We start from the raw sequence: 57,296 nt of genomic DNA, 5'->3' as shown, positions 1-57,296 counted from the left end.
GCTTCACGGTCGCCGACTCCCGAGGTTTCGGCCTCGACGGCATGCGCCGCCGGCTGAGCGAGCTCGGCGGCGATCTGACCATCACCAGCTCTCCGGGCGACGGGACCCGGGTGCTCGCGCTGCTTCCCCCGACCGCGGCCCGTCACGCCGAGGAAGGTGCCGGATGAACGCTGAGCCGCTCCGGATCGTACTGGCCGACGACCACACGGTGATGCGCGACGGGATCGCCGCTCTACTGGCGACCGAGCCCACCATCAGCGTCGTCGGCGCCGCGGGCAACGGTGCCGAGGCCGTCGACCTCGTCGACCGTCTCGACCCAGATGTCATCCTCCTCGACCTCCGGATGCCCGTCCTCGACGGCGTCGCCGCCACCGAGCGGATCGCGGGTCACCACCGGCGTACCAAGGCCCTCATCCTCACCACCTACGACACCGACACCGACATCGAGCGAGCGGTCGAGGCCGGCGCCATCGGCTACCTGCTCAAGGACGCCACCCGCGAACAGCTCGTGGCCGCGATCCACGCTGCGGCGCGGGGTGAGACCGTCCTGGCCCCGCGGGTCGCCGAACGACTGGTCGCCCGGATGCGTCGGCCCGCTCAGCCGACCTTGACCCCACGGGAACAGCAGGTGCTGGAGGCCGTGGCCGACGGCCTCTCCAACGCCGAGATCGGCAGACGCCTGGTCATCGGCGAGGCGACAGTCAAGACCCACCTGCTCCGCGTCTTCGCCAAGCTCGACGTCAGCGACCGCACCCATGCAGTCGTGGTGGCGATGGAACGCGGTCTGGTGACGCGCACCGGTCCCGCCTGAGAGGCGACTCGGCCGATTCTCTGACGCGCGAGGAATTCGGTTGTCGCGTCCGGTGTTGAGATCTAACGTGATGCGCATGTTCCGCGTGGTTTCCGAGCACCACCTGTCAGGCAAAAGCCTGACGGGCGCTCCCACGTGGGCACCGTCAGTCGATTGCACCGGCGCTCGAAGCTGACCCTCCTCCTGACCCGCAGGACCCGCGGAGGAGGGTGGCCCGCACCGGCCCCCTCACCGCGGTGACAGCGCTGTGACGGCTTGCCGGAGGGTCCTGGCTCACCCCGAAATCTTCTGACTGACAAAGGAACTCTCATGGCCAAGGGCCAGTTCGTGCGGACCAAGCCGCACCTCAACATCGGGACGATGGGTCACGTCGACCACGGCAAGACCACCCTGACCGCCGCGATCACCAAGGTGCTCGCGGAGCGCGACCCGAGCGTGAACCGCTTCATCGCCTTCGACGGCATCGACCGTGCTCCGGAGGAGCTGCAGCGCGGGATCACGATCAACATCTCGCACGTCGAGTACGAGACCGCCACCCGGCACTACGCGCACGTCGACATGCCCGGGCACGCCGACTACGTGAAGAACATGATCACCGGCGCCGCCCAGGTGGACGCCGCGATCCTGGTCGTCTCCGCACAGGACGGCGCCATGCCGCAGACGCGGGAGCACGTGCTGCTCGCGCGCAGGGTGGGCGTGCCGTACCTGGTGGTCGCGCTCAACAAGGCCGACACCGTCGACGACCCCGAGCTGCTCGACCTGGTCGAGCTGGAGGTCCGTGACCTCCTCTCGGAGTACGGGTTCCCCGGCGACGACGTACCTGTCGTCCGGGTCTCCGGACTGAAGGCGCTGGACGGCGACCCGGAGTGGACCGCCGCCATCGGTGAGCTGCTGGACGCGATCGACGGCTACGTGCCGGTGCCCGAGCGCGAGCTCGGGGAGCCGTTCCTGATGCCGATCGAGAACGTCGTCACGATCACCGGTCGCGGGACGGTGGTCACCGGTGCTGTCGAGCGCGGGTCGCTGAAGGTCGGCGACGCGGTCGAGGTCGTGGGCCTCGGCGCGACGATCACCAGCACGGCGATCGGCCTCGAGACGTTCGGCAAGTCGCTGGAGTCCGCGGACGCGGGCGACAACGCGGCGGTGCTGCTGCGTGGCGTCAAGCGCGACGAGGTCCGTCGCGGCCAGGTGGTGGCGCTGCCGGGCAGCGTACGGCCGCACCGGAAGTTCCGGGCGAACCTGCACGCGCTGTCCACCTCCGAGGGTGGCCGGCACACGCCGTTCGCCGCGGACTACCGGCCGCAGTTCTACTTCCGGACCACGGACGTGCCCGGCGGGATCGACCTGGGTGAGATCGCCCTGGTCATGCCCGGCGACACGATCGAGCTCGGAGTGGAGCTGGAGAAGCCGATCGCGATGAACGTCGGACTCGGCTTCGCAGTCCGCGAAGGCGGTCACACCGTCGCCGCCGGCACGGTGACCGAGCTGCTCGACTGAGAAACGGAACGGTCCCCACCTGGTGGGGGCCGTTCCTCATTTCTCAGTCGCGGGGGCGCCAGCGCTTCCACAGCGCCTCGCCCTCGGCGCGGACTTTCCCGTCCCACTCCAGCCGCACCAGCGAGGTGATCTGGTCCTCGCTGGCGTCCTTGGTGGCGGCGACCAGCGTGACCGGCTCCCTGAGCGGAGCCGGCCGCCGGTAGCGTACGTCGATCCCGGCCGTGACGTACGCCAGCGACTCCCCCTCGGCAGGCATCCAGCCGTTGAGGAACGCCTCCTGGTGCACCGCGGCGGCGCTGTGGCAGTCCAGCACGGTCGCGATGATCCCGCCGTTGAGGAACCCGCCGCCGTTGTCGTGCTGCGGCCACGGTTGGAAGGTCGCGGTCACGCTCCCGTCCAGCTGCGGATAGCTCTTCAGCTGAAGCCCCTGGGCGTTGGCCGGCCCGCACCCGAAGCAGGTCATCGTCGGCCACCACTCGTCCTGCAACGCGATCATCTTCACCGCGCCACCATAACCACGATCAGCCGATCCCGGTCCGGAAGCCCTCGCGCCAGGTGGCGTACGACGGCGTCCAGCCGAGCTCCCGCTTCGCCTTGGCGTTCGAGGAGCCGCGCACCGAGGTCATCAGCGCGACCCCGAACTCGCCGATCAGCGGCCGGGCGAGCCAGGCCGGCAGTCGCATCGGGTTCCTGCCGCCCACCTCCTCAGCCAGGAGCGGGATCCACTGGTTCACCGGAGCCGGCTCGTCGTCGACGATGTTGTAGATGCCCGGCGCACCGCGGTCGAGGGCCGCGACGGTCGCGGAGGCGACGTCGTCGATGTGGACGAACGACCACACCCCGGTCCCGCCGCCGACCACCGGCATCTTGCCCTTGCGCAGCATCTCGCCGAGAGCGCCCTCACGGGAGGTGGCGTTGCCGGGGCCGTAGAAGTTGCCGTAGCGGAGCACGACGCCTTCGAGGTCGGTTCCACCGGAGGTCGAGCCTGTCGAGCGGTGTATCGAGCTTGTCGAGATGACCACAGCGGACTCCAGGTGACGGATCGCCGCCAGGGTTCCTCGCGCCTCTTTGCCGGGGTCGTCGATGAGCGGGTCGGTCTCGTCCTTGACCCAGCCGCCGGTGCGCTCGTGGGTCCAGCCGCCGCCGAAGCTCTGTGCGATGAACCGCCGCACCCCGGCCGCCCGGGCCGCCGCCAGCAGGTGGTCGGTGCCCTCGGTACGCAGCCGGTTGGTCATCGCGAAGTCCTGGTCCCACTTCTTCAGGTTGCCGCTGAGGCCGCCCAGCGCGGTGAGCTGGTGCACGACGACCTCGGGCTCGGCCTTGGCGACGGCGTCGTGGACGCTCTGCGCGTCCAGCGGGTCCATCACGATCCCGGTCGCGCCCATGGCGGCCAGGGCCTCGCAGCCCGCCTCGTGCCGGGTCGAGCCGTAGACCTCGTGTCCGGCGGCCACCAGGAGCGGCACCATCCGGACTCCGACAGCACCGGTTCCGCCTGCGATGAAGATACGCATCGTTCTGTCCTTTCGTCGTTGTTGACCCCACCGACGAAACAACCTGCGCTCCTGTGACAGCTGGCGTAAGGTCCTGCACTCGTGGACCTCGCAAGCGCTCATGACGGGCTCCGCCCGCTGATGTTCTCGATCGCCTACCGGATGCTCGGCAGCGTCGCCGAGGCGGAGGACATCGTGCAGGAGGCGTTCCTGCGGATGCACCGCAGCACTCAGCAGACCGAGGGAGAGATCGACAACCTCGATGCGTACGCCACCACGGTCACCACCCGCATCGCCATCGACACCCTGCGTTCGGCCCGCCACCGCCGTGAGCAGTACGTCGGCCCGTGGCTGCCCGAGCCGATCCTGGTCTCCGACGAGGACCCGAGCCACCGCCTCGAGCTCGACGAGACCGTCAGCACCGCGTTCCTGGTCCTGCTGGAGTCGCTCACCCCGGTCGAGCGCGCGGTGTTCGTGCTGCGTGAGGTGCTGGGCTATGACTACGAGGACATCGCCCCCGTCGTCGACAAGAGCGCGACCAACTGCCGCCAGATCTTCACCCGTGCCCGCAAGCGGATCGCCGACGGGACGCCGCGGTTCGAGCCCTCACGCGAGCGCCGCGACCAGCTCGCCTCGCAGTTCGTCGCCGCCCTGTCCGCGAGCGACATCGCCGGTCTGGAGCGGCTGCTCGCCGACGATGTCGTGTTCGTCGCCGACGGTGGCGGCCGGGCTCCCGCCATCCAGAAGCCGATGCTCGGCGCCGTCGCCGTCGCCCGTTTCCTGCTCGGGCTCATGCGTCAAGGCGAGCGCTTCGGCGTACGTCTGGAGCTCTCCAACGCCAACGGTCAGCCGGCGATGCTCACCCGCGGTGCCGACGGCGCCCTGCTGGGCGTCATCGCCCTCGACGTCGACGGCGGCCGGATCGTACGCATGCACAACGTCCTCAACCCCGACAAGCTCGGCCACCTGGGCGAGGTCGGAGATCTCTTCGCCCTGCTGGCGGAGCGCTAACCGTCCAGGAACGTACGCAGCGACTGGTCCACCAGCGGCCGCCCCAGCGTTCCCTCCGCCAGCGCGTCGCGCAGCGCGGTAACCGAGTCGAGATCGGCGACGAGCGTCACCAGCTCGTCGACCTCTTCGCCGATCTCGACGGGTGTGGTGGCCGCGACCGGCCGGTCGAGTAGCAGCGGACAGTCGACCGGACCGCCCTCCGGCTCCGGGTGGCCGAGGGCGGCGACCCAGCAGCCGATCTCGTAACGCAGCGGCGCGCTCGGCCCGGCGCCCTGGGCGCGCAGGTCGACGTACCAGACGATGTCGTCGCTCTTGGGGTCACCGAGCCGGTGATGGCCCTTGCGCAGCGGCATGCCGCCCGTCTTGAACGCCTTGGTCGCCGCGGTCCGGGCTGCCTTCTGGTCCATCGCTGAGGTCACGGCCCTAGAAGTCGAGGTCGGTCTCGGAGAGCTGACCGCCTCCGGCGACGATGAACTCCTTGCGCGGAGCGACGTCGGAGCCCATCAGCAGGTCGAAGACCGCCGCGGCCTCGTCGGCGTCGTCCAGCGTCAGCCGGCGAAGCGTCCGGTGGCGCGGGTCCATGGTGGTCTCGGCCAGCTGGTCGGCGTCCATCTCACCCAGACCCTTGTAGCGCTGCACCGGGTCCTTCCAGGTGACGTTCTTCTTCTTCAGCTCGGCGAGCTTCCGCTGCAGCTCCGGGTCGGAGTAGGTGTAGATGTACTTCTCCATCCCCTTCTTGGGGTTGGAGATCTCGATCCGGTGCAGCGGCGGGACCGCGGTGTAGACCTTGCCGGCGGCGATCAGCTCGGGCATGTACTTGAAGAACAGGGTCGCCAGCAGCGTACGGATGTGGGCGCCGTCGGAGTCGGCGTCGGCCATGAAGATGATCTTGCCGTAGCGCGCCGCGTCCAGGTCGAAGCCTCGGCCGGTGCCCGTCCCGACCACCTGGATGATCGAGGAGCACTCGGTGTTCTTCAGCATGTCGCCGACCGAGGCCTTCTGGACGTTGAGGATCTTGCCGCGGATCGGCAGCAGCGCCTGGAACTCTGAGTTGCGGGCCACCTTGGCGGTGCCGAGCGCGGAGTCACCCTCAACGATGAACAGCTCGGCCCGGTCGTCGGTGGTGCGGCAATCGGCGAGCTTGGAGGGCAGCGCGGAGGACTCGAGCGCGTTCTTGCGCCGCTGGTTCTCCTTCTGCTGACGCAGCGAGAGCCGGGTCTTGGAGGCGGCGTACACCTTCTCCATCACCAGCTTGGCCTGCTGCTTCTGCGCCCCCCGCGACTCGGTGAGGAACGTCTTCATCTCCGCGGCGACAACCTTGCGCACCACGCTGCGAGCCGCCGGGGTGCCGAGGATCTCCTTGGTCTGGCCCTCGAACTGCGGCTCGGCCAGGCGCACCGTCACCACCGCGGTCAGACCCTCGAGGATGTCCTCCTTGACGATGTCCTTGTCGTTGACCTTGAGCACCTTGGTGGCGCGCATGGCGTCGTTGAACGTCTTGGTCAGCGCGTTCTCGAAGCCGCTGACGTGGGTGCCGCCCTTCGGGGTGGCGATCACGTTGACGAAGGAGCGGATCTCGTTGTCGTAGCCGCTGCCCCATCGCACCGCGATGTCGACGCCGAGCTCGCGCTCGACGTCCTGCGGCGTCATGTGGCCGGCGTCGTCGAGCATCGGCACGGTCTCGGTGAAGGTGTCCGACCCCTGCAGGCGCAGTACGCCGCTGACCGGCTCGTCCTTGGCCAGGAAGTCGACGAACTCGGCGATGCCGCCGTCGTGGCGGAACTTCTCCTCGACCGGGTCCTCGCCGGACTGGTCGCGGATGACCAGCTCGAGCCCGGGGACGATGAAGCTCGTCTGCCGGGCCCGGCCGAGCAGGCCCTCGAGCTCGAAGCGAGCGTCCTTGGTGAAGATCTGCCGGTCGGGCCAGAACCTGACCCTGGTGCCGGTCTTGCCCTTGGCGACCCGCTTGCCCTTGCGGGTCAGGCCGCTCTGCGGCGTGAAGGCGGCCGTCGGGCCGTCACCGTCGAACACACCGGGCACACCACGGCGGAACGACATCCCCTGCTGGGCCGGCGAGCGGTCCACGTCGATGTCCATGCGGCTGGAGAGCGCGTTGACGACCGAGAGGCCGACACCGTGCAGACCGCCGGTCGCGTTGTAGGAGCCGCCACCGAACTTGCCGCCCGCGTGCAGCTTGGTCGCGACCACCTCGACGCCCGGCAGCCCGGTGCGGGGCTCCTTGTCCGTCGGGATGCCGCGGCCGTCGTCGTAGACCTCCACCGAGCCGTCGGGGTGCATCGTCACCTCGACGTGGCCGGCGACTCCGGCCAGCGCCTCGTCGACGCCGTTGTCGATGATCTCCCACAGACAGTGCATGAGGCCGCGGGTATCGGTCGAGCCGATGTACATACCGGGACGCTTGCGCACCGCCTCCAAGCCCTCGAGGACGAGGAGGTGCGCGGCGTTGTAGGTGTTGTCAGAGATGATCGGCTCCTGCGTAACTGCGTTGTTCCCGGGGTACTGCGTGGGGGTGTTCCTGGTTGAAATCTACCGTGCGACACGCCCGGGTCTCACGCAGGCACGCGGCAACCGGCCCACGCGCCATCGGGCGGCACACGTACGTCGTGATCGGTCCGTTACGTGGAACTTGCGGGTTTCGATGCACGAAATGGTCGGTCGACAGGTAAGAATGTCTGTCACGGACAGCGATGTCCCGCGGGGTAGGTCCGACCCGGATCCCCAACCCGGAGCGACAACTGCAAGGATTAGAGCTGCGACCGAGGTAAGAGTCCAGGCTAGGGAATCTTCCAAGACTCACGTACGTTATCCCGGCGCAATCATGATTCAGAAATGAGGCCGATGTGACCACTGCCGTTGCCACCAGCTCGCCGCTCACGTCCGAGGACCGTTGCGACCGGTGCGGAGCGCAGGCCTACGTACGCGCGGAGCTCCACTCCGGCGGCGAACTGCTGTTCTGCGCCCACCACGCCCGCGAGCACGGTGAGAAGCTCAAGGAGATCGCGAGCTCGATCACCGACGAGACACACAAGCTCACCGAGAAGAACTGACCCCACCCACCGACTCCCCGAAGGCCCGGACCACGACGGTCCGGGCCTTCGGCGTCCGCGGGCTGCCACGGGGCTAGGGTTCGCTCCGTGAGTCTCGTCGAAGTTCTCGTCGCGCTGGCCATCGCCTTCGGCATCGCCGGCATCATCGTCCCTGTCCTCCCCGGCGGAGCGCTGCTCGTCGCCGCCGCGATCCTCGGCTGGGCCATCTGGCTGGGAGAGTCCACCGGGTGGGTGATCTTCGGCATCTCCGCCGCCTTCATCGCCATCGGGCTGATCACCAAGTACGCCATCCCCGGCAAGCACCTCAAGGACTCCGGGATGCCGTTGTCCACCCAGATCGTCGGCGCGACCCTGGCCATCATCGGTTTCTTCGTGATCCCCGTCGTCGGCCTCTTCGTCGGCTTCCCCATCGGCGTCTTCCTCGCCGAGCTCCGTCGCCACGGCGGTGACGCGGGTGAAGCCTGGGCCTCCACCTGGACCGCCCTCAAGGCGATGGGCCTGTTCATCCTGATCGACGCCACCGCCGCCACCCTCGCCACCATCACCTGGGTCGTGGGGCTCGTCGTCACGCCGTAGCCGCTGGGCGGGATACCCGGTTAACCGGGTATCCCTGCACTTCTCAGGTGTTGCAATGCCCGAGAAGTGCAGGAACTCCCTGAGCGGTGTGACGCAAGTGATCGATGTGATCAGCGGTCAGCGACCAACACGTCGTCGGCCATGACGTACGCGATCCGGTGGTTGAACCAGATCTGGTAGTAGGTCGTGCCGCCGGTGATCACGATGCAGTCGGGGACGCCGTCGACGGTGGCACAGTTGAAGTTGACCGCCTTGTAGTAGTCGGTCGGCACCGTCGCGTCGGCCAGGACGTACTTCTGACCTGCGGGGATGGTGTACTGCAGCGGCGCGATCGTCCGCGGCGTGACGCCGTCGGGGTAGTCGCTGGCCTTCGTCGGATAGGCCGTGCCGTAGACCGTCGCGGTGGTGCCGGGCTTCGGGGTGACGACCTTGCCGTCGGAGGGCACGAGAACGTCGCGGGGGTTCTGGATCCAGCCCTGTTTTCCGCCGAACCAGACTCCCCACCACGTCGAGCGGGTCCGGTCGTTGACGACGACCTTCTGTCCGGCCGCCAGGCGCGGGCCCCAGTTGGAGACCTTGGCGGACCCGCCGACGACGGTGTCCGGCAGCAGCGGAGCATCGGTGGAGGGCTCGGAGTAGACGTTGACGAAGTTGGTGCCCCGGTCGCTCGGGCACGGGACGCCAGCCTCGGTGCAGCCGGTCATCACGTTGCCGGTGTTCGTCTCGAAGTCGGGGTTGACCGTCCAGATCTCGCTGCGCGACTTCCGGTCGGCCTTGATCGGCGACCGCAGCAGGTCGAAGTAGTGGCTCCAGTCCCAGTAGGGGCCCGGGTCCCAGTGCATCCCGGCGACGTTGGCCGGCGCGACGCCCTGGACCTGGTCGTGGCCGATGATGTGGGCCCGGTCCAGCGGGATCCCGTAGCTCTGGGCCAGGTAGCCGACCAGGGTGGCCGAGGTCTGGTACATCGCCTCGGTGTACCACGCTCCGTCAGCGGCGTAGCCCTCGTGCTCCAGCCCGATCGAGTGGCTGTTGACGTACCAGTTGCCGGCATGCCAGCCGACGTCCTTGCCGGGGATGTGGTGAGCGACGTGGCCGTCGACCGAGCGCAGCGTGTAGTGCCAGCCGAGGTAGGTCGGATCCTGGACCAGCCTCACGGTGCCGTCGTAGGAGGTCTCGGTATCGTGGATGACGATGTAGTCGACCGAACCCTCCTCGGGCCGGCTGCCGAGGTCGTGGTTGCCGTAGTCGCCGATCGTGTCGCCGGTCTGCTCGTAGGGCGCCGGCAGCGACTCGCAGCCGAGCACCGCCGGACACTCGACCGCGTCCCCGGTCGCGGACTCGGCGAGGTCGAGCCGTCCGACCGCTTCCTCGCTGGCGGCGACCGGCTTCGCGGCCAGGCTGACCTGGTGGCCGTCGTTGGTCGTACGCGACTCCCCCGCGCTCAACGTCGCGAACACCTGCCGGGCGAACTTGAGCGCGGTCGCCTCGTCCGCGGCCCCGCTGTAGCGGCCGACTGCCGCACTCCAGTCCGCCAGGCTGTCGGCACCGCCCGCAGCCTCCTGGTAGTCGGCGAGCACCGCCGCGCCGCCGCAGATGTTGGCGACCGCGTCCTCGCGCAGGTCGGCGACCGGGATCCCTGTGATGTCGTTGGCCGTACGCAGCGTCTCGACCTCACCAAGCCTGACCGCCTCCTCGCGCTGGCGCGTGGTGCGGGCCTGGTTGGAGCCGTCGCCCTTGCCGAGCGGGTCGGGGTGGGCCTCGGTGTCCTTCGCCAGGGCCGGCAGGTCGGTCAGGTGCATCGGCCCGTAGCCGCCCGATGTGCTCGGTGCCTCCCCGTGGGCATCCCAGCGCGACTCCATGTAGGAAACCGCGAGCAGCACCTCGGCCGGCACCCCGCTGGTCTCCGCAGCTCGCTCGAAGACGGCCTGTCGGTCGGTGGTGCCCTCCAGGCAGGCGTTCCAGTCGGGCTCGGCAGCGGAGGCAACCGCCGTGATCGGCACCGCGACGAGCAGGCCACCGAGCAGCGCTCCGGCCGCGGCCAGGGCCGGCTGGTGTGGACGTGAGAGACGCATAGGCACGAGGAGACCTCCCGAGACGCGGACAAACCGACCCGTGCAACCTAGCCGAATCCGCAGTTGTGGCGGGCGAGTCTGCGGAAATGGCGAACGCCCTCCCAGAAGTCCGGGAAGGCGTTCGAGGAGATCTTAGCCAGATTCAGTCGAGATAGTCGCGCAGAACCTGCGATCGGGACGGGTGTCGCAGCTTCGACATCGTCTTGGACTCGATCTGGCGGATGCGCTCGCGGGTGACCCCGTAGACCTTGCCGATCTCGTCTAAAGTCTTCGGCTGACCGTCGGTCAGGCCGAAGCGCATGCTCACGACGCCGGCCTCACGCTCGGAGAGCGTGTCGAGCACCGCGTGCAGCTGCTCCTGGAGGAGCGTGAAGGAGACCGCGTCGGCCGGGACGATCGCCTCGGAGTCCTCGATCAGATCGCCGAACTCGGAGTCGCCGTCCTCACCCAGCGGGGTGTGGAGCGAGATCGGCTCGCGGCCGTACTTCTGGACCTCGATGACCTTCTCCGGGGTCATGTCGAGCTCCTTGGCCAGCTCCTCCGGGGTGGGCTCGCGGCCCAGGTCCTGGAGCATCTGGCGCTGGACGCGCGCGAGCTTGTTGATGACCTCGACCATGTGCACCGGGATACGGATGGTGCGGGCCTGGTCGGCCATGGCGCGGGTGATCGCCTGACGGATCCACCAGGTGGCGTACGTCGAGAACTTGTAGCCCTTGGTGTAGTCGAACTTCTCGACCGCACGGATCAGACCCAGGTTGCCTTCCTGGATCAGGTCCAGGAAGAGCATGCCGCGGCCGGTGTAGCGCTTGGCCAGCGATACGACGAGACGGAGGTTGGCCTCGAGGAGGTGGTTCTTGGCTCGCTTGCCGTCCTCGGCGATCCACTCGAGCTCGTCGAGGATCTTCGGGGTGATCTTGCCGCCCTTGCCGAGCTTCTCCTCGGCGAAGAGGCCGGCCTCGATCCGCTTGGCGAGCTCGACCTCCATCTCGGCGTTGAGCAGCGGGACCTTGCCGATCTGCTTGAGGTAGTCCTTGACCGGGTCGGCGGTCGCGCCGGCGACCATGACGGTCTGCTCGGGCTCGTCGGTGTCGTCGGAGGTGGAGACGACGAAGCTCTGCTTCGAGGCCTCCTTCTCATCTTCCTTGATCGTGGGATCAGCCGCGACATCCTTCTCGAACTGCTCGTCGGGGATGTCGGGCAGGACCTTCTTGCCGTCGGGACCGAGCGGGACGACCGGGGTCTCCTCGTCGGTGTCGTTGTCCGAGTCGTCGACCTCGATGTCGTCGACATCGACCTCGACGTCCTCGAGGACGATCTCTTCGCCGTCCTCGTCGATCTCGGTCGTCTTCTTCGGCTCAGGCTCATCGGCCTTCTTCGCCGCGACCTCGGTGGCCGGCTTCGTGGGTGCAGCCGCCGCCTTCTTGGCGGCGGCCTTCTTCGCCGGCGCCTTGGCCGTGGTCGTCTTGCGGGTCGAGGTAGTCGCCGCCGCGGCACGGCCGGTGACGGCGGTGCCGAGGTCCACCGAGATGCCGAGCGTGCTCAGGTGACCGAGCAGTGCCTTGAGGTGCCTGGGCTCGACCGCGGCATCCTCGCTGGCCTGGCGGACCTGGTCGGGACTGACCCGTCCGGTTGGCTTGGCCTGGTCGATCAGCGCCTTCACGGCAGGGTGGGCGAGTACCTCAGCAGGTATCTTGCGCGCGTTCGAGGACACGAACACCTCTCCGTCGAACTTGGTCGAGACTTATCAAAAACTGAGTTTGGGCGCGGCAGGGCCCGGGGTCGTCAAGAGCCGCAGATTCATTCTGCCACGGTGGTGGTGAACATTCCCCATCCGGGGCATCATGTCCCCCAGCAACTCATCCGGCTGCTTTGGCTGCGGCTTTCTTCTGCTGTTTGTAGTCACGTACCTTCTGCAACGACGCAACGTCGACGACGTCAGCCACAGAACGGTAACCATCGAGCGCGTAGTCACCGACGGCCTCCTGCCAGCCATCGGGCCGCACTCCCAGCTGCTTGGCCAGCAGCGAGACGAAGATCTGCGCCTTCTGCTTCCCGAAGCCCGGGAGCGCCTGGACCCGCTTGAGCAGGTCCTTGCCGCTGGCGGCCTCGGTCCACAGCCGGGTGACGTCACCGCCGTACTCGTTGGTGACGATGGTCGCGATCCCCTGCACCTTCGCCGACATCGAGCCGGGGAACCGGTGGATCGCCGGCGGCGTCGAGGCGATCGCCTTGAACTCCTCGGGGTCCATCTCGGCGATCTTGGCGGGATCCAGATGGCCGAGACGGGTCACCAGCTTGTGACCGCCCTTGAACGCATCCTCCATCCGATACTGCTGATCCAGGGCCATACCCAGCAGCAGCGCGAACGGATCCTCGGAGAGCAGATTGTCGGCGGCCTCGTCGCCGGTGATGTGGACAGAAGGCATAAGGGACATCCTGCCTCATCCTGCGAGGCAATACGCGGTCGAAGCCGAAGCAGCCGCCAGGAAGGCGATACGGTTTCGTGCAGTCGGCACAACGGGCGTGGGACCGCCCGGGTCCAGGAGGGACGTTTCGATGGCGACGGTGCTGTTCTGTCCGGTGACCTTCAACCTCGCCGAGACCACGCGGATGATCCAGGTCGCTCGAGCGTTGAGTCCGGGCCACCGTGCCGTGTTCATGGGCTATGAGGACGACTACGTCGGCCTCATCCGCGATTCCGGCTTCGAGTACGTCTCGCAGACTCCTGCGTTCACGCGCAAGGAACGCGAGCAGCTGATCGCGTTCGACCAGGGCAAGACGTTGAAGAACCCCTTCACCGAGCGAGTGGTCGCCGACCGCGTCTCGATCGAGCGGCAGGTCATCCGTGAGCAGAGCGCTTCGGCCGTCGCGACTGGCTCGAACCTGACGTCCTATATCTCGGCCCGTGCCGAAGGCGTGCCGCTCTACTATCCGGTCCCGTTCGCACTGACCGAGCCGCAGGTGCGTCAGGCACGGCACCTGTTCCTCGTGGAGGGAAGGGGGCGCGTCGCGCGATTCGCGGATCGATTGGCCACGACCGCGTTTCGCTGGGTCTACACCAAGGCGCCGCTCGCCCCACGTTCGTTCACGACCGTAGCGGTCGCGAACGGCGTGCCTCCGATGCGGACCATCTCCTCGCTCCTCACAGCTGATCGCAACTTGATCACCGAGATGCCGTGGGAACTCGACGGCTTCACGCTGCCGGAAGGCTTCGAGCGAGTCGGGCCGATCTTCGCCCACATCGAGGCGCCGATGCCGTCGATCGTCGAGGAGCTGGCAGCCGCATCGCGGCCGCTGGTCTACCTCGGCCTGGGATCCTCGGCGAACCGTCGGCTCGCCGTCGCTGCCGCCCACGCACTCGGCACGCTTCCAGTGAACGTGATCGCCCCGATCTCCCACTACCTGGACGCTGGCGAGACGCTTCCTCCGAATGTCCACGTGACCGGACTGCTGCCCGCGCACCGGCTCGGCGGCTTGGTCGACGCGGCTGTGCTGCATGGCGGACAAGGCACGATCCAGACGGCTTGCGCCACCGGTATCCCTTTCATCGGAATGGGGTTGCAGCCGGAGCAGACCTGGCACGTGCGTATGTGCGAGCAGCGTGGAAACGCGATCGCGGTATCGCCGAAGCACGTCGGGTCGCCCGAGTTCGTCGCAGCCGTACGTCGCACTCTCGCCGATCCGGGCATCCGCGCCGCCGCCTCGGAGGTGCAGCAGGCGTACGCCGGAGCGGATGGTGCCGCAGCATCCGCCCGGATCATCGAAGCGGGGCTATGAGCCGGCGCGAGCGAACCCAAGGACGCGACGTCGCGCCTGCGGTGTGGGCCCTGTGGAAAGACGGTCGCGGGATTCCTGCGTCCGTTGCACGCTAGGCCCATGGCCACCATGCCCATTCTGTCCGAGACGTCCGTCGAAGGGCTGCACGAGCCGCTCTCGCCAGTGCTCGAGAAGCGGTTGCGACGTGCTGTGCTCGACCACACCGCCACCGAGCACCGGCGATCGTTCCTGGCGCTCGTCCATCTCGGCATCCCGGGCGGCAAGGAGGTCGCCCATGCGCATCGCGAGGACGAGCCCACCGACCATTGGCTGCGCACCGACATCATCCACAGCATGCGCCGCCGGCTCGGCGTGCCGGATCCGATCGTGTGGCTGACTCGCGCCGGAAACCTCGGGATCGAGGACGTCGACCTCCGCTGGCTCGCCGCCGCCCGGGCTGCGTTCCGGGAGATCGGGACACCCCTGACGTACGTCGTGGTGACCCGCAACGCGTGGGTCGACCCACGCTCGGGGCTCAGCCGCCGGTGGAAGCGACTGCGCTACCGCAACGACTAGGCCGGACGGTCCGACCAGGTGAGCGCCTCCTCCCAGGCCGTCGGAGGAACGGCACCCTCGAGCATCTGCGCGACCAGCACGCCGAGACCGTGGTGACGCTCGCTCGCGAAGCATCTGTCGAGGGCGCACCAGGCGAGCGCGCCGTCACCGCCCAGCCAAGCGGCGAAGGCCAGCACGGCGGCCGGGTGGGCGACGTGGTCGTCGGGGCTGCGGCGTACGACATCGGTCCACAGGCGAACGTGGGCCTTGGCCTCCGCCCGGGTCATCCCGCCCCAGGCGGCGTCGCGCCGCCGCGGGTCGCGCAGCGCGAGCAGCAGGGAGGCGATCTGGGCAGCCGACAGCACCGTCCCGGCGACCGCGTCGTCGACCAGCCGGCCGACCTCGTAGATCTTCATCGACGACGCCTGCTCCAGCGCCGCCTCGGTCTCGGCGACGGCCTCGGGCACCGCTGCGATCGAGGCGGCCAACTCGGTGCGCGAGCTGCGCACCAGATGTCCGTCGTAGACCGCCTGGGCGCGGAACGGATGCGCCCCGACATCGAAGGGCACGCCGTCCTCGGAGACGCCGTGGAATCCGAGCGGGTCGAACCATCGGCTGTCCTGCACCCGCAGGCACCCGATCAGGTCGATCTCGCACTCGGCGAGCCTCTCAGCGAGACGGCGGGCGAGCTTCACGCCGAAGCGCGGGCCACTGTCGTAGAGAACGAGCAGGACGCCGCGCACCTGGTGCCGGACGGCGGGCAGCAGCAGGCTGTCCAGGCAGTCCTCGAGCTCGTCCGGCGGAGGTAGGTCGATCCTGCCATGGACCTGATGCTCACCGCCGAAGGTCAGCATGACGATCGACTTCTCGGGCTGGAAGCCGAGCAGGACGGGGACTGCCGCCAGGACGTCCTCGGGACGGGCGATGGAGAGTTTCGTGGTCATGCGGCCCACACTCGCCGCGACCCACCGACAGTTTCGCCGCCAATAACCGTGCCTGTGGACAACCGCCTCCCCAACCGCACCTGTGGACGGTGAACGGCCCGCCTCAGACTGTCCCCGCTGCCAGATAGGTTGCCACCATGAGAGCGCACGCGTCGGTGATGCACCTCGACCTGGACGCGTTCTTCGCCTCGGTCGAGCAGCGCGACAAGCCGTCCCTGCGCGGCAAGCCAGTGGTCGTGGGCGGCATCGGCGGACGCGGCGTGGTCAGCACCGCCTCCTACGAGGCCAGGACCTTCGGCGTGCGCTCGGCGATGTCGACCCGCGAGGCCCGCGCGCTGTGCGGGCACGCCGCCTTCCTCTACCCGCGCTTCCATGCCTATAAGAAGGTCAGCGAGCAGGTCTTCGGGATCCTGCGCGAACTGTCCCCGCTGGTCGAGCCGCTCTCGCTCGACGAGGCCTTCGTCGACCTCGCCGCCGCCGACCTCCCCGACCTCGAGGTCGACACCGTCACCGCGACCGCCTCGAGGATCCGCGAGGAGGTCGCACAGGTCACCGGCGGCCTGAGCGCCAGCGTCGGTCTGGCCAGCTCGAAGTTCATCGCGAAGATCGCCAGCGACCTCGACAAGCCCGACGGCCTCGTCGTGGTGGCGCCCGGCACCGAGCTCGACCTGCTCCGTCCGATGAACGTCAAGGTGATCCCCGGCGTCGGTCCTGCCACCTCCGAGCGCCTGCGCCGCGCGGGCATCCACACGGTGGCCGATCTGGAGCAGGTCAGCGTCGAGGAGCTCGTACGCCTGGTGGGCAAGTCCCACGGCACCAACCTCTACAAGCTGGCCAGGGCCCAGGACGACCGCCGCGTCGAGCCCGAGCGCGAGACGAAGTCGGTCAGCGTGGAGGGCACCTACGACACCGACCTGACCGACCGGCCGCTCATGGAGCAGATCCTCACCCGGCAGGCTGGCGAGGTCGCCGCCAGGCTGAAGAAGAACGGGCTCTCCGGCCGCACGATCACGATCAAGGTCAGGCTCTACGACTTCACCACGATCAACCGGTCCACGACCCTGCCCGCCCCGACCGACCAGGCCGGCACCATCGCCCGCATGGCCAGGAGCCTGCTCGGCGAGCTCTTCACCGCAGGCGAGACGGCCGGGGGCGTACGCCTTCTCGGGGTCGGCGTCTCCGGGCTCGCCGACTGGATCCAGGAGGACCTCTTCGGCGACGACACCGACGAGGACGCCGAGCCCGACCTCCCCCTGCCCGAGCCGGCACGGCGGCCGACCTGGGCGGCCGGGATGGACGTCGTCCACGCCGAGATGGGCCGCGGCTGGGTCTGGGGCTCGGGGCGCGGCGTCGTGACCGTACGCTTCGAGACCGCCGAGACTCCTGCCGGCCCGGTGAGGTCCTACGCCGTCGACGACCCCGACCTGCAGCCGTTCAGCGAGTCCTGAGGCCCACTCCCCCAGCTCGATCTCGCCGTCGCGGCGAGCGGGTGCAGTATCGCGCCAGGCGACCTGGGTGTGCGATAGCGCTACGCGATGCACCTTGCGTGCCGGTCCCGTGGTCGAACCAGCGAGGGTGGCGGAGATAGGGTCTCGTTCATGTCTGCCGCCCTCTCCTCGACGCCCTGGCCGATCGCTCCCAAGAAGCCCTCGTCCAAGCAGTTCCACGGCCTGACCCGGACCGATGACTACGAGTGGCTCCGGGAGAAGGAGAACCCCGAAGTCATCGCCTACATCGAGGCCGAGAACGCCTACACCAAGGAGCAGACCGACCACCTCGCCGACCTGCGCACGCAGATCTTCGAGGAGATCAAGGCACGAACTCTCGAGACCGATCTGAGCGTCCCGACGCGCTCGCGCGGCTACTGGTACTACGGCCGCAGCTTCGAGGGGAAGCAGTACGGTGCGAGCTGCCGGGTGAAGGCCGCCGACCCCGACGACTGGACCCCACCGACCCCGGCCGACGTCACCCACGATCAGCCCGCACTCCCCGGCGAGGAGGTGCTGCTCGACCTCGACGCGCTCGCCGAGGGCCACGACTTCTTCAGCCTCGGCGGCTCCAGCGTGAGTCCGTCGACCACCCTGCTCGCCTACGCGACCGACGTCGCCGGCGACGAGCGCTACACCGTACGCGTCAAGGACCTCACCACCGGCGAGCTGCTCGACGACGAGCTCACCAACGTCCACGGTGGTGCCACCTGGGACCGCGACTCCTCGGCGCTCTACTACACGACCGCCGACGAGTCCTGGCGTGCCGACAAGATCTGGTGCCACCGCCTCGGCACCAGCCAGGACGAGGACGAGCTGGTCTTCCACGAGACCGACGACCGGTTCTGGGTCGGCGTGGGACGCACCAAGTCCGACCGGTTCATGTTCATCGGCACCGCCGCGAAGATCACCGCCGAATACCGCTTCCTCGACCTCGACGACCCCGACGCCGGCTGGCAGGTCTTCGCCGCCCGCGAGGAGGGCGTCGAATACTCCATCGAGCACGCCACCATCGCCGGCGAGGACGTCTTCCTGGTCACCCACAACGCCTCGGGTCCCGACTTCGAGATCGCCACCGCGCCGATCGCCCCGACCCCGCGGACCGAGTGGCAGCCGCTCGTCCCCCACACCCAGGGCGTGCGCCTGGAGGACGTCGACGCCTTCGCGGGCCACCTGGTCGTGCACCAGCGCAGCGAGGGCCTGACCCAGCTCCGCATCCTGGAGCTCGGTGAGAACGGTGTCGCCGACGACTACCTGGTGAAGTTCGACGACGAGCTCTACACCATCGGCTCCGGCTCCAACCCCACCTTCGATTCCCCGGTCGTGCGGCTCGGCTACACCACGATGCGCACCCCGGCCTCGGTCTACGACTACGACGTACGCAGCCGCGAGCTGACCCTGCTCAAGCAGGCCCCGGTGCTCGGCGGCTACGACCGCGACGACTACGAGGAGCACCGGCTCTGGGCGACGGCCGAGGACGGCGTACGGGTGCCGATCTCGATCGTGGCGAAGAAGGGGCTCCACGAGACCGGGCCGATCCCGGTCCTGCTCTACGCCTATGGCTCCTACGAGGCCAGCATGGACCCCTACTTCTCCATCGCCCGGCTGAGCCTGTTGGACCGCGGGATCGGCTTCGCGATCGCCCACATCCGCGGCGGCGGCGAGATGGGCCGGGCCTGGTACGACGACGGGAAGATGCTGAAGAAGCAGAACACCTTCTCCGACTACATCGCCTGCGCGCGCCACCTCGCCGAGTCGGGCTGGTCGACTCCCAGCCAGATCATCGCCGAGGGCGGCAGCGCCGGCGGGCTGCTGATGGGCGCGGTCGCCAACCAGGCGCCCGACGCCGTGGGCGCGATCGTGGCCGCGGTGCCGTTCGTGGACGCGCTGACCACGATGCTCGACGCGACGCTGCCGCTGACCGTCACCGAGTACGACGAGTGGGGCAACCCGGAGGCCGACAGGGAGACGTACGACTACATGTCCTCCTACGACCCCTACACGAACGTCACCCGGCAGCACTACCCGCCGATCCTCGCCGAGACCAGCATCAACGACACCCGAGTCCTCTACGTCGAGCCCGCGAAATGGGTCGCGAAGCTGCGCGCGACGGCAGAGAATCCTGGTGACGTACTGCTGAAGACGGAGATGGCGGCCGGACACGGCGGAGTCTCGGGGCGCTACAAGGCGTGGGAGGACCGGGCGTTCAGCCTTGCCTGGATGATCGACCAGGTGACCTCTTCGTAGGGCATATCTGCGGGGATCTCGGGGTACTCCATGAGAAACCCCTGAGATTCACCTCACGATGCAACTTATCGCCCGCGGCGTACGTCGAACCGGACAAGAGATCGAAAACGGATTCGATGACAAGGCGCTCTACCAGGGAACACCTGGGAGGGGCGAAGCGTTGAAACCACCGTGAGGCCACAAACCTCACCGTGAGGAGGTTCCCATGGCGACACGCACCGCCACTGCCACCCGAGAGATCGAGGGCCGTGACAGCGTTGGGCTGTATCTCGACGAGATCGCCCGCAACGAGCTCCTGGATGCTGCCAAAGAGGTTGAGCTGTCCAAGGCGATCGAGGCCGGCCTGATGGCCGAGCATCTGCTGGCCGAGGGCCGCGTCGGCCGCAAGAAAGCACCCGGTGGAGCCACCCGAGCCGAGCTGGAGTGGCTGGCCGAGGAAGGCCACCGCGCCACCCGTCAGTTCATCAACGCCAACCTGCGACTGGTGGTGTCGATCGCGCGGAAGTACGGCCGCGCGCAGATGCCGATGCTCGACCTGATCCAGGAAGGAAATACCGGCCTGATCCGGGCCGTTGAGAAGTTCGACTACACCAAGGGCTACAAGTTCTCGACGTACGCGACGTGGTGGGTGCGCCAGGCGATCACCCGTGGCATCGCCCAGCAGGCGCGTGTGGTCCGGCTCCCGGTCCACGTCGTCGAGGAGCTCAACCAGGTCGGCGGCGCCCGCCGCACCCTGGAGCGTCAGCTCGGCCGCGACCCGGAGCCGGAGGAGATCGCCGGCGAGCTCGGGATGGACATCGACCGCGTCCTCGACCTGCTCTCCTGGGGTCGTGACCACGTCTCGCTCGACACGCCGATCGACGAGGACGGCGACACCTCGCTGGGCGACCTGATGGCTCAGGAGTCCTCACCGTCGCCCGACATGGACGTCATCGACGTCGAGTCGCGCGAGCGGCTCAACTCGCTGGTCGGCCAGCTCGACGAGCGTTCCGCCGACATCGTCCGCTCCCGCTACGGGCTCACGGACGGCCGTCAGCACAAGCTCGCCGACATCGGCGTCAAGCACGGCATCTCCGCCGAGCGCGTACGCCAGCTCGAGCGCGAGGCCCTGCAGAAGCTGCGCCGCTTCGCAGACCCCGACCTCGCGGCGTAGCCATTATTCAGCCGAGGCGTCACTTACACAGATCGAGTTGGCACTACGGTGCCAACTCGATCTGCGTATGTGACGCTTCGGCCGACGCGGGCGACGTCTCGGCGGTCAGTAGCCGCCGGGCGGCGGGGCCATCTCCAGGCGTACGCCGATGAGGCGGACCGGGCGGTCCTTCTCGACCCGCCCCAGGAGCGCCTCGGCCTCGTCGGCGAGGCGGTCGGGGTCGAGGGTGGGCTCGGGGAGCTTGTGGCCGCGGGTGACGGTGAAGAACGGCTTGAGCCGCACCTTGATCTCGACCCTGGTCACCGGGCGGCCCTCCTTCAGCACATCCGCGAGGCACTCGGCGCACAGGCGGCGGGTCGCGGCGACGATGTCGGGCCACTCGACGAGGTCCTGCTGGAAGGTCTCCTCGTGGCCGTGGCCGCGCGCGACCCACGGCGAGGGGTCGACGGGGCTGGTGTCGGCGCCACGGCCCAGACGGCGCAGCCAAGGGCCGGTCGTGGGGCCGATCTCGGCGGCCAGATGCTCCGCCGAGGCCGCTCCCAGGTCGGCTACCGTCTCGATCCCGAGCCCGGCGAGCCGCTTCGCGGTCTTCGCCCCGATCCCCCACAGCGCGTCGGTCGGACGGTGGCCCATCTCGGCGTCCCAGGTCTCGTGGGTGATCCGGTAGACGCCGGTCCCCCGCGGCTGCCCGCCCGGGCCGGGCTCGTGGCCGCCCGCACCGGCCTCACGCGCGAGGGCACCGTCGACGCGCTGCTTGGCGAACCCCGTGGCGAGCTTCGCCTGCAGCTTGTTGTCGCCGACACCGACGCCGCTGCGCAGCCGGGTGCGTGCGAGCACGAGGTCGCGTACGTCCTGGGCGAAGGCCACCGGGTCGCCGAGGTCGCCGTGGTCGGGGTCGGGTCCGAGGAACGCCTCGTCCCAGCCGAGGACCTCGACCAGGACGGGTACGCCGCCCCACTCCAGCGATCGCAGCGTGTCCATGACGCCCGCGGAGGCCTCGTCGTAGGCCACGTGGTCGACCGGCAGCAGCACAGCGTCGGGACACTTCCGCACCGCGAGCCGCAGCGGCATCCCCGAACCCACCCCGTGCGCCCGAGCCTCATAGGAGGCCGTCGAGACCACCGCCCGCTCGGTCGGGTCCCCGCGCCCACCCACGATCACCGGTTGACCGGCCAGCTGAGGCCGGCGCAGCACCTCCACCGCCGCGATGAACTGGTCCAGGTCGACGTGCAGCACCACCGTCATGCGTCGATGGTGCCACGAACAGCCGCAGCGAAGGGTCAGCCTTGCGAGGCAGCCTCGGAGAGGGCCGCGGAGGCCCGCTCCGCCTGCTCTCGTACGTCACCGGGAACCGGGACCTCACCGGCGGTGCGCTGCTGCCACATCTGCATGGCGACGACCTTCGCGGCGGCGTCCTCGACAAGATCACGGTCGAGGCGGCCGGAGCGCAGCGCCTTGACGACGCTGCGGTGGGCGGCCTTGGAGTTGGCCGGCATCAGCAGGAGGTCGGCGCCGGCCTCGAGGGCGGCCACCGAGGGCTTCTTGGTGGTGGTCGTGACCGCGCCCATGCCCAACGAGTCGGTGACGGCGATGCCGTCGAAGCCGAGATCGTCGCGGAGCAGGTCGTAGATGGGGGCCGCCATGCTGGCGGGCTTCCCCGGGGCCACGGCCTTGACGTCGACATGGCTGATCATGACGGCCGGTGCGCCGGCATCGACCGCGGCGTCGAACGGCACCAGGTCGCGGCGCTTGAGCTTCTTCTTCCCGAAGTCGAGCTCCTGGAGCCCGAGGTGGGTGTCACCGGTGACCGCGCCGTGGCCCGGGAAGTGCTTCGTGGTGGAGACCAGACCGGCGGCGTTGTAGCCCTGCACGGCCGCGGAGACCGCCGTCGCGGCGATCCTCGGGTCCTCACTCGGGGAACGCGAGCCGATCGTCGGATCGGCCGCGCCGACGGTCACGTCGGCGACCGGCGCGAACGCCCAGGTGAAGCCCAGGTCGCGGAGCTCGAGCGCCGTCGTCCGCGCCGCCTCGGTGGTCACCGCGACTCCCTTGCCCGGCTTCGCCTCGATGGCGTCCCCCGTGCGTGCGAACTCGGGGAACTCGGTGGCCACGCCGCGCAGGTGGGAGACGACGCCACCTTCCTGGTCGACGCCGATCACCGCGGGGAAAGAACGGCCATCAGCCGCCACCGCACGGGAGACCGCGGCGGTCGTCTCGCGCACCTGGGCCTCGTCGACGACGTTCTCGCCCGTCACGCTGACCCCGGCGAGGTGGAGCTTGCGGACCATCTTGGCGGCCTTGGCCGGGTCGGTGCCGTGGTAGCGGCCGACGATCACCTGTCCGGCGAGCTGCTTCTCGTCCCAGCCCGACACCAGCTCGCGGGCGGTCGCCAGCTCTCCGCGCGTGGGACCCCAGGCGAGCGGCGTGGTGTCCTTCTTCGGGTCGGTCTTCGTGGTGGCATTGGCCGGCCTGTTCGGCTCGTCCTCGACCCTCGTCGGCATTCCGACGGTCACCGCCGCCGCGCCCGCGCCGGCCGCCAGGGCCAGCACGGCACCCGCGATCACCGGTCGCATCCAACGCCTCGGCCGACGCTGCTGATCCTCTGAATCGGTGTGCTTGCCCCCAGTCACGCGGCCGAGTATGTCAGCAACCCCACTCATTAACACGTTCCGGCGAGGGCGTCGTAGATCTCCCGCACCCGCTTCCGCAGGTCATCGAGGGTGCCGGTGTTGTCGATGACGTACGTCGCCGCGGCGAGTCGATCCTCGCGACTGGCCTGCGCAGCGATGCGGGCGCGGGCGTCGATCTCGGTCATCCCACGCGCGATCGCCCGCTCGACCTGGGTCTCGACCGGTACGTCGACGACGATCACCTCGTCGAAGAAGGGCGCATAGCCCACCTCGACCAGCAGCGGGATGTCGTTGACGACCAGCTTCCCGGCCGTCCGCCCGGTCTCCTCGAGCTCCGCGGAGCGTGCCCCGACCAACGGGTGCACGATCGCGTTGAGCCGCTCACGGGCGCCCTGGTCGGCGAAGACGATCTCCCCCACCTTGGCCCGGTCGAGCGCACCGGACTCGGTCAGCACCGACGGCCCGAACTCCGCCACGACCTGGGCGAGCCCCGCTGTGCCCGGCTCGACGACCTCCCGGGCGATCTTGTCCGAGTCCACGATCACCGCCCCGAACCCGGCCAGCAGCTCCGACACCGTGCTCTTCCCCGAGGCGATCCCGCCGGTGAGTCCTACGCGCATGGCCCCAACCTAATGGGGCCGCTGTCGGCGCCTCACGCCGCCTAGGCGGGCATGGCCGAGTCGAGGCTGTCGCTGCAGGCGAACCGGCGCCGGTAGGCCTGCGGGGAGAGCCCTCGCACGCGCGTGAAGTGGTGGCGCAGCGCCGCGGCGTTGCCGAAGCCGACCTCGCCCGCGATCCACTCCACGGACCGGTCGGTACGCTCCAGCAGTTCCTCGGCCCGGCGCACCCGCTGGGCGGTGATCCAGGCATAGGGCGTCGCCCCGGTCTCGGCGCGGAACCTGCGGGCGAACGTACGCGGCGACATCAGCACTCGATGGGCGAGCGAGTCCACGTCGAGGTCTTCGTGGAGGTTCTCCACGATCCACGCCAGCAGCGGACCGAGCGTCTCGGCCTCGACCTCGGGCACGGGGTGGGAGATGAACTGCGCCTGCCCACCGTCGCGCTGGGGCGGCACGACCATGCGCCGGGCCACGGCCGAGGCGACCGCTGCGCCGTACTCCTGGCGCCAGATGTGCAGGCACGCGTCCAGTCCGGCGGCGGTGCCGGCGCTGGTGATGATCTGCCCGGTGTCGACGTAGAGCACCTCGGGCACCACCTTCGCCTCGGGGAACCTCTCCGCGAGCTCGTCGGTGTACTTCCAGTGGGTGGTGCACTCACGCCCGTCGAGCAGACCCGCCGCACCCAGTGCGAAGGCCCCGCCGCAGACGGTCAGGATTCGGGCGCCACGGTGATAGGCGCGCAGCAGCGTCTCGGCCACCAGCGGCGGCACCGCGTCGCCCCTGCGCATCGCCGGCACACACACCAGGTCGGCCTCGTCGGCCCGCTCGAGACCGTACGTGGCCTCGATCCCGAAGCCCAGGTTCGTACGCACCAAGCCGGGCTCGAGCGAACAGACGCCGAACTCCAGCAGCGGCACCCCGTCGTCGCGCCGGTCGAGCCCGAACGCCTCGCACACGACTCCGAACTCGAAGGGGGCGACACCGTCCCAGATCACCGCAGCTACGTTCCTAAGCACCTTAGAAGGGTGCCAGTTGGCAGGAAATCGCGCAACTTAGGCATTTCTGCCAATGTGGCAGGAATACCTGGTAGCGAAGAATTACTGCCATGAACACAGCAATCCTCGTCCTCATCGTCCTGCTCGCCGTCGCCGCCTACGCGACCATCTCGACCGTACGCCACGACCGCCCCAAGGCCGCCCCGCGGTCCCACGCCTCCGACCCCGACTTCCTCCCCGCAGTCCGCTGGCACTGAGAGACGGGCACCCGAATGAGTGCACCTGAAGATGCCGAAGACCCGGCCCCACGACGGGGACCGGGTCTTCGGCGTTTCAGCTCAGCGTTTCACTGACCGCCGGTCAGCTTCTCGCGGAGAGCCTGCAGCGCCTCGTCGGAGGCGAGCGAACCGCCCTCGTCCTCGGAGACGGTCTCGTCGACCGAGCCACCCGAGGAGTAAGAGGTGGCCTCGCCGGCCTCGGCAGCCTTCTCGGCGGCCTCCTGCTGCTGCTTGATGTGGGCCTCCCAGCGAGCGTGGGCCTGAGCGTACTGCTGCTCCCACTTCTCACGCTGCTCGTCGTAGCCCTCGAGCCACTCGCCCGTCTCCGGGTCGAAGCCCTCGGGGTAGAGGTAGTTGCCCTGCTCGTCGTAGCTGGCCGGCATGCCGTAGAGCGTCGGGTCGAACTCCTCGACGTCGGTCGAGGTGACCGTCTCGTTGGCCTGCTTGAGCGAGAGCGAGATGCGACGACGCTCGAGGTCGATGTCGATGATCTTGACCATGACGTCGTCGTTGACCTGGACGACCTGCTCGGGGATCTCCACGTGGCGCTCGGCCAGCTCGGAGATGTGCACCAGGCCCTCGATGCCCTCCTCGACACGGACGAACGAACCGAACGGCACCAGCTTGGTGACCTTACCCGGGACGATCTGGCCGATCTGGTGGGTGCGGGCGAAGTGCTGCCACGGGTCCTCCTGCGTCGCCTTCAGCGACAGGGAGACACGCTCGCGGTCCATGTCCACGTCGAGAACCTCGACGGTGACCTCGTCGCCGACGGTGACGACCTCGGACGGGTGGTCGATGTGCTTCCAGGACAGCTCCGAGACGTGGACGAGACCGTCGACGCCGCCGAGGTCCACGAACGCACCGAAGTTGACGATCGAGGAGACGACACCCTTGCGGATCTGACCCTTCTGGAGCTGGGTCAGGAAGCCGTGGCGAACCTCGGACTGGGTCTGCTCGAGCCAGGCACGGCGCGACAGGACCACGTTGTTGCGGTTCTTGTCGAGCTCGATGATCTTGGCCTCGAGGGTCTGACCCACGTACGGCTGCAGGTCGCGGACGCGACGCATCTCGACGAGGGAGGCCGGGAGGAAGCCACGCAGGCCGATGTCCAGGATGAGACCACCCTTGACGACCTCGATGACCGCGCCCTCGACGACGCCGTCCTCCTCCTTGACCTGCTCGATCGTGCCCCAGGCGCGCTCGTACTGCGCGCGCTTCTTGGACAGGATCAGGCGGCCTTCCTTGTCCTCCTTCTGGAGCACCAGGGCCTCGACCTTGTCGCCGACCTCGACAACCTCGGACGGGTCGACGTCGTGCTTGATCGAGAGCTCGCGCGACGGGATGACACCTTCGGTCTTGTAACCGATGTCGAGCAGGACCTCGTCCCGGTCGACCTTGACGATGACACCGTCCACGATGTCGCCGTCGTTGAAGTACTTGATGGTCTCGTCGATCGCGGCGAGGAAGTCCTCTTCCGACCCGATGTCGTTGATCGCGACCTGAGGCGCGTCGTAGTCGGGAAGAGGAATGTTGAGCGTGCTCGTCATAAGGGAGGTGGTTTCCTTGGGTGGACAGATATCGTCGGGTCACACACGTCTCAAGTCTCCGGTCGGCAACCCCTCGCCGGCACCAGCGCAAACAGGCTTCGTCGCCCGGCGTGAACCGGCGGTCGAGGTAGCAGGCCAAGGTCCACTAGGTCTGGGACCCGGGCAGACTTCAGACGCAGTTTCTTAGCCTACGCTCCCGTCACAGGCTCCGTCCAACTGTCGACGTCACCGCGCTGGGCCTAGGCTGTAGGGGTGGACCAAGCCATCAGCCCGGTCGTTCGACCGGAGGCGCCCATCGATCCCTTCGGCGCGATCGAAACCATCGGAACAACCGGCCCTGTGGTCAGAGCCGAGCGGCGTACCATCGGTGAAGCCGAGTCACGCCGCGCGAACGGCCCCGATTGGGATCGTTACGCCGACGAGTACCAGGCCACGCACGGACCGTTCCTCGGTGAGGCCGGGTTCGTCTGGGGCCCGGAGGGCCTGACCGAGGCCGATCTCGGCATCCTCGGCGACATCAGCGGCAAGGACGTGCTCGAGCTCGGCTCGGGCGCCTGTCAGTGCTCCCGCTGGGTGAACACCCAGGGCGGTCGCGCGATCGGTCTGGACCTGTCGGGCCGCCAGCTCCAGCACTCCCGGCGCCTCGACGAGCAGACCGGCGTGGTCGTCCCCGCCGTGCAGGCCACCGCGACCGACCTGCCCTTCGCCACCGACTCCTTCGACGTGGTCTTCTGCTCCTTCGGAGCGCTGCAGTTCGTCAGCGACATCGCCCACGCGCTCGCGGAGACGGCCCGCGTCCTGCGGCCCGGCGGACGCTTCGCGTTCTCGATCACCCACCCGACGCGGTGGATGTTCCCCGACGACCCCGGCCCCGAGGGCCTGATCGCCGCCCAGTCCTACTGGGACCGCACCCCCTACGTCGAGGTCGACGACGAGACCGGCGAGGTGTCGTACGTCGAGCACCACCGCACCCTCGGGGACTGGGTCTCGTTGCTGGCCCGTGCCGGGTTCCGGATCACCGACCTGGTCGAGCCCGAGTGGCCCGAGGACCACGAGCGGGTCTGGGGCGGCTGGTCGCGCACCCGGGGGCTGCTGACCCCCGGTACCGCGATCTTCGGTGCGGACCTGGCGAGCAGCTAGACAGCAGGGTCCAGCTCAACCGGCCATGGAAAACGTCTGCGGGCCCGGAGACTGTCCGCCGGGCCCGCAGACGTCGACGCGGGTGTGTGTTGAGCCTCAGGCGTCAACCAGGGTGCGGTCGTCCGCGGAGGCGTGGGCGCCACCGTTGGGCTTGCGACCGCGCAGGGTCAGCCAGAGGCCGATCAGCAGGAAGATCAGACCGGCGACGACGCCGCCGACGGGGATCCAGGTGCCGATCAGGTTGAGCTGGGCGATGTTGTCCTTGGCGTCCTCGGCGTTGGTGGAGACGGTCTCGTCGGAGTAGCTCATGTCGGCATCGATCAGCACGGTGCCATCACTGGTGACCATCTTCTGGGTCGCGCTCTGGTCGATGTAGGAACCGGTGGTCGGCTCGACGTAGATCGTCTGGGTCGCCTCGTAGGTGCCCCGGATGTCGTCCTCGGTGTCCTTCACCTCGTCCTCTCCCGCCGAGAGCGACGCGTCGTCCTCGGAGGCAGCGACCTCGAACTGGTAGGTCTTCACGCCCTTGACGTCGACGTCGTCGACGTAGGTGGCGATGACGGTCGTGCCGAGCGTGTCGTCCCAGTACTCATAGTCGTGGCGCTCGGTGTCGAACGGGAACTTGCCGGCCAGGCCGGTCATGCCGTCGACGGCCCGGTCCTCACCTACGTACTTGGCCTGGTCCTCGACGACCTCGGAACTCTTGCGGTCCATGGCGTAGGCGCGCTCCGTCGTGGTCACCACGCGGTCGTCGTCCTCGGCGCGGGCGCACGGAGGCGTGTCGCCCTCCTGGATCATGATGCAGCCGGCCTCGACGAAGACGACGACGTCGTCGGTCGACTCCTTCGGCGCCGCCTCGGTGGTCCGGGTGTACTTCACCGGAACTGGGGTATCCGACTTGGCCAGCGCGCCGCTGGCGGTGCCGTCCAGGACGGTCGTGGTGTTGACGTTGAGCGGCACGGTCGCCGCGGCGTCCCGGCCCCAGAAGCCCGCTACCGCGGCAGCGGCCAGCGCAAACGCGCCGACCAGCAAGAAGATGTAACCAATCACTCTTCGCATGTTTTTGCCCCTCCCAAGGCCTCAGTTCCCCCCTCGATCCGCGAACCGTAGCAGCAATACCTGGGCAGGTGTGCAACGGGTCACAAACTGCTGTGCGACACTTCCTCTTCGTGTCCTCCCCCCATCCCACAACCACTGCTGCCGGGCACACCGGCGGGCCAACCGACGCGCCCGCTGCCGACGGCCTGCTCGCGACTCCCCGCAATGTCGTGGCGACCGCGCTCGCCCTGATCGTGGCCCAGCTCGCCTTCCGCGCCTGGGCGCTGAGCGGCTCGTGGTACCGCTTCGACGACGCGAACTTCATGTCGAAGCTGATGTCCGACGGCCTCTCGGCCGACCTGCTCTTCCACGGGTTCGCCGGACATCTGATGCCGGGAGCGTTCGCGCTGACGGCCTACAACTTCGGCCTCGACCCGTACGCCTGGGCCTACCCGGCCGCCGAACTGCTGGTGCTGCAGGCGATCGCGAACCTGGGCGCGCTGGTCTTCCTCTGCTCCGCATTCGGGAAGCGGCGCGGGATCCTGCCGCCGCTGGCGCTGTTCCTGTTCAGCTCGATCAGCCTGCCGGCGTTCCTGTCCTGGGGTCCCGGGATCACCCAGCTGCCGTTCCTCGCCGCGATCTTCTGGGGGTCATGGACACACCTCAACTACCTGCGTACGCGGCGGTTCCGCTGGGCCCTGCTGACGATCCTCATCACGCTGGCCGCCATCGCCTTCGGCGAGAAGGCGATGCTGCTGTTCTGGCCCTACGCCGTGCTGGCGCTGGGCTGGTTCGCGACCGGTGACATCCTGACCCGGCTGCGGACCATCATGGGCCGCTACCTGCCCGGCGTACTCCTCTACGGGGTCGTCTCGATCGGCTCCGTGGTCGCCTATCTCACCCTGGGCGCGGGCTCGTCGAAGGCGTCGGGCAGCTCTGACGCCAACGGGTTCGCGCTGGTCGCACAGCGGTTCCTGCTGGAGTCGTGGGCGCCCGGCGTGGTCGGCGGGCCGCTGCGCTGGAAGTGGATCGAGGGCAACTCCGCCGGCTGGGCCGAGCCAGGCGCGGTGGTCTCGGTGCTCGCCGTCGGCGTGCTGGCACTGCTGACCTTCGAGCTCGCCCGCACCCGCTCGATCGCGCTGCGGGCCTGGTGGCTGGTCGGCGGCATCCTCGTCATCGACATCGCCCTGATCACCGCCATCCGGGCCGGCGGCGTCGGCGCTGACATCGCGCTCGCCTACCGCTACCTCACCGACACGATCGCGGTGACCGCGATGGCGCTCGCGCTGGCCACGCTGCCGCTGCGCGGGGCCGTGGAGACGCTCACCCCGACGCGTACGTCACCCTTCCTCGACGTCCCCCGGCGGGTCGCCGTGGCGACCGCGGTCGTAGCCGCCCTGGGGCTTTTCTCGTCCTACTCCTACGTCCAGGGCTGGCACGACGACGACAACACCCGGCGCTACATCGACACCGTCCGCGCCGACCTGGCCGAGGTCGAGGAGCCGCTGCCGATGGCCGACGGACCGGTGCCCGAGTGGATGGTCTGGGGCGCGTCGTACCCCTACAACCAGGTGAGCCGGGTGCTCCGGCCGCTGTCGGACAAGATGGCGTTCCCCCGGGCCAGCACCGACAATCTCTACCTCGTCGACAAGGACGGCCACATCCGCCCGGCCCTGGTCGAGCCCGAGCGACGCTCGGTCGGCGCCGTCGACCCGACGCCGAGCCTGGACCAGTGCAAGCTGCGCGTGCGGCAGACGCCGCTCGAGGTGGGCCTGGACGGCGGCGTCGACGGCGCCGGGTGGTGGATCCGGGTCGCCTACGTGGCTGCCGCCAAGGACGCTGGCCGGATGCGCGTGACCGCCGGCGACCACTCCTACGATGTCGAGGTCGAGCCCGGGTTCCGCAGCCTCTATCTGCGCACGGGCGAGGGACGCTTCGACACCATCGGCCTCCAGAGCCTGACTCCGGGGTCGAAGCCGTGCCTGGGTGGCATCGAGGTCGGCAGCGTGGCGCCGTTCGGCGACCCGATCTCAGGGCCTGTGGAGGACTGATGATGGACGGCCGAAGCGAAGCCCGAGGCGATATGGATCGCCGATTCCTCACGCTCGACGCGCTGCGCGCCGTCGGGGCGCTGATGGTCGTGCTGACCCACGTCGCGTTCCACACCGGCCGCTACCCGCAGGGCTGGACCGGGGCCATGCTCGCCCACTTCGACCTCGGCGTGGCGCTCTTCTTCGTGGTCTCCGGGTTCCTGCTGGCCAGGCCGTGGTTCGCGGCCAGCGCCGCCGGGGCTCCGCCGCCGAGCACCGGACGCTACCTGTGGAAGCGGGCGCTGCGGATCCTGCCGCTCTACTGGGTCGTCGTGGCCGTCTGCCTGATCGCCGCGCCCGCGAACTCCGACGTCGGCGTCGGCGGCTGGATCGCCAACCTGACCCTGACCCAGATCTACACCCAGGACACGCACGCCTACGGCCTGGCGCACATGTGGAGCCTGTGCACCGAGGTCGCCTTCTACCTCGCGCTGCCGCTGGTGGTGCGGCTGCTGACGCCGCGAGACCGCCTGGACGTACGCCGCGTGCTCGTCGTCTGCCTGCTGCTCTCGATCGGCGGCGTGGCCTTCGCGGCCGGGGCCCGGACCTGGTTCGACCAGCCGTTCGCGGCGGAATGGCTGCCGGCCTACCTGCCGTGGTTCCTGGCCGGCACCGCGCTCGCGGCCTGCTCGGTCGACCCGGGCATGCGGGCGCGGCTGGACGCTGCCGGGCGCGACCTGGCCGGCTGGTGGCTGCTGGCGCTGGGGCTCTTCGTCGCGGCCTGCACGCCGATCACCGGCCCGACCGGGCTGGTCGATGCGCCGACGCCGGCCGAGTCGGCGCTCAAGTGCGTGCTCTACGGCGCGGTCGCCGTGTGCGTCATCTTCCCGCTGGTCTTCGGGCCCGAGCTCGACGGCCCCGTACGCCGCTGGCTGGCCAGTCCGGTGCCCAGCACCCTGGGCGAGATCTCCTACGGCGTCTTCTCGATCCACATGTTCGTGCTGCTGATGGGCATGGAGCTGCTCGGGTTCGGCACCTTCAACGACCGCTTCTGGACCGTCCTGGGGATGACGCTCGCCGTCACCATTCCGATCGCGGCGCTGTCCTACATCTTCTTCGAGCGCCGGATGATGCGGCTGCGCGGCTGGCGTCCCTCCGGGCGCCGGCCGAAGCGGCGGCCCGAGCCGGAGCCTGACGCCGAGACCGTGCCCGCGTCTGCGTCAGAGCCCGGTGAGACCGAGGCGGCCGCGGCGACCAGCACGATCGCGACCAGCGAGAGCGCCTGAGCCGTCCAGGCGGGCGGGTCCCAGGGCAGGTCCCAGGCTGTCGGGAGGATCTCGACGGCCAGGGCGCCGGCGAGCAGCGCTGCCCCGGACCCGGCGGCCAGGAGGCGTACTAGAGCCGGCCGGCGGCCGGTCAGGCGTGGCAGCAGCCAGGCGACCACGGCGGCCAGGGCGCCCCACCAGCCGGCGAGCAGACCTGCCACGAGGACCAGCAGAACGCCGTCGTACCACCGCCACGGCGCGGCCACGGGGAACAGCTCCAGGCTCGGCGGGGTGCCGCGGCGGCGCCATGAGGTCACTAGCGCGAGCGCCAGGACCAGCGCCGCGCCGCCCGCACCGGCGATCAGCCCGGCACGGTAGGTGTCCTCGGGCGCGAAGCCGAAACGTACCTCTCCCCCGGCGCCGGCGGGCACGATCCAGCCCTGCTGCCAGCCGTCGACCCGCTGGGCGCGCAGGACCTCGCCGTCCAGGGTCGCGGTGGCGCCGGTGTTGATGTTCTGCGGGAGCACGAGGACCCGGTCGTACGCCTCGGCCGAGACCGTCGCCGAGACCGCGGTGTCGCGTTCGTCGCGCTCGACCTCGACCGCCTCCGGGGATTCCGCATCCGCGATCACCTCAGCGCTGAGCTCGAGGCTGTCGACGCGGAGCGCATCCACCGGGTCGGCGAGCAGGGTGTTCTCGCCGGCAGCCAGGTTGATCGGGGCCGTACCGCAGACTCTCAGCGGCACCTCGCCACCGCGCAGCAGGTCGGAGAGCGACCCGTTGACCGCCGTACGCAGCACCCGCTCGCCCACGCGGATCGGAGGACCGTCGGCGCAACCTGCCCGGAGCGTGCCGTCGCCGAGCGGACGGCCATTGACCTCCAGCTCGGAGATGCCGGCGGGCAGCTCGCTCGCGTCGGCCATGCTGGAGGGCTGGTCGTAGGCGGCGTCGGTCTCGGTGATCCGGATCCGGAGCCGGTCGGTGCGCCAGCCGCTGGGCACCGCGACGTCGCCGTCCGAGTCGACCTCGCGGGTGACCGTGCGCTTGGGGCGGCGCATGTCGGTGATCTCGACCTCGGTGGGGATGCTGACCGGGGCGGCCTTGTTGACCACGAGCCGCAGCGACCTGATCCGCTGCCGCTCGGACAACCCGAGGGTCACCGTGGCCGGGCCGGTCGACGGCGCCCGCCAGGACGTGCCGTCGTCGCCGTCGGCCATCGCGAGCGCCGACTGGGCGATGTCCCCGCTGCTCGGGGCGGTGATGTCCACGCCGGCGAGGGCTGCGGCCGCCGCGGCGTAGGCGTGGTCGCGGCGCAGCGACACGGTCCCGGTGACATCGAACGACTGTCCGCGGGTGAGGGTGATGAGCCGATCCAGGTTGTCGCCGTCGTCGCCGTTGGCGGCCAGGAACGGCTCGCAGTAGAGCACGCCGCCCTGGTCTATGCAGCCGCTGCGGTCGGTGTCGCGACCGAGCCGGATCTTGCGGATCGTGGTGTCCTCCGGCGGCTCGGGGAGCGCGACCAGGCGCTGGGCGTCGACGCCCTCGATGTCGAGCTCGCTGATCCCCCAGGGGCCGTAGGCGGTGGCTCCGCGGGCGGTGATGGTGAGGTTGCGCGCGCTGAACCCGGTGAGGTCGTACGTCGCCTCCTCCCCCGGCAGCGGGGCGTAGACCTTGCGCATCTGGGCGCCGGCGACGAGCTCGAGGCGTTCGACCCCGACGACGTTCGCAGGGATCGTGATGGTGACCTTGCCGAGGTCGGTCTCGTCCTCGAACCGCACCCGGAACCAGGCGCCCTCGGGGGTGCGGTCCCATCCGGTCTCGGTGCGCCACGCGGTGTCGGGGTCGCCGTCGAGGGCCGCCGAGGGCGCCCGGCCGCGGTCGACCGGGACCTCCTCCGGGGTCGCCGCCGAGCTGGAGGCCTCCACGGCCTCGACCCCGCGCCAGACCATGGTGCTCTGCCACCGCTCCTGGTCCTCCAGGTAGCGGTGGAAGCTCTCGGGCTGATCGGAGTCGACGCCCTCCTCGGCGGTGCGGGTAGCGGAGGAGTTGGCGCGGACCCCGGAGAAGAGGGTCGTACGCCGCCGCTGGCCGTCGGTCAGGATGACGTCGGCCCTCTCCTCGGAGCCGTCGGCGTCCGACCGGGTGTCGTCGGCGGTCAGCACCGCCGGCGCTCCGCTGGCGGGCTCACCGGGGTCGCCCATCACGGTCGTCTTCGCCGGGATCAGGGTGCCGTCGGCGGTGGCGCCGTCGACCTCGTAGATCTCGATCGGGGGGTACTCCCCGGCCAGTCCCCCGTCGACGAGGACGCGGGTGCCCTTCTCGCGGTGGTAGGTGGTGTTGCCGAACTCGGTGCCGAAGCTCGCCTCCCGGGTCAGCCCGGGCGACTGGGCGAGGGTGGCGTGCACCAGGGAGGGCGGCGGGGCACCGGTGGTGCCCCAGTGCAGGTCGTTGCGCACCAGCAGCCGGGTCACGCCGGCCTTGGCCAGCATCGGGGCGAGGTCCGCACTGGGGGTGCCGCGCTCGATCTCCTCGGTGACCCGGTCGAGCCAGACGACGTTGCCGGGCTCGGCCAGCGGCACCACGCCGCGTACGGCCCAGCGGGAGTCGGCGTAGGGCTGCAGGACCTCGTCGTGGGTGCTGCCCCACAGGTAGTCGCCGAACCGGGCGGCCGGGACCACGAGCGTCACGCCGCCGTCGTCGTTCTCGGAGAGGTAGTCGGCGGCGTCGGTCCAGAAGGCCGGGACGTTCTCGATCGACCCCGGTGGCGGCACCTGGCCGCGCACCCAGGGCACCGCCAGGCCGGCCAGCGCGGCCACCACGGCGATGACGAACACCCTCCTGAGCCACTGCGCGGCCTTCGTGGCCGTCCCGGAGGCTCGCGCCAGCTCGGCGCGGAAGAGGATGGTCTCGACGGTGAGCACGACCCCGGCGGCGAGCCCGAGACGGAGCACCGCGTCGTACTTGTGGCTGTTGCGCACCGCGGCCAGAGCGCCGTCGACGAGGTCCTGACGGGCCTCGGCGCCCCAGCCCGCCAGCGCGCCGGTGTAGCCGATCCCGACCAGGACGGCGCCGGCCAGCACGCAGCCGATCAGGAACCGGGTCTCGGGGTGGCGACGCGCGCGGCCGATCCCGGCCAGCCCGGCGAGCCCGATGGCGACGACGGCGGCCGCGTCGAGAACCAGGAAGGGCGTGGCGTGCAGGCTCTGCCCGGCCGGGTAGTAGAGCGGGTCGGCGTACGCCACCCAGTCGGAGGTGCCGAGCAGCGTCGGCAGCAGACCGGTGGTCGAGGAGGTCACCGCGGCGGTCTCGATGTAGTCGAGGAAGGGCGGGATGTAGCGGCCCTGGAGCACCAGCGGGATCGTCCACCACAGGGTGGCGAGGATGGTGAACACGCCCCACAGCGCCAGTGCGGCGAACCGCCGGGCACCGGTCCTGGTCAGCAGGAAGACCACGCCCGGGACGATCACCGCCGAGACCGCGGTCGCGTTGACCCCGCCCGCGCAGGCGACCGCGAGGGCCGCCACGGCGCACCAGCGGACCAGGTCCTTCGCCGTGGTCGTGCCGCTGGCCCGGATGACCGCGAGCAGCACCCACGGCGCGATCGCGGTCGGCCACAGCTCGGCCGAGTTGGCGCCGAGGATGGTCATCACGCGTGGCGTCAGGACGTACGCGGCGGCACCCGCGACCTGCGCCCACGGCCGCCCCAGCTGCAGCTCGCGGGCCACCGCCAGCACGCCGAGGAAGGCCAGGTTGAGCAGCAGCGCCCACCACAGCCGCTGGATCACCCAGTCCGGCAGCTGCGCCAGCTGGCCCAGACCGTAGAAGGGACCCATCGGCCACAGGTAGCCGATCGCCTGGTTCTGCACCTGACCGAAGGCGCCCTGGGCGTCCCACATGTTCAGCGCCCGGGCCAGGAAGGTCCACGGGTCGGCGCTGAGGTCGAACTTGGTGTCCGCGACGATCCGGCCCGGGGCCTGGGTGAACGTGATCGCGGTCAGGATCGCGACGTACGCGATGAGCCTGAGTTTTGAAGTGGCGCTCGGCGGGTCCGGGGTCACGTCTTGCGCAGCACGAGCAGGAGGTTCCATGAGAGCACCTCCCTCACCACCGGGACCCGCATCAGCCACGCCGCCCACGCCGGGTGGTAGCGCGGAACCGCAGCCAGGATCTCGGCGTTGCCCGCCCGGCGCTGGGCGCGCGCCCAGCGCAGCCCGGCGGAGGCGGTCGCTGCGTACATCGACTCGCCGAACTTGTTCTTGGGCTCGTGCCCGTGCTTGCGCAGGTAGCGGCGGCGCGCGTACCGGCCGCCGAGCAGGTGCCACGGGCTGGTCTCGTGGCCGCCCCAGGGACCCCACCACAGCGTGTAGGAGCAGAAGACGACGCCGCCGGGCCTGGTGACCCGGAGCATCTCGTCGAGCATCGCCGTCGGCGTCGGGACGTGCTCGAGCACGTTGGAGGAGTAGCAGGCGTCGACCGAGCCGGTGCGGACCGGCAGCCGCATCCCGTCGCCCAGCATGCTGCCCTCGGCGACGATCCCGGCACCCTGCATCTCACCGGCGTCGGCGTCGAGCGCGAGGTAGGTCGCGCCGGCCCTCATGAACGCGTCGCGGAAGTAGCCCGGGCCACCGCCGACGTCGAGCAGGACCGTGCCCTGAAGTGTCTCTCCGTCGGTGTAGTGCGCGAGCTGGCCGACCGAGTCTGCCGCCAGCGCGGTGTAGAAGCGCGCGGGATCGGTCTGCTCCACACGGAAGTCGCTGAAGAGGCGTACGGAGCGCCGCAGCGTCGCCCGCCAGCCGCTGCCGACCGGGGCGTCGATCTGGTCCCCGCTCCGGGGGTCGAGGAGGTTCGGCACGGCGGGAACCCTAACCGAATTACCCCAACGGGTGTGCATTTGGTCACGAAGTGTCCTACTCTCCGGTAACTGCGTGACCCCTGGGGAGGGAGCGCTCAGTGCGGGGAAACTGCGAGTCAGGGGAGAACTGAGTTTTGCGCGCCAACGAGGGAGCGCAGCTGGAGGGTCGCCATGTGGCGGTCTTCAGCTGGCGCGATACAGACAACCCTGAAGCCGGTGGAGCCGAGCACTATCTCCACCAGATCACCGCCGGACTGGTCGGCGCGGGAGCACGGGTCACCGTGTTCACCGCCGCCTATCCAGGGGCGCGTGCCCGGGAGGAGCGCGACGGCATCCGCTACGTACGCCGCGGCGGCAAGCTCAGCATCTACCTGTGGGGCGTGCTGCTGCTGGCGCTCGGCCGGCTGGGCCCGATCGGCCGCGTCGACGCGGTCATCGACGTGCAGAACGGGCTCCCGTTCTTCTGCCCGCTCGGCACCAGGGCGCCGGTCACGGTGCTCGTCCACCACGTCCACCGCGAGCAGTGGCCGGTGGTCTACCCCGGGCTGTCCGGGCGGATCGGCTGGTGGGTCGAGTCGTGGCTCGCACCGCGGCTCTACCGTCACAAGCAGTACGTCGCGGTCTCCCGCGCCACCCGGGCAGAACTGGCCACGCTCGGCGTCGACCCCGCCCGGGTCGCGGTCGTGCACAACGGCGCCGCCCCGGCGCTGAGCGACCGGCCGGCGAAGACCGAGCATCCCTCCATCTGTGTCGTCGGGCGGCTGGTGCCGCACAAGCGGGTCGAGCTCGCCGTCGACGCGGCGGTGGCGCTGCGGGCGTCCTACCCGGACCTGAGGCTGAGCATCGTGGGCGGCGGCTGGTGGGCCGACGAGCTGGCTGCGTACGTCTCCCGGGTGGGGGCCGGCGACTTCGTCGAGATGCTGGGGCATGTCGACGAGGAGACCAAGGAGTCGGTCTACGAGCGGTCCTGGCTGATGGCGCTGCCGTCGCTGAAGGAGGGCTGGGGGCTGGTCGTCACCGAGGCCGCCCAGCACGGCACCCCGACCGTCGCCTTCCGCGACGCGGGCGGGACGACCGAGTCGATCGACGACGGCGAGTCCGGGGTGCTGGTCGACGACCAGGCCGGCTTCGTGGCCGCGCTCGACCACCTGCTCGGCGACGAGATCCGCCGCAAGGAGCTGGCCGAGGGTGCCCGGTGGCACGCGCGCAAGCACACCTGGGAGCAGAGCCAGCTCAACTTCAACGCCGTCCTCGCCTCCGCGCTCCAGGGGCACGTGGTCAGCGCGGACTGACTGCTCGTAGAGATTGAGAAGAGGCCCGGCGGATCACCGCCGGGCCTCTTTCGCTTTGTCGAGCTCAGTCGTTGGTGCCGTACTGAACCGTCGACTCAGAGACGCTCGGAGGATTCTCGACGGTGTTGTCCGTGCTGCTGGTGACGACTCCGACGATGGTCGCTGCGGCGACTCCGCCGCCGACAAGAATGCTGGCGACGATGGCAATGATGTTGCCCATGGATATGTGACCTCCCTCTCCTAGCGGCGAACTTTAGCAGCCGGCCGGCGAACAATACTGATCAGTAGCAGAACTGTTGATGTTGTGGCTCCGAGCCAGGCCAGGCCGTACGCCACCCACGCGACGATCACCGCCGTCAGCGTCACCGGGCCCATGGCGTACGCGGCCGGCTGGGTCGCCTCCCCCGGCAGGCGCTGCAGGACCAGGTCGCCGCTGTCGTGGACCGTCTCGCCCGCTATCTGCGGCGCCTCGCCCGCGGTGCGGTCGGTGATGACGTACCCGATCCCGAGGCGGCTCAGCTCGGCCGCCCGCGCTTCGGGGTCCGGTGCGGCGAGGGCCTCTGGGGCGGCGGTTGCGCGCGGGTCCTCCCCCTCGATCTCGGTCCGGCCGATGACGAGTTCGCCGTTGGTCACGCTCGCCCTGGGCAGCATCCTCGGCAGCGGATCGAGGACGGGACGGTGTTCGTTCCACGCCGGCGCTCGGTAGGCGGACCAGGGCAGGACGAGTACGTCACCCGGTGCCGTCTCCTCGGCGAGCGTCGCGCTCGCCTGCTGCCAGGACGTCGGGTAGTCGGCCGTGCCGATGCCGCCGGCGAGACCCCAGGCGGCGTCGGGCAGGACGGCGACCGGGGCGAGGACCAGGGCGACGGCGGCGGCCCATCGTGGTGCGGTCCCGCGAAGCCGGTCGCGCAGCGCGTCGACCCCGGCCGCGACGGTCAGGACGAGCAGCGGCAGGCACAGCGGAAGCAGACGGCTGCTGTCCCGCATCAGCGCGAGACCGGGGATGTCCTGAGCGAGGTCGTCGAGGGCCTCGGGCGCCGCCCAGCCGGCGACAGCGATCGCCATCCCGGCCACCCACAGCCCCAGGATCGCGATCCGTTGGCTGTCGGAGACCCACCACCGCCGGAGTCCGGCACCGATCAGCGCCACCAGGAGCGCCAGGGCCACCCAGACCGGCCAGCTCTCGCGGCTCGCGGGGACGACCGAGGTGTTCCAGATCCCGCCGAGGGTCAGGGCTGCCAGTGGGGCGGGCAGGGCGTCGCCGCGCAGCGCGAAGACCTCGAACCCGGTCGCCGACGCCGCCTCCCCCGCGTGGGCCAGGCCGGCGACCACCCAGGGCGCGTTGACCGCGGCCACCATCGCGAGCAGCATCACCGGTCGCCGGCTGCGGCGCAGACCGGTCGCGAGCAGCACGGCGGCCGACACGATCCCCGCGCTGGCGCTCAGGCTCCCGACGAGCAGGACCGGGAGCAGCCACACCGGGCCGCGCTCGGCCGGGCCGGGTTCAGTCGCGGCCCAACGGCGGCCGGCCAGCACCAGCCAGGGCACCGCGGCATAGGCCAGCAGCATCGGCCAGTGGCCCATCCACAGCCGCTCGGCGACGTACGCGCTCCATACGGTCAGGCTCACCACCGCCAGCCGCGCGGCGAGCGAGCGCTCCCGCACCAGCTCGGCGGCACCCGCCCCGGCGAGGACCAGCGCTCCCACCAGCACGAGCTTCTGCAGCGCGAGGCCCGGCACGACCTCGTCCAGCACCGCGATCACGGCGTCGGAGGGCACCGCCCGCGGCAGCCCGGACCCCAGGCCGAGCACATCCCGGGTCAGCGCGAGATCCGGCACCCACACCATGTCGTAGCTGAGCACGAACCCCGCCCCCAGCGCCGGCCCCAGCATCAGCACCGCCAGCACACCCGCCCACACGGTCGGGGCCGCCCGTTCGATCACGCGGCAACCCTAAGCCCTCCCCAGGCCCCGCCCCGCCGAGAAGTCACCCCGGCCGGGCGAGACGTCAGTTACGCCGGACGAGACGTCAGTTGTGACGATCGAGTTCCGGTCCTGGGCGGATGCCGGTGCCGGCATGTGACCCGCCGCACCCTAGGCTTTCCAAGTGCCCACGATGACCGCCAGCCCGACCAGCGCCCGCCGGCGCAGGCTGTCCGCGCTCATCCGCAGCAGCGGCTTCCTCGCCGTCTGCATCATGGTCACCAACATCGCGACGTACGGCTTTCAGATCATCGCCGCCCGGATCCTCGGCCCCGGACAGTACGGCGGCGTCGCGTCGATGATGTCGCTGCTCCTCGTGGTCGGCGTCGTCCAGCTCGGCATGCAGGCGACGGCGTCGCGACGGGTGACCGAGACGCCCGGCCAGGAGCGCGTCATCGAGCAAACGGTGCTGCGGGCGACCTACCGTGCGGCCATCGTCGTCGGGATCGTCATGCTCGCCGCCTCGCCGCTGGTGTCGCGGGTGCTGCGGCTCGACTCCATCTATCCCGCTCTGCTGGTCGCGGTGTGTGCCGTACCGCTGACCATCATGGGTGGTCAGGCCGGGGTGCTGCAGGGTGAGCGCCGTTGGCTCGCCCTGGCGATGGTCTACCTGGCTCTCGGTATCCCCCGCGTCATCGTCACCACCGCCGCGATGTGGATCCGCCCCACCGAGGGCGCCGCCATGGCCGGCGTCGCGCTGGCCCAGTTCGCGCCGGCGGTCGTCGGATGGTGGGTGCTACGACGTCGCGCCGACACCGAGGCGAGGCCCGGGCCGGTGAAGCCCGTCGTCGTCGAGATGCTCCATGGCTCGTTCGCGCTGCTGGGCTTCTTCGCGCTCTCCAACGTCGACATCCTGATCGCGCGCAACGTGCTCACCGACCACGTCTCCGGCCTGTACGCCGGTGGCCTGATCCTCACCAAGGCGGTGCTGTTCCTACCGCAGTTCGTGGTGATCATCGCCTTCCCGTCGATGTCGGCCGAGGCCAGCCGCCGCTCCGCGCTGGTCAAGTCGCTCGCGCTCGTCGGCGGTCTCGGCGCGTGCGCGATCGCCGGCTCGTGGCTGCTGTCGTGGCTCGCGATGATCTTCATCGGCGGCCCCGACTACGCCGAGATCGAGGGCCTGCTCTGGGTCTTCGCGATCCTCGGCATGGTGCTGTCCGTACTCCAGCTGCTCGTCTACTCGGTCCTGGCCCGGCGCAGCCGGCTCTCGGCGTACCTTCTCTGGATGGCCGTCGCCGCCGCCCTCGCTCTCGGCGCGATGCAGACCACCGTCGAAGGCCTCGTCTGGACCGTACTCATCGTCGACGCCGCCCTCGCCGCCGTCCTCCTGACGGTCACCTTCTGGCGCCTCAGCCAGACCCCACACCGCGCCTGATCCACCGAGGCGTCACCCCCGCACACCGAGACGTACGGGACGCCTCGGCGCTCAGTGGGCGGCTTCGTGCCAGGACAGGCCGGTGCCGACGGAGACGTCGAGGGGGACGTTGAGGTCGGCGGCGGAGCCCATCTGCTCGCGTACGAGTGCCTCCAACGCCTCCCGCTCCCCCGAGGCGACCTCGAAGACGAGCTCGTCGTGGACCTGGAGGAGCATCCGGGAGGAGAGGCCGGCCTCGTCGAGGGCGGCCTGGACCCGCAGCATGGCGACCTTGATCAGGTCGGCGGCCGAGCCCTGGATGGGGGCGTTGAGCGCCATCCGCTCGGCGGTCTCGCGCCGCTGGCGGTTGTCCGAGAGCAGGTCGGGCAGGTAGCGGCGGCGGCCCATGATGGTCTCGGTGTAACCGGTGCGCCGTGCCTCCTCGACCAGGCTGCGCAGGTAGTCGCGGATGCCGCCGAAGGTCTCGAAGTATTCCTCCATCAGCCCACGCGCCTCGCTCGGCTCGATCCCGAGCTGCTGGGAGAGGCCGAAGGCGGACAGGCCGTAGGCGAGGCCGTAGTTCATCGCCTTGATCTTGGCCCGCTGCTCGACCGAGACCGCGTCGGGGTCGACGCCGAAGACCCGAGCGGCGGTGATCGAGTGGAAGTCGCGTCCGGAGCGGAACGCCTCGATGAGCAGCTCGTCCTCGGACAGATGCGCCATGATCCGCATCTCGATCTGGCTGTAGTCGGCGGTCATCAGCGACTCGAAGCCGTCGCCGACCACGAAGCCCTTGCGGATCCCGCGACCCTCCTCGGTGCGTACCGGGATGTTCTGCAGGTTGGGCTCGGTCGAGGAGAGCCGCCCGGTGGCCGCGATGGTCTGGTTGAAGGTGGTGTGGATCCGGCCGTCGTCCTGCACGGTCTTCAGCAGGCCCTCGATGGTGACCCGCAGCCGAGTGACGTCGCGGTGACGCAGCAGGGCGAGGAGGAACGGGTGCTCGGTCTTCACGTAGAGCTGCTGCAGCGCGTCGGCGTCGGTGGTCCAGCCGGTCTTGGTGCGCTTCGTCTTCGGCATGTCGAGCTCGTCGAAGAGCACCACCTGCAGCTGCTTGGGCGAGCCGAGGTTGATCTCCTTCCCGATCACGCCGTAGGCGTCGTCGGCCGCCTGCTTCATCTGGCCGGCGAAGTGTCGCTCCAGGGCGTCGAGGTGCTCGGTGTCGACCGCGATGCCGGTCTTCTCCATCCGCGCCAGCAGATGCAGCAGCGGAAGCTCCACCTCGGAGAGCAGGCGGTGTCCGCCGGCGGCCTCGACCGCCGAGTCGAGCTCGACGGCGAGGTCGAGCACGGCCCGGGCATAGAGCATCGAGGTCCTGGCCACGCCGTCGCCACCGACCTCGTCGTCGCCGAAGAGCGACTCCTGGCCACCGTCGTCCTCCTGCTTGAGCTCACGCTTAAGGTAACGCAGCGTCAGGTCGGCGAGGTCGTAGGAGCGCTGGTCGGGCGCCACGATGTAGGCCGACAGCGCCGTGTCGGTCACCAGCCCGCCCAGGGACCAGCCGTGGGCGTCGATCGCCAGCTCGGGCCCCTTGGCGTCGTGCATGATCTTCGGCTTCGACGCGTCCGCGAGCCAGCCCGCCAGCGCGGCTTCGTCCTCGGGGGTGAGCTCCTCCACCCCGACGTACGCAGCCCGCTCCTGCGTCGCGAAGCCGAACCCGTCCACGCGGCCGGTGCCGGAACCCCAGGTCCCGCGCACATGCACCCCGACGGGCGTGGCCCCGAGCTCCTCGAGGAACGTAGCGACGGCACCGGGCGCCAGCATCTCGCCCTCAAGTGCGAACCCGCTCTCGTCGACCGGGACGTCGTCCTCGGGAGCGAGGACGTCGGTGATCCGGGTGCGGATCTCGCCGCGGAACTCGAGCTCGTCGAGGAGCTCCAGCGCGGCTGCCCGGTCCCACTCGACCCGCCCGAAGTCTGCCGGGCCGACCTCCAGGGTCAGGTCTCGGACCAGGGCGTTGAGCCGCCGGTTGCGCATCACGTCGCCGAGGTGGGCGCGAAGGTTGTCGCCTGCCTTGCCCTTGATCTGGTCGGCGTGGGTGATCACGTTGTCGAGGCCGTCGTAGGTGTTGATCCACTTCGCGGCGGTCTTCGGGCCGACGCCCGGGATGCCGGGCAGGTTGTCGGAGTCCTCCCCCACCAGCGCGGCGATCTCGGGATAGCGGTGCGGCGGGACCCCGTACTTCGCCTCGACGGCCTCCGGCGTCATCCGCGCCAGGTCGGAGACACCACGCATCGGATAGAGAACGGTCGAGGACTCGGTGACCAGCTGCAGCGAGTCGCGGTCGCCGGTCAGGATCAGCACCTCCATCCCGGCCTCGAGCCCCTGGGTCACCAGGGTCGCGATGATGTCGTCGGCCTCATAGCCAGCCAGCGAAAGGTGGCGGATGTGGAGTACGTCGAGCAGTCGCTGGATCAGCGGCAGCTGGGACTTGAACTCGTCGGGGGTCTTGTTGCGCTTGGCCTTGTATTCGGAGTATTCCTCCAGCCGGAACGTCTGGCGCGACAGGTCGAAGGCGACCGCGACATGGGTCGGGGTCTCGTCGCGCAGCACGTTGACCAGCATCGAGGTGAAGCCGTAGACGGCATTGGTGTTCTGCCCCGTGACGGTCGAGAAGTTCTCCACCGGGAGGGCGAAGAAGGCCCGGTAGGCCAGCGAGTGCCCATCGAGAAGGAGCAGTCGGTCACGCGTCACGTCAGCCACGGTCCGACTCTATCCACGACCACCGACAACGGCGCGACCGCGGGTCGAGACCCGCGCGTCCCCCGGGCGCCGACCCCGTACGGCACATGCGACGATGCATCCATGACCGATGCATCGACCACCGACCAGACCGTCTCGCCGAGCGACAAGACCGCGGGCGAGACGTTCTTCGCCTCGCTCCCCCACGGCATGGGCGGCCTCAACGACAAGATGGGCGTCAAGATCCTGGAGATCTCCGCCGAGAAGGTCGTCGGCACCATGCCGGTCGAGGGCAACACCCAGCCCTACGGGCTGCTGCACGGCGGCGCCTCGGTCGCGCTCGCCGAGACGCTCGGGTCCACCGGCTCCGGCATGCACGCCGCGTCCATGGGCAAGCTCGCCGTCGGCGTCGACATCAACGCCACCCACCACCGGTCCGCGACCTCCGGCATCGTCACCGGCACCGCGACAGCCATCCATCTCGGCCGCAGCTCGGCGGCCTACGAGGTCGTGATCACCGACGAGCGCGGAAAGCGGGTCTGCACCTCGCGGATCACCTGCTCGCTCATCGACGCCGATCGGATCTCGATGTAGGCACCTACGTCGAAGGGCCCCGGAGCGTGTCGCTCCGGGGCCCTTCACTGGGTGGATCTGGATCAGACCTCGCCAGCGATGTACTTGACGGGGGCGTAGGTCGCCTTGTCGTTGTACTGGTAGATACCGATGGACGCGGCCGTCGGGCTACCGGTCTCGCCGAGCTCGATCGGACCGGACTTGCCGTCGTAGTCGATGTCCTTGCCGTCCTCGACGAGCGCGAGGCAGTCGGCGTACGTCTCGCACTTCTCACCACCGGTGGTGATGTCGACGATCTCCTCGGCGATGGCCTCGCCAGCGTCGCTGTCAGCCTTCACCGCGGCCAGCGCGGAGACGATGGTCGCGTCGTAGGACTCGGCGGCGTAGGAGTAGTCGGCCAGCTTCGGGTCGACCTTCAGCAGCTGCTCCTTGAAGTCACCAGTGGTCTCGGCGCCCGGGAGGGTGCCCTTGACACCCTTGAGCTCACCCTTGGTGAAGTCCTTGGAGTAGTCCGACAGGTTGCCGTCGACGAAGTACGTCGGCAGCTTGGCCGGACCGGCACCCGCGGCGATGAGCTGCGGGATGAGCTTCTTGGTCTCCTCGAAGGCCACGACGACGACCGCGTCGGCACCCGAGCCGGCGACCTCGTTGATCTGGGCGTCGAACGAGGTGGCGTCCTCGGAGTAGAACGCCGTGGTGGCGACCTTGGAGCCGGCACCCTCGAGGTTGGCCTTGATCTCCTCGGCGAGCGTCTCGCCGTAGGCGTCCTGGCGGGCCAGGATCGCCACGTTGGTGCGCTTGTCCTCGAGCAGCAGGTTGGCCATGACGGCGCCCTGCAGGATGTCGGACGGAGCCGTGCGGAAGTAGAGGTCCGCCTTGGCGAAGTCGCCCTCGTCGAACTCGGTCGAGGTGTTCGCCGGGGAGAACATCACGGTGCCCGACGACATGATCTTGTCGATCACGGTCATCGACACGCCCGAGGACGCGGTGCCGACGATGACGTCGGACTTGGCGTCGATGAGCTTGTCGGCCTCGGTCGGGGCGATCGCGGAGGTGGTGTCACCGGAGTCTGCTACGACGGACACGACGTCCTTGCCGAGCACACCACCGGCGGCGTTGATGTCCTGGATCGCCAGGTCGGAACCGGCGAACTCGGGCGGGCCGAGGAACGCGAGGCTGCCGGTCTGCGGGAGAAGCTGCCCGATGGTGAGAGTGCCGTCGCCCTTGGCGGCGGCCTTCTTCTCCGGCTCCTCGGAAGCGGTCTCGCCACCGCAGGCGGCGAGGGTGAAGCTGAGCGCCAAGGCGCCGGCGCCTGCGGTCAGCTTCATCCAGGTAGAGGATGATGAGTTCACTGCTTAGTCCCTCTTTCGTATGGGCTGGCCCGACTCACGTCGGACCTTGCGGAGACACATTAGAGACGCTCGGAGGGTGAATCACCCGAGGGACCTGTCTTTTCACCAATCCGTTACATCTCCCCCATGGCATCATTGCCTGGGTTGCCGCCATCATCGGCTCCGTAATATCGGTGCCGTGGTGACCCATAATCACTCGGGAAACCCGATTCCGCCCAGGAACAGCCACGATCGTGGAGGAATTGTGATCATCTGTACGCACGGCACTCTCGGAGGACGGACTCGATGAGGGTGCCGGTGACGATGCGAGAGGCACGAGCCGATGACGCGCTCTTCCTCCTCGGCATCTGGCAGGACTCGCTGCGGATGGCGGACGCCCAGGACCAGCTCAGCGACCTGGAGACGATCATCCGTGCCGCCGACGCCTCCCCCGACCAGCGCATCCTGGTCGCCGAGTGCGGCAGCGAGCCCGTTGGGGCGGTCTACGTGCGCGCGACCACCTTCGGTCCACTCAACCTGGAGCCGACGGTGCAGATCTTCGCGCCCCATGTCGTTCCCAGCTTCCGCCGCCGGGGCGTGGGCCGGATGCTGATGGAGTCGGCCGTCGCCTTCGCCGAGGAGCGCGGGGTCAGGACGATCGCGGCCGCGGCAGCCGCCGGTGGCCGTGACGGCAACCGGTTCCTCGCCAGGATCGGCCTCGGCGCCCAGGCCGTCATGCGGGTGGCCCCGACCGCGGTCGTACGCTCCCGGCTCACCGTCCTGGGCCGGGCCCTGCCCCACCACGCCCGTCTGCAGCGCGGCCCGAAGCAGTCCAGCGCCGTCGGCGAGCTGCTCGCCGCCCGGCGCTCCCAGCGACGCTCGCACACCGTCGCCTGAGCACGAACGAGCCGGGCCCCGGAGCAGCATGCTCCGGGGCCCGGCCGTATCAAGACGTACGCCCTCAGTCCTCCTTGGCACCCAGGGTGCCGAGGTAGAGCTCGATCACCTTGGGGTCGTCGGCGAGCTCGCGCCCAGCGCCCGTGTAGGCGTTGCGGCCCTGGTCGAGCACGTACCCGCGGTCGCAGATCTGCAGGCAGCGGCGGGCGTTCTGCTCGACCATCACGACCGAGACACCCGCCTGGTTGATCTTGCGGGTCTGGACGAAGACCTCGTCCTGCATGACCGGCGAGAGGCCCGCGGAGGGCTCGTCGAGCAGCAGGACCGACGGCTCCATCATCAGCGCCCGGCCCATCGCGACCATCTGACGCTCACCACCGGAGAGGCCACCAGCACGCTGCTTGCGGCGCTCACCGAGGGCAGGAAAGATCCCGGTGACGAACTCGAACCGCTCCGCGAACTTCTTCGGGGCCTGGTAGCAGCCCATCTCGAGGTTCTCCTCGATGGTCAGGCTCGGGAACACGTTGTTGTTCTGCGGTACGAACCCGATGCCTCGCGAGACCAGCTCGTCAGCACGCTTGCCGGTGATGTCCTCACCGTTCAGCTTGACCGTGCCCTCGTGGATCTTCACCAGGCCGAACAGCGCCTTGAGCAGGGTCGACTTGCCGGCACCGTTGGGGCCGATGATGCCGACCAGCTCGCCGGGCTGGCAGTAGAGGTCGGTGTCGTTGAGGATGTTGACCCCGGGAAGGTAGCCGGCGATGAGCCCGTCGGCGCGGAGCACCGCACCATCGGCCTCGCTCAGGTGCTTCTCGCGGAACTCCTCCGCTTCGGTGGAAGTCACTTCGAGTCCTCCTCTTGGGCGATGTCGCCCTCGAGCTCTGCCTCGACCTCGGCCTCGAGGACCTCTTCGTCGAGCTCGCTCAGGTCGGTGTCGTGGTGGGCCCCGAGATAGGCGTCGATGACACGCTGGTCGGCCATGACCGAATCAGGAGTGCCCTCAGCGACGATCTTGCCCTGGGCCATCACGATGACCCAGTCGGAGATGTCGCGGACCATGTCCATGTCGTGCTCCACGAAGAGGACCGTGCGGCCCTCATCGCGCAGCGACTTCACGTGACCCAGCAACGACTGCTTCAAAGCTGGGTTCACCCCCGCCATCGGCTCGTCGAGCATGACGACCTCAGGGTCGACCATGAGCGCGCGGGCCATCTCGAGCAGCTTGCGCTGACCGCCGGAGAGCGAGCCGGCGAAGTCCTCGCGCTTCTTGTCCAGCAGGAACCGGGCCAGCAGGTCGTCGGCCTTCGCGGTGACCTCGTCCTCCTGGTTGCCCCACAGGAACTTGAACGGCGCGGCCCAGATCCGCTCACCCTTCTGTCCCGTGGCGCCCAGGCGCATGTTCTCGATCACGGAGAGCTTGGCCAGCACCTTGGTCAGCTGGAAGGTGCGCACCATCCCGAGGCGGGCGACCTTGTAGGGCGCGACGCCCTTGAGCGACTTGCCCTCCAGGCTCCACGAGCCGGTGTTGGGCTGGTCGAAGCCGGTCAGCAGGTTGAAGAACGTCGTCTTCCCGGCTCCGTTGGGGCCGATCAGCGCGGTGATCGCACCACGCTGGATCTCGACGTGGTCGACGTCGACGGCGGTGAGTCCTCCGAACGTACGCGTGATGTGGTCGGCGACGATGATCGGGTCGGACTTCTTGCTGCCCGGCTCCGTGCTCGCCCCGACCAGGCCCGCGGGCCCGGTCTTGCTCGCCACGTCGTTCGTCTCGGTGCTCGTCTGGTCAGTCATGTCAGCGTCCATCGATCGCGATCTCCCTACGGTCGCCGATGATCCCCTGGGGACGGAAGATCATCAGCAGCATGATGGCCAGCCCCAGCATGATGTAGCGGATCACGCTGGCCTGGGTGTCGGTCATGATCACCGTCGGGATCCATCCGCCCTTACCTGCCGACTGGCTGAAGAACGAGCCTAGCCCCGCGATCAGGAACCAGAACAGGACCGAACCGATGACCGGGCCCATCACCCGGCCCGCGCCGCCGAGGAGCAGAGCGGCGAAGGCGTAGAACGTCATCAGCGTGGAGTAGTCGCTCGGCACGACCGAGGCCTGCTTGAGCGCCAGGAACATGCCGCCCAGACCACCGATGACACCACCGAGGGCAAGCGCCTGCATCTTGTACGCGAACACGTTCTTGCCCAGCGAGCGGACCGCGTCCTCGTCCTCACGGATCGAGCGGAGCACACGGCCCCACGGGCTGCGCATCAGCGCCCACACCAGCAGGCAGCACAGCGCGACCAGGGTCCAGCCGACGGTCAGCGACCACAGGTCGCCGCGCCCGAAGGAGATGAACCCCAGGTCGATGCCGCTGCTGTAGGGGTTGGCCTCCTGAAACGGCCTGGCGTAGCCGTTGAGCCCGTTGGAGCCACCGAAGGTGTCCTTCATCTCCACCGAGCCGAAGACGAACCGCAGCACCTCCGCCGCGGCGATGGTGACGATAGCCAGATAGTCGGCACGCAGACGCAGCGTCGGCACACCCAGGACCACGGCGAGCAGCAGCGGGGCCACGATCGCCATGACGATACCGAGCCAGAACGGTGCCCCGTAGGTGACCACGGAGACGGCCAGACCATAGGCGCCCACCGCGACGAACCCGGCCTGGCCGAAGTTGAGCAGCCCGGTGTAGCCGAAGTGGATGTTGAGGCCGATGGCGGCCAGGGCGAAGACGATTGCCTGCGGGCCGAGTGCCTGCTGCAACGCTGCCCGGAGAATGTCGAGAATATCCATTGTCTCTCCTACCCGAGCCGCTCTTTACGACCCAGGATGCCCTGGGGCCGCACCAGCAGGATCACGATCATGATCAGCAGCGGGCCGATCTCCTTGATCGAGGCGGGCACGCCGAACAGCGGCCCGAGCTCGTAGACGAGCCCGATCACCAGCGAGCCGACGAGAGCGCCCCAGATCGTGCCGAGACCACCGAGGGTGACCGCGGCGAGGATGACCAGCAGGATCCGCATGCCCATGAAGCTGTTGACCTGCAGCTGCATCGCGTAGAGCACACCGGACAGCGCGGTCAGCGCGCCACCGATCACCCACGCGTTGGTGATGACGCCGTCGACCCGGAGGCCGGAGGACGCGGCCAGTGCCGGGTTGTCCGAGACCGCGCGCATCGCCTTGCCCATCCGGCTCTTGGCCAGCCACAGGCAGACCGCGGTGATCGTGATGATCGCGACCAGCACGATGACCACCTCGCGGTCGGCGAGCGAGAGACCGAGATAGTACCAGTGCTGCTCGCGCTGCTGGCCGTTGTACTGCGACAGCGACCGGGTCGAGGAGCCGTAGAAGTACTGGAACAGGTAGCGCAGGAAGATCGCCAGGCCGATCGAGACGATCATCATCGCGATCAGGCCGGTGCCGCGCCGGCGCAGCGGGCCCCACAGGATCTTCTCCTGCGCGAAGCCAGCCAGGCCACCGAGGAGGACCGCGATGATGCCGGCGAGGAGCACCGAGACCGAGGCCAGGGCGCCGGTCTTGAAGACCTGGTCGAAGGTCCAAGCCATCAACGCACCGAAGGTGAGCATCTCACCGTGGGCGAAGTTGGACAGGCCGGTCGTGCCGAAGATCAGCGAGAACCCGAGGGCAGCCAGGCACAGGACCAGTGAGAACACAAGGCCCGCGCGCAGGTTCTGTGCGAGGTCCTTGCCAAAGTTGGACTCCTCACCGGCGGTGACACCGATCGGGAAGATCGCCCGGTTGTTGGGGCCCTGGAAACGTACCTGGACGGTGGCTTCACCCTTGGTGTTCTCGTCGAGGATCGTCCCTTCCGGGAGCGTCTTCTCGTCGAGGGTCACGGTGTACTTCCCGAGCTCATCGACGACGATGATCGCCACGCCCTGGTCGTCGGTGACGCCCTCACCGGCCTTCTCGCCGTCCTTGCTGACCTCGAGGGTCACTCCCGGGATCGGTTTCGGATTGCCTTGGGCATCCTTGTTGGCCTCGTCCTGAAGCGTCACCTGGATCGCGGTGGCGTCCGGCGGTGGGGTCTCGGTTGCCTGTGCGGCACCCGGGCTCCCAACCAACAGCACCATCAGCGCACCGATGAGCGCGACGAGGACTCTGTAGAGCCGCTTGCGCACGTGGGTACTCCTGCCTGTGTGTCCTAAAGACGGACCCTGACACCAGCTGAATACGCTGGTCGGCCGGATCCGCGCGGGCAGTCTAGGCCGAGATCACCCACGAACAAGCCACAGGTTGACCCTCATCTGAGACCGCAACCGATCTGTGACACGCCGTTTACACGGATTCAGGTACGTGGCCCACTCACGCCGTGCTCGATGACGCCCTCGGCGACCTGGCGCATCGACAGCCGCAGGTCCATCGCGGTCTTCTGAATCCACCGGAAAGCGTCGGGCTCGCTCAGCGTCAGACCCTCCTGCAGGATCCCCTTGGCCCGGTCGACCGCCTTGCGGGTCTCCAGCCGGTCGGTCAGACCGGCGACCTCCCGCTCGAGCTGGGCGAGCTCCTGGAAACGGCTCACCGCCAGCTCGATCGCTGGCACCAGGTCGGTGATGTTGAACGGCTTGACCAGGTAGGCCATCGCACCCGCGTCTCGGGCCCGCTCCACCAGGTCACGCTGGGAGAACGCGGTCAGCATGACCACCGGCGCGATCCGGTCGCGCGCGATCGCCTCCGCCGCCGCGATCCCGTCGAGCACCGGCATCTTCACGTCGAGGATCACCAGGTCGGGTCTGTGCTCGGTGGCGAGCTCGATCGCGGCCTTGCCGTCTCCCGCCTCACCGACGACGTGGTAACCCTCCTCGGTGAGCATCTCCTTGAGGTCCATCCTGATCAGGACCTCGTCCTCCGCGATGACGACCGTACGCCGCGCCTGGCTCTCCGGGGTGCTGCTGGGGTTGCTCTCCGTCACGAGCACAGACTAGGCCATCAGAGGCACCTCCCGGTGCAGTGATTCCGCCCACGGTCCGGTAAGTTTGGCGCGCGCGGAGCCGTATTTGGCTCTCGGGAGCCCCGGTATCCCAACGGCAGAGGAAATGTGCTCAAACCACATCAAGTGTCGGTTCGAATCCGACCCGGGGCACCGAACTTGCTCGTGGCCTCCATCAAGATGTCGGTGCTGGAGCGCAGACTACGAGCATGTACGCAGGCCGCGTCCGCGCTGAGGCACTCGCTCTCCTTCGGCAGGGCGCCTCATTGTCGACTGTCGCACGCGCAACAGGAATAGCACGGTCCACCATTCGCGAGTGGCGGGACCGCGAGCCGCTCAACAGGCCAGGCGCCTGTCCGCGATGCGACGAACTGCCGATCGACCAGGAAGCGTACGCAGCGCTTCTCGGCTTCTACCTCGGCGACGGTCACATCGCGAAAGCTGCCCGCTACTACTTCCTGCGTATCACCTGCGACCTGGCCCATCCGCGGATCATCGACGATGTCGTCGACCTGCTCGGTCGAGTCAGACCAGGCGGCAAAGTCTTCATGGTCAAGAAGCCCGGTTGTGTAGACGTTCAGCTGAACTGGCAGCACTTGCCCTGCCTTTTTCCCCAGCACGGCCCCGGCCGCAAGCACGACCGCGAGATCGCCCTGAAGCCATGGCAGCAGGAGATCGTGTCAGCGCACCCTGGCCCTTTCCTCCGCGGCCTGTTCCACTCGGACGGCTGTCGCGTGTCGAACTGGGCGACCCGAGTCGTCGCGGGAGAGAAGAAGCGCTATGAGTACGGCCGCTGGCAGTTCACCAACCACTCCGACGACATCCGCAACCTGTGCACCGCGACCCTCGATCTGGCCGGCATCCCGTGGCGCCAGTCCTCGTGGAAGACCATCAGCGTCTCGCGCCGCGAAGCAGTCGCGGCGCTCGACGCGTTGATCGGCCCGAAGAACTAGCTTTTGCGCTCGTAGGCGGGCGCGACCTCGTTGATCGCGTCGCCGATGCGGTGGATGCGCAGGGCGTTGGTGGAGCCGGGGATGCCGGGAGGCGAGCCGGCGATGATGACGACGAGGTCGCCCTCCTCGACGCGGCCGAGCTTGAGCAGGTTCTCGTCGACCTGGCGGACCATCTCGTCGGTGTGCTCGACCTCGTCGGTGCGGAAGGTCTCGGTGCCCCAGCTGAGCGCGAGCTGGCTGCGTACGGCATCGGAGGGCGTGAAGGCGAGCAACGGGATCGCGCCACGCAGCCGGGAGAGGCGGCGGGCGGAGTCACCGGAGGTGGTGAAGGCGACCAGGTATTTCGCGCCGACCCGGTCGGCGACCTCGGCGGCGGCCTTGGCGATCACGCCGGAGCGGGTGTGCGGGTCCCAGTCGATGGGGCTGAGCTCGGCGGCGCGGCTGCTCTCCGAGGAGAGGGCGTGGCGCTCGGTGGCGGCGATGATGCGGGCCATCGTCTCGACGGTGTGGATCGGATAGTCCCCCACGCTCGTCTCGGCCGAGAGCATCACCGCGTCGGCACCGTCGAGGACGGCGTTGGCGACGTCGTTCGCCTCGGCGCGGGTGGGCGCCGGGTTGGAGATCATCGAGTCGAGCATCTGGGTGGCGACGATGACCGGCTTGGCGTTGAGGCGGGCCAGCTCGATGATCCGCTTCTGCAGGAACGGCACCTCCTCGAGCGGGCACTCCACGCCGAGGTCGCCACGGGCGACCATGAACATGTCGAACGCGGCGATGACCTCGTCGAGGTTGTCGATCGCCTGCGGCTTCTCGATCTTGGCGATGACCGGGACGACGCGCCCCTCCTCGTCCATGATCTTGCGGACGTCCTCGTAGTCCCTCGCGTTGCGCACGAAACTGAGCGCGATCATGTCGACGCCGAGCTTGAGCGCGAACCGGAGGTCCTCCTCGTCCTTCTCGGACAGGGCCGGCACGGAGACGGCGACGCCGGGCAGGTTGATGCCCTTGTTGTTGGAGACCGGCCCGCCGACCAGCACCTCGGTGTGGACCTCGGTGTCGTCGACCGCGGTGACCCGCAGGCGCAGCTTGCCGTCGTCGATCAGGATCGGGTCACCGACCTTCACGTCGCCGGGAAGGCCCTTGTACGTCGTCCCGCAGATCTCGTCGTCACCCTGCACGTCGCGCGTGGTGATCGTCCAGGCCTGGCCGCGGCGCAGCGTCGCGGAGCCTTCCTTGAACCGCTCCAGCCGGATCTTGGGCCCCTGCAGGTCGGCGAAGATGCCGACGCTGTGCCCGCTCGCGGCGGCCGCCTCCCGCACCAGCGCGTAGTTGCCGGAGTGGTCGTCGTGGGACCCGTGGCTCATGTTCATCCGGGCGACGTCCATGCCTGCGTAGACGAGCTCGCGGATGCGACGCTCCGTCCCGACGGCGGGTCCCAGGGTGCAGACGATCTTCGCTCTTCTCACGGGAGCCCAGACTACCCCTCTGGATCGTTCAAACCAGCACTCGGACCACGTCCTGATCAGGCCGTTCGTTCAATGTTTACGCGGCCACCGGCGGCTAGCCCGTCGCCGCAGGCCCCGGCAATGCACGTGTGCGACAAACTCCTCGCCACAAGTGTGTAGGGGCGGGGCCGGGCCGGTGGTGGCTGATCGCGAAGATCAGTGTCGATCAGCGAGCCCGAAGTTCCTTGGCGATTGCCTTGGCGGCGTGTCTGGCTTGTTTGGCGGCGTACCCGATCTGTGCGGCACGTGGGACGAAGCCGATGAAGCGCAGCCCGGGTTCGGCGGCCACCTTGCCGGTGGCTGTGGGACGGCCCTGCTCGTCGAGCACGCCGAGGTGGCCGACCACCTTCGCCAGCCCGCGTCTGAAGCCGGTCGCACAGACGAGGGCGTCGGGGCGGATGGTGCTGCCGTCGACCAGGTGCACGGTGTCACTGGTCAGCGAATCGACTGCGCCGACGACATCGAAGGCACGGTCACGGATGGCGGTGATGACCTCACGGTCGACGATCGCAGGAGCGACCCCGAGCCGCTCACTCCGGGCGAAGATCCCCTCTTCGGGTGCGGGGAGCCCGAACTCGCTCAGGTCGCCGATGGCGAGTCGGCGTCCGAAGCGGGCGATGGCATCCGCGATCCGGACGGGCGAGTTGTGGAGAGGGATCGCGATCACGTCGCCGGGCAGGCCCAGCGGACCTTCGCGCAGCATGATGTTCGGCGGTGTTCGTACGGCGAGCCAGACCTTGGCCGCGCCGCCGGTGGCCAGGTCGAAGGCGAGCTCGAGGCCAGAGCTGCCGGAGCCGACGACGAGGACCGTGCGCCCGACGAAGGCAGCGGGGTTGGCGTAGCGCGAGGAGTGCACCAGGTCACCGATCCACGACTCGCGACCGGGCCATTCGGGCAAGAAGGGCTCATGGTCGTAGCCCGTCGCCATGACGACCTGGGGAGCCTCGAAGACACCGCCGGAGGTGATGATCCGCCAGCCGTCCCTGCTCCGCTCGATCCGCTCGGTCGAGCAGCCCAACCGCAACTCGATGCCGCCGTCCGTCGCGTGCTGCTCGAGATGGGCGATCACCTGGTCGCGGGTTGGGTACGTCGGTGTTCCCTTGGGGTACGGGCGCTTCGGCAGGTGCGAGAACTGCCGTCCGGTGTTCAGGCAGAGCCGGTCGTAGCGACTGCGCCACGAGGAGCCGACCTGGTCGGCCCGGTCGACCACCAGCGGCCGGACGCCGCGGTCGGCGAGCGCCACCGCGGCCGAGAGGCCCGAAGTCCCAGCGCCGATGATCACGACCTGTCGGGGGTGCATGTCAGGCCAGTGATCGGTTCGGGAGTGATGTCGTCCATGCCTCCACCATCAGCCTCCTGGACGCGGAGGTAACTCCCAGATTTCTGGGCTGTTCACCTGGCGCCGCGGGCCTATCGTGGAGCCATGGACGCCGACAGGCTCGCCGACCAGCTGCACGGCCTGGCCCGTGACGGTCTGGCCTGGACCGACTACGTGGCCGCGGCCGACCAGCTCCTCGGTCGAGCCATCGACTTCGACCGGTCCTGCTGGCACACGGTCGATCCGGGCACGGTCTTGCTGACCGGCAGCGTCAACCGCGAGGTGAGCTGCAGCGGGTCGTGGCTCGCGGAGTTCGAGTACGTCGTCGAGGACGTCAACAAGTGGAGCTTCCTCGCACGCTCCGGCCGACTGGCCGGCTCCACGAGCCAAGCCACCCACGGCACGTTGACGCGCAGCGCACGCCATCGCTCACAACGTGACTTCGGCATCGGAGACGAGCTCCGGGGAAGCATGGTTGACGGGGATGGCTACTGGGCCGCCGTCGGGCTGCTCCGCGACGATGGCCGTGCCTGGTTCGCCGACGAGGACGTCGCCCTGCTCGCCGGCCTCTCCGCCGTCATCGCCGTCGCCGCACGTCGCGCGCTGGTGAGCACCATCGCGGCCGAGACGATGGCTGGCTCGGTCGGCCCCGGGGTGGTGACCTTCGACGCCGACGGCAGGGTCGAGTCACTGACACCCGCGGCCGAGCAGTGGATCGGCCTCATGACCGAGAACCCGCCACCCGACACGCCCGGGGAATCCAAGGTCCTCCAGGCCGTGGCCGCTCGAGCCCGCAAGGCGACGGACGGCGACCCCCTCGAGACGGCGGCACGCGCCCGCCTGCGAGCCGCCGACGGCACCTGGCTCCTGCTCTACGGCAGTCGGCTCAGCGGCGGTGACGGCCGGACCGTGGTGGTCATCCAGCAGGCCTCGCCCTCCGAGGTCGCGCCGCTCGTTGCTCTCGCCTACGGACTGACTCCGCGCGAGGTGGACGTGACCCGCATGTGCATCGCCGGCCTCACCACCAAGGAGATCGCCGCGCGGCTGCACCTGTCGGCGTACACGGTCCAGGACCACCTCAAGGCGATCTTCGAGAAGACGGGTGTGCGGTCGCGAGGAGCGCTGCTCGGGCAGGTATTTCTCGAGCACTACATTCCCCGCTGGCAGCCACTGGAGCACGCACCCGAAGGCTGGCACGGCTACCAGTCGCGCCCCTGACTGCGCGCTCCCTCGCGCCCGTCGGTCGTCCGCTCAAAACCCGACTGGCCCGGCACCTCCGATATGGAGACAGCCAATGATTCACCGCGACGCCCTTCGCCTCGCACGATGCAGCGGTCAGACTT

The 57,296-nt window shown here is 69.2% G+C and carries 48 protein-coding genes, 1 tRNA gene and 2 pseudogenes (1 of these 51 running past the window's edge); 23 read left to right on the top strand and 28 right to left on the bottom strand.

The genetic code is table 11. The annotated features are described in order from the left end of the window. The 3 genes from ABZU72_RS08110 to tuf all read left to right on the top strand — a co-directional run. Positions 1–167, top strand: the 3' portion of a protein-coding gene (locus ABZU72_RS08110; protein ID WP_355018341.1) for a sensor histidine kinase. The gene continues 1,003 nt to the left of window position 1, outside the view; only the last 167 of its 1,170 coding nucleotides appear in the window; its start codon lies off the left edge, out of view; its stop codon occupies positions 165–167. Further along, positions 164–811 (top strand): response regulator transcription factor, encoded by a 648-nt coding sequence (locus ABZU72_RS08105; RefSeq protein WP_355018340.1) that lies wholly within the window; start codon positions 164–166, stop codon positions 809–811. Before ABZU72_RS08110 ends, ABZU72_RS08105 begins: the two co-directional genes overlap by 4 nt. A 309-nt stretch (positions 812–1,120) precedes the next feature. Next, the gene (gene tuf, locus ABZU72_RS08100) at positions 1,121–2,308 is read left to right on the top strand and encodes an elongation factor Tu (RefSeq protein ID WP_355018339.1); all 1,188 of its coding nucleotides are present in this window, start codon (positions 1,121–1,123) and stop codon (positions 2,306–2,308) included. Positions 2,309–2,351: 43 nt separating this feature from the next. On the opposite strand, the gene ABZU72_RS08095 is transcribed toward tuf, so the two are convergent. Together ABZU72_RS08095 and ABZU72_RS08090 are read right to left on the bottom strand one after the other, a co-directional pair. Beyond that, entirely contained in the window at positions 2,352–2,804 is a 453-nt protein-coding gene (locus ABZU72_RS08095; RefSeq protein WP_355018477.1) for a PaaI family thioesterase, read from the bottom strand. Between the two features lie 25 nt (positions 2,805–2,829). After that, the gene (locus ABZU72_RS08090; protein ID WP_355018338.1) at positions 2,830–3,819 is read right to left on the bottom strand and encodes an NAD(P)-dependent oxidoreductase; all 990 of its coding nucleotides are present in this window, start codon (positions 3,817–3,819) and stop codon (positions 2,830–2,832) included. An 81-nt stretch (positions 3,820–3,900) separates the two neighbouring features. Between ABZU72_RS08090 and ABZU72_RS08085 the strand changes: the two genes are divergently transcribed. Beyond that, the gene (locus ABZU72_RS08085; protein ID WP_355018337.1) at positions 3,901–4,809 is read left to right on the top strand and encodes an RNA polymerase sigma-70 factor; all 909 of its coding nucleotides are present in this window, start codon (positions 3,901–3,903) and stop codon (positions 4,807–4,809) included. Here ABZU72_RS08085 and ABZU72_RS08080 read toward each other — a convergent pair. Next, entirely contained in the window at positions 4,806–5,228 is a 423-nt protein-coding gene (locus tag ABZU72_RS08080; RefSeq protein WP_355018336.1) for a hypothetical protein, read from the bottom strand. The two genes, ABZU72_RS08085 and ABZU72_RS08080, sit on opposite strands and share 4 nt — an antisense overlap. Positions 5,229–5,232: 4 nt before the next feature. After that, entirely contained in the window at positions 5,233–7,296 is a 2,064-nt protein-coding gene (locus ABZU72_RS08075; protein WP_355018476.1) for a DNA topoisomerase IV subunit B, read from the bottom strand. A 374-nt stretch (positions 7,297–7,670) separates the two neighbouring features. Here ABZU72_RS08075 and ABZU72_RS08070 point away from each other — a divergent pair, with 374 nt between their 5' ends. Further along, positions 7,671–7,877 (top strand): hypothetical protein, encoded by a 207-nt coding sequence (locus tag ABZU72_RS08070; RefSeq protein ID WP_040756289.1) that lies wholly within the window; start codon positions 7,671–7,673, stop codon positions 7,875–7,877. Between the two features lie 87 nt (positions 7,878–7,964). Then, a complete protein-coding gene (locus ABZU72_RS08065) occupies positions 7,965–8,453 on the top strand; it encodes a DUF456 domain-containing protein (protein WP_355018335.1) in 489 nt (162 codons plus the stop codon). Positions 8,454–8,563: 110 nt separating this feature from the next. Here the strand turns inward: ABZU72_RS08065 and ABZU72_RS08060 are convergent, their stop codons facing one another. From ABZU72_RS08060 to ABZU72_RS08050, 3 genes are all read right to left on the bottom strand, one after another. Continuing rightward, the gene (locus tag ABZU72_RS08060) at positions 8,564–10,525 is read right to left on the bottom strand and encodes a peptidoglycan recognition family protein (RefSeq protein WP_355018334.1); all 1,962 of its coding nucleotides are present in this window, start codon (positions 10,523–10,525) and stop codon (positions 8,564–8,566) included. Positions 10,526–10,667: 142 nt separating this feature from the next. After that, positions 10,668–12,242 carry an RNA polymerase sigma factor gene (locus ABZU72_RS08055; protein ID WP_355018333.1) on the bottom strand — a complete coding sequence of 525 codons (1,575 nt, stop codon included), beginning with the start codon at positions 12,240–12,242 and terminating at the stop codon, positions 10,668–10,670. Between the two features lie 139 nt (positions 12,243–12,381). Beyond that, positions 12,382–12,960 (bottom strand): HhH-GPD-type base excision DNA repair protein, encoded by a 579-nt coding sequence (locus ABZU72_RS08050; RefSeq protein ID WP_355018332.1) that lies wholly within the window; start codon positions 12,958–12,960, stop codon positions 12,382–12,384. Between ABZU72_RS08050 and ABZU72_RS08045 the strand changes: the two genes are divergently transcribed. Both ABZU72_RS08045 and ABZU72_RS08040 read left to right on the top strand, forming a co-directional pair. Next, on the top strand, positions 12,935–14,302 hold the full coding sequence (locus tag ABZU72_RS08045; RefSeq protein WP_355018331.1) for a nucleotide disphospho-sugar-binding domain-containing protein: 1,368 nt from the start codon (positions 12,935–12,937) through the stop codon (positions 14,300–14,302). The genes ABZU72_RS08050 and ABZU72_RS08045 overlap by 26 nt on opposite strands. A gap of 99 nt (positions 14,303–14,401) precedes the next feature. Next, positions 14,402–14,857, top strand: a complete 456-nt coding sequence (locus ABZU72_RS08040) for a hypothetical protein (protein ID WP_355018330.1) — start codon at positions 14,402–14,404, stop codon at positions 14,855–14,857. On the opposite strand, the gene ABZU72_RS08035 is transcribed toward ABZU72_RS08040, so the two are convergent. Beyond that, the gene (locus ABZU72_RS08035; protein ID WP_355018329.1) at positions 14,854–15,780 is read right to left on the bottom strand and encodes a DUF4192 domain-containing protein; all 927 of its coding nucleotides are present in this window, start codon (positions 15,778–15,780) and stop codon (positions 14,854–14,856) included. The genes ABZU72_RS08040 and ABZU72_RS08035 overlap by 4 nt on opposite strands. Positions 15,781–15,917: 137 nt before the next feature. On the opposite strand from ABZU72_RS08035, the gene ABZU72_RS08030 reads away from it, so the two are divergent. The 3 genes from ABZU72_RS08030 (at position 15,918) to ABZU72_RS08020 (ending at position 20,667) form a co-directional block, all read left to right on the top strand. Next, on the top strand, positions 15,918–17,228 hold the full coding sequence (locus ABZU72_RS08030) for a DNA polymerase IV (protein WP_355018328.1): 1,311 nt from the start codon (positions 15,918–15,920) through the stop codon (positions 17,226–17,228). A 150-nt stretch (positions 17,229–17,378) separates the two neighbouring features. Next, positions 17,379–19,514, top strand: a complete 2,136-nt coding sequence (locus ABZU72_RS08025) for a S9 family peptidase (protein WP_355018327.1) — start codon at positions 17,379–17,381, stop codon at positions 19,512–19,514. A gap of 205 nt (positions 19,515–19,719) precedes the next feature. Then, positions 19,720–20,667, top strand: coding sequence for a sigma-70 family RNA polymerase sigma factor (locus ABZU72_RS08020; RefSeq protein WP_141803993.1), 948 nt, complete (start codon positions 19,720–19,722; stop codon positions 20,665–20,667). Positions 20,668–20,772: 105 nt separating this feature from the next. Here ABZU72_RS08020 and ABZU72_RS08015 read toward each other — a convergent pair whose 3' ends face one another. The 4 genes from ABZU72_RS08015 to ABZU72_RS08000 form a co-directional block, all read right to left on the bottom strand. Next, positions 20,773–21,912, bottom strand: a complete 1,140-nt coding sequence (locus tag ABZU72_RS08015) for a DNA polymerase IV (protein ID WP_355018326.1) — start codon at positions 21,910–21,912, stop codon at positions 20,773–20,775. A gap of 35 nt (positions 21,913–21,947) precedes the next feature. After that, positions 21,948–23,240, bottom strand: a complete 1,293-nt coding sequence (locus ABZU72_RS08010; RefSeq protein ID WP_355018325.1) for a glycoside hydrolase family 3 N-terminal domain-containing protein — start codon at positions 23,238–23,240, stop codon at positions 21,948–21,950. A gap of 86 nt (positions 23,241–23,326) precedes the next feature. Further along, positions 23,327–23,917: a dephospho-CoA kinase gene (gene coaE, locus ABZU72_RS08005; RefSeq protein WP_355018324.1), complete on the bottom strand. Its 591-nt coding sequence runs from the start codon at positions 23,915–23,917 to the stop codon at positions 23,327–23,329. Between the two features lie 41 nt (positions 23,918–23,958). Further along, positions 23,959–24,933, bottom strand: coding sequence for a helix-turn-helix domain-containing protein (locus tag ABZU72_RS08000; RefSeq protein WP_355018323.1), 975 nt, complete (start codon positions 24,931–24,933; stop codon positions 23,959–23,961). 89 nt (positions 24,934–25,022) lie between these two features. Between ABZU72_RS08000 and ABZU72_RS07995 the strand changes: the two genes are divergently transcribed. Beyond that, a complete protein-coding gene (locus ABZU72_RS07995; RefSeq protein ID WP_355018322.1) occupies positions 25,023–25,169 on the top strand; it encodes a hypothetical protein in 147 nt (48 codons plus the stop codon). 89 nt (positions 25,170–25,258) lie between these two features. Here the strand turns inward: ABZU72_RS07995 and rpsA are convergent, their stop codons facing one another. Then, on the bottom strand, positions 25,259–26,740 hold the full coding sequence (gene rpsA / locus ABZU72_RS07990) for a 30S ribosomal protein S1 (protein ID WP_350661292.1): 1,482 nt from the start codon (positions 26,738–26,740) through the stop codon (positions 25,259–25,261). Between the two features lie 252 nt (positions 26,741–26,992). On the opposite strand from rpsA, the gene ABZU72_RS07985 reads away from it, so the two are divergent. Beyond that, the gene (locus tag ABZU72_RS07985; protein WP_355018321.1) at positions 26,993–27,880 is read left to right on the top strand and encodes a class I SAM-dependent methyltransferase; all 888 of its coding nucleotides are present in this window, start codon (positions 26,993–26,995) and stop codon (positions 27,878–27,880) included. A gap of 96 nt (positions 27,881–27,976) precedes the next feature. Here ABZU72_RS07985 and ABZU72_RS07980 read toward each other — a convergent pair whose 3' ends face one another. Then, entirely contained in the window at positions 27,977–28,939 is a 963-nt protein-coding gene (locus ABZU72_RS07980) for a DUF3068 domain-containing protein (protein WP_355018320.1), read from the bottom strand. A gap of 110 nt (positions 28,940–29,049) precedes the next feature. Between ABZU72_RS07980 and ABZU72_RS07975 the strand changes: the two genes are divergently transcribed. Together ABZU72_RS07975 and ABZU72_RS07970 are read left to right on the top strand one after the other, a co-directional pair. Further along, positions 29,050–30,969, top strand: coding sequence for a hypothetical protein (locus ABZU72_RS07975; RefSeq protein ID WP_355018319.1), 1,920 nt, complete (start codon positions 29,050–29,052; stop codon positions 30,967–30,969). Next, positions 30,969–32,036, top strand: a pseudogene (locus ABZU72_RS07970) (acyltransferase); the annotation flags it as partial. The gene ABZU72_RS07975 and the pseudogene ABZU72_RS07970, both read left to right, overlap by 1 nt. Positions 32,037–32,053: 17 nt before the next feature. Here ABZU72_RS07970 and ABZU72_RS07965 read toward each other — a convergent pair. Further along, positions 32,054–36,301 (bottom strand): alpha-(1->3)-arabinofuranosyltransferase family protein, encoded by a 4,248-nt coding sequence (locus ABZU72_RS07965; RefSeq protein ID WP_355018318.1) that lies wholly within the window; start codon positions 36,299–36,301, stop codon positions 32,054–32,056. Further along, positions 36,268–37,065, bottom strand: coding sequence for a class I SAM-dependent methyltransferase (locus ABZU72_RS07960; RefSeq protein ID WP_355018317.1), 798 nt, complete (start codon positions 37,063–37,065; stop codon positions 36,268–36,270). Before ABZU72_RS07960 ends, ABZU72_RS07965 begins: the two co-directional genes overlap by 34 nt. 134 nt (positions 37,066–37,199) lie before the next feature. Here ABZU72_RS07960 and ABZU72_RS07955 point away from each other — a divergent pair, with 134 nt between their 5' ends. Beyond that, positions 37,200–38,357 carry a glycosyltransferase family 4 protein gene (locus tag ABZU72_RS07955; RefSeq protein ID WP_355018316.1) on the top strand — a complete coding sequence of 386 codons (1,158 nt, stop codon included), beginning with the start codon at positions 37,200–37,202 and terminating at the stop codon, positions 38,355–38,357. Positions 38,358–38,421: 64 nt separating this feature from the next. Here ABZU72_RS07955 and ABZU72_RS07950 read toward each other — a convergent pair whose 3' ends face one another. After that, on the bottom strand, positions 38,422–38,577 hold the full coding sequence (locus ABZU72_RS07950) for a hypothetical protein (RefSeq protein ID WP_160024268.1): 156 nt from the start codon (positions 38,575–38,577) through the stop codon (positions 38,422–38,424). Between the two features lie 20 nt (positions 38,578–38,597). Further along, on the bottom strand, positions 38,598–40,301 hold the full coding sequence (locus ABZU72_RS07945; RefSeq protein WP_355018315.1) for a hypothetical protein: 1,704 nt from the start codon (positions 40,299–40,301) through the stop codon (positions 38,598–38,600). A 172-nt stretch (positions 40,302–40,473) separates the two neighbouring features. Here ABZU72_RS07945 and ABZU72_RS07940 point away from each other — a divergent pair, with 172 nt between their 5' ends. Continuing rightward, positions 40,474–41,715 carry an oligosaccharide flippase family protein gene (locus tag ABZU72_RS07940; RefSeq protein ID WP_355018475.1) on the top strand — a complete coding sequence of 414 codons (1,242 nt, stop codon included), beginning with the start codon at positions 40,474–40,476 and terminating at the stop codon, positions 41,713–41,715. 51 nt (positions 41,716–41,766) lie between these two features. On the opposite strand, the gene polA is transcribed toward ABZU72_RS07940, so the two are convergent. Then, on the bottom strand, positions 41,767–44,454 hold the full coding sequence (polA, locus tag ABZU72_RS07935; RefSeq protein WP_355018314.1) for a DNA polymerase I: 2,688 nt from the start codon (positions 44,452–44,454) through the stop codon (positions 41,767–41,769). 102 nt (positions 44,455–44,556) lie between these two features. Between polA and ABZU72_RS07930 the strand changes: the two genes are divergently transcribed. Beyond that, positions 44,557–45,027: a hotdog fold thioesterase gene (locus ABZU72_RS07930; protein ID WP_355018313.1), complete on the top strand. Its 471-nt coding sequence runs from the start codon at positions 44,557–44,559 to the stop codon at positions 45,025–45,027. 62 nt (positions 45,028–45,089) lie between these two features. Here the strand turns inward: ABZU72_RS07930 and ABZU72_RS07925 are convergent, their stop codons facing one another. Then, positions 45,090–46,334: an ABC transporter substrate-binding protein gene (locus ABZU72_RS07925; protein WP_355018312.1), complete on the bottom strand. Its 1,245-nt coding sequence runs from the start codon at positions 46,332–46,334 to the stop codon at positions 45,090–45,092. Positions 46,335–46,661: 327 nt separating this feature from the next. On the opposite strand from ABZU72_RS07925, the gene ABZU72_RS07920 reads away from it, so the two are divergent. Then, positions 46,662–47,234: a GNAT family N-acetyltransferase gene (locus tag ABZU72_RS07920; RefSeq protein ID WP_355018311.1), complete on the top strand. Its 573-nt coding sequence runs from the start codon at positions 46,662–46,664 to the stop codon at positions 47,232–47,234. 64 nt (positions 47,235–47,298) lie between these two features. Here ABZU72_RS07920 and ABZU72_RS07915 read toward each other — a convergent pair whose 3' ends face one another. The 5 genes from ABZU72_RS07915 to ABZU72_RS07895 form a co-directional block, all read right to left on the bottom strand. Then, entirely contained in the window at positions 47,299–48,078 is a 780-nt protein-coding gene (locus ABZU72_RS07915; protein ID WP_355018310.1) for an ABC transporter ATP-binding protein, read from the bottom strand. Next, positions 48,075–49,025, bottom strand: a complete 951-nt coding sequence (locus tag ABZU72_RS07910; protein WP_355018309.1) for an ABC transporter ATP-binding protein — start codon at positions 49,023–49,025, stop codon at positions 48,075–48,077. Before ABZU72_RS07910 ends, ABZU72_RS07915 begins: the two co-directional genes overlap by 4 nt. A 1-nt stretch (position 49,026) precedes the next feature. Further along, a complete protein-coding gene (locus ABZU72_RS07905; protein ID WP_355018308.1) occupies positions 49,027–50,019 on the bottom strand; it encodes a branched-chain amino acid ABC transporter permease in 993 nt (330 codons plus the stop codon). An 8-nt stretch (positions 50,020–50,027) separates the two neighbouring features. Beyond that, positions 50,028–51,368 carry a hypothetical protein gene (locus ABZU72_RS07900; protein ID WP_355018307.1) on the bottom strand — a complete coding sequence of 447 codons (1,341 nt, stop codon included), beginning with the start codon at positions 51,366–51,368 and terminating at the stop codon, positions 50,028–50,030. A gap of 167 nt (positions 51,369–51,535) precedes the next feature. Next, a complete protein-coding gene (locus tag ABZU72_RS07895; protein ID WP_355018306.1) occupies positions 51,536–52,165 on the bottom strand; it encodes a response regulator in 630 nt (209 codons plus the stop codon). Between the two features lie 92 nt (positions 52,166–52,257). On the opposite strand from ABZU72_RS07895, the gene ABZU72_RS07890 reads away from it, so the two are divergent. Further along, positions 52,258–52,330 (top strand) — tRNA-Leu (locus tag ABZU72_RS07890). Positions 52,331–52,386: 56 nt separating this feature from the next. Next, positions 52,387–52,455 (top strand): annotated as a pseudogene (locus ABZU72_RS07885) (hypothetical protein); the annotation flags it as partial. Here ABZU72_RS07885 and ABZU72_RS07880 read toward each other — a convergent pair. Next, on the bottom strand, positions 52,441–52,773 hold the full coding sequence (locus ABZU72_RS07880) for a hypothetical protein (RefSeq protein WP_355018481.1): 333 nt from the start codon (positions 52,771–52,773) through the stop codon (positions 52,441–52,443). The pseudogene ABZU72_RS07885 and the gene ABZU72_RS07880 overlap by 15 nt on opposite strands. A gap of 138 nt (positions 52,774–52,911) precedes the next feature. Between ABZU72_RS07880 and ABZU72_RS07875 the strand changes: the two genes are divergently transcribed. Beyond that, a complete protein-coding gene (locus ABZU72_RS07875) occupies positions 52,912–53,130 on the top strand; it encodes a hypothetical protein (protein WP_355018480.1) in 219 nt (72 codons plus the stop codon). Here ABZU72_RS07875 and pyk read toward each other — a convergent pair. Continuing rightward, a complete protein-coding gene (gene pyk / locus ABZU72_RS07870; protein WP_355018305.1) occupies positions 53,127–54,596 on the bottom strand; it encodes a pyruvate kinase in 1,470 nt (489 codons plus the stop codon). The genes ABZU72_RS07875 and pyk overlap by 4 nt on opposite strands. Before the next feature lie 205 nt (positions 54,597–54,801). Beyond that, on the bottom strand, positions 54,802–55,935 hold the full coding sequence (locus tag ABZU72_RS07865; protein ID WP_355018304.1) for an NAD(P)/FAD-dependent oxidoreductase: 1,134 nt from the start codon (positions 55,933–55,935) through the stop codon (positions 54,802–54,804). Positions 55,936–56,058: 123 nt separating this feature from the next. Here ABZU72_RS07865 and ABZU72_RS07860 point away from each other — a divergent pair, with 123 nt between their 5' ends. Then, positions 56,059–57,171 (top strand): helix-turn-helix transcriptional regulator, encoded by a 1,113-nt coding sequence (locus tag ABZU72_RS07860; protein WP_355018303.1) that lies wholly within the window; start codon positions 56,059–56,061, stop codon positions 57,169–57,171. Positions 57,172–57,296: the final 125 nt, after the last annotated feature.

The sequence above is a fragment of the Nocardioides sp. NPDC004968 genome (assembly GCF_040608935.1).
GTDB lineage: Bacteria > Actinomycetota > Actinomycetes > Propionibacteriales > Nocardioidaceae > Nocardioides.
This window is presented reverse-complemented; position numbering and strand designations above follow the sequence as displayed.

What these genes read in the sequence shown, in the direction of transcription:
- ABZU72_RS08040 (WP_355018330.1), top strand. Translation starts at nt 14,402, where the DNA reads ATGGCCACCATGCCCATTCTGTCCGAGACGTCCGTCGAAGGGCTGCAC.
- coaE (WP_355018324.1), bottom strand. Translation starts at nt 23,917, where the DNA reads ATGCGCGTAGGACTCACCGGCGGGATCGCCTCGGGGAAGAGCACGGTG.
- ABZU72_RS07905 (WP_355018308.1), bottom strand. Translation starts at nt 50,019, where the DNA reads ATGGATATTCTCGACATTCTCCGGGCAGCGTTGCAGCAGGCACTCGGC.
- ABZU72_RS08090 (WP_355018338.1), bottom strand. Translation starts at nt 3,819, where the DNA reads ATGCGTATCTTCATCGCAGGCGGAACCGGTGCTGTCGGAGTCCGGATG.
- ABZU72_RS07995 (WP_355018322.1), top strand. Translation starts at nt 25,023, where the DNA reads ATGAACACAGCAATCCTCGTCCTCATCGTCCTGCTCGCCGTCGCCGCC.
- ABZU72_RS07865 (WP_355018304.1), bottom strand. Translation starts at nt 55,935, where the DNA reads ATGCACCCCCGACAGGTCGTGATCATCGGCGCTGGGACTTCGGGCCTC.
- ABZU72_RS08045 (WP_355018331.1), top strand. Translation starts at nt 12,935, where the DNA reads ATGTGGACAGAAGGCATAAGGGACATCCTGCCTCATCCTGCGAGGCAA.
- ABZU72_RS07950 (WP_160024268.1), bottom strand. Translation starts at nt 38,577, where the DNA reads ATGGGCAACATCATTGCCATCGTCGCCAGCATTCTTGTCGGCGGCGGA.
- tuf (WP_355018339.1), top strand. Translation starts at nt 1,121, where the DNA reads ATGGCCAAGGGCCAGTTCGTGCGGACCAAGCCGCACCTCAACATCGGG.
- ABZU72_RS08050 (WP_355018332.1), bottom strand. Translation starts at nt 12,960, where the DNA reads ATGTCCCTTATGCCTTCTGTCCACATCACCGGCGACGAGGCCGCCGAC.
- ABZU72_RS08035 (WP_355018329.1), bottom strand. Translation starts at nt 15,780, where the DNA reads ATGACCACGAAACTCTCCATCGCCCGTCCCGAGGACGTCCTGGCGGCA.
- ABZU72_RS07910 (WP_355018309.1), bottom strand. Translation starts at nt 49,025, where the DNA reads ATGACTGACCAGACGAGCACCGAGACGAACGACGTGGCGAGCAAGACC.
- ABZU72_RS08060 (WP_355018334.1), bottom strand. Translation starts at nt 10,525, where the DNA reads ATGCGTCTCTCACGTCCACACCAGCCGGCCCTGGCCGCGGCCGGAGCG.
- rpsA (WP_350661292.1), bottom strand. Translation starts at nt 26,740, where the DNA reads ATGACGAGCACGCTCAACATTCCTCTTCCCGACTACGACGCGCCTCAG.
- ABZU72_RS07980 (WP_355018320.1), bottom strand. Translation starts at nt 28,939, where the DNA reads ATGCGAAGAGTGATTGGTTACATCTTCTTGCTGGTCGGCGCGTTTGCG.
- ABZU72_RS08015 (WP_355018326.1), bottom strand. Translation starts at nt 21,912, where the DNA reads ATGACGGTGGTGCTGCACGTCGACCTGGACCAGTTCATCGCGGCGGTG.
- ABZU72_RS08020 (WP_141803993.1), top strand. Translation starts at nt 19,720, where the DNA reads ATGGCGACACGCACCGCCACTGCCACCCGAGAGATCGAGGGCCGTGAC.
- ABZU72_RS08095 (WP_355018477.1), bottom strand. Translation starts at nt 2,804, where the DNA reads ATGATCGCGTTGCAGGACGAGTGGTGGCCGACGATGACCTGCTTCGGG.
- ABZU72_RS08105 (WP_355018340.1), top strand. Translation starts at nt 164, where the DNA reads ATGAACGCTGAGCCGCTCCGGATCGTACTGGCCGACGACCACACGGTG.
- ABZU72_RS07920 (WP_355018311.1), top strand. Translation starts at nt 46,662, where the DNA reads ATGCGAGAGGCACGAGCCGATGACGCGCTCTTCCTCCTCGGCATCTGG.
- ABZU72_RS08010 (WP_355018325.1), bottom strand. Translation starts at nt 23,240, where the DNA reads ATGCGACCGGTGATCGCGGGTGCCGTGCTGGCCCTGGCGGCCGGCGCG.
- ABZU72_RS08030 (WP_355018328.1), top strand. Translation starts at nt 15,918, where the DNA reads ATGAGAGCGCACGCGTCGGTGATGCACCTCGACCTGGACGCGTTCTTC.
- ABZU72_RS08025 (WP_355018327.1), top strand. Translation starts at nt 17,379, where the DNA reads ATGTCTGCCGCCCTCTCCTCGACGCCCTGGCCGATCGCTCCCAAGAAG.
- ABZU72_RS07940 (WP_355018475.1), top strand. Translation starts at nt 40,474, where the DNA reads ATGACCGCCAGCCCGACCAGCGCCCGCCGGCGCAGGCTGTCCGCGCTC.
- ABZU72_RS07965 (WP_355018318.1), bottom strand. Translation starts at nt 36,301, where the DNA reads ATGGAACCTCCTGCTCGTGCTGCGCAAGACGTGACCCCGGACCCGCCG.
- ABZU72_RS07930 (WP_355018313.1), top strand. Translation starts at nt 44,557, where the DNA reads ATGACCGATGCATCGACCACCGACCAGACCGTCTCGCCGAGCGACAAG.
- ABZU72_RS07860 (WP_355018303.1), top strand. Translation starts at nt 56,059, where the DNA reads ATGGACGCCGACAGGCTCGCCGACCAGCTGCACGGCCTGGCCCGTGAC.
- ABZU72_RS07925 (WP_355018312.1), bottom strand. Translation starts at nt 46,334, where the DNA reads ATGAAGCTGACCGCAGGCGCCGGCGCCTTGGCGCTCAGCTTCACCCTC.